We start from the raw sequence: 57,671 nt of genomic DNA, 5'->3' as shown, positions 1-57,671 counted from the left end.
AAGCGGCGGTGATGCGCCGGGCATGAACGCAGCAATCCGTGGTGTTGTACGTGCAGCGTTGACGGAAGGGCTGGAAGTCATGGGGATCCATGATGGCTACCTGGGTTTGTATGAAGACCGTATGGTCCAGCTTGACCGCTACAGCGTGTCCGACATGATCAACCGTGGCGGTACTTTCCTCGGTTCAGCTCGCTTCCCGGAATTCCGCGACGAAAACGTGCGTGCGGTGGCTATCGAAAACCTGAAAAAGCGTGGCATTGATGCGCTGGTTGTTATCGGCGGTGACGGTTCTTACATGGGTGCAAAACGCCTGACTGAAATGGGCTTCCCATGCATCGGTCTGCCGGGCACTATCGACAACGATATCAAGGGCACCGACTACACCATCGGTTACTTCACCGCTCTGGGTACTGTAGTAGAAGCGATTGACCGTCTGCGTGATACCTCTTCTTCTCACCAGCGTATTTCCATCGTTGAAGTGATGGGCCGCTACTGTGGCGATCTGACCCTGGCGGCTGCAATTGCCGGTGGTTGTGAGTTCGTAGTGGTTCCGGAAGTGGAATTCAGTCGCGACGATTTGGTTGCTGAAATCAAAGCGGGCATCGCGAAAGGTAAAAAACACGCAATCGTAGCGATCACTGAACACATGTGTGACGTTGACGAACTGGCGCATTACATCGAGAAGGAAACGGGCCGCGAAACGCGTTCGACCGTGTTGGGTCACATTCAGCGTGGTGGTTCCCCGGTTCCTTACGATCGTATCCTGGCATCCCGTATGGGCGCATATGCTATTGAACTGCTGCTGGCAGGTCATGGCGGTCGCTGTGTCGGTATTCAGAACGAGCAACTGGTTCACCACGATATCATCGATGCTATCGAGAACATGAAGCGTCCATTCAAAGGTGACTGGCTGGACTGCGCGAAAAAACTGTACTGATTGTTTTTTGTTGCCCGGTGGCGCTTCGCTTACCGGGCCTACAGAGTGTACTCTTGTAGGCCGGATAAGGCGTAAGTCGTCATCCGGCACAACCTTCCTCATTTATTCCCCGAAGTTATAGCAAATCTTTTTTTATTCTTTAATGTTTGGATGCCTTTCTGGCACGCTTTGCTCATCACAACATCACATAAGAGAGCTGGGCGATGAACAAATGGGGCGTAGGGTTAACATTATTGCTGGCATCGACCAGCGTTCTGGCAAAGGATATTCAGTTACTTAACGTATCGTACGATCCAACACGTGAACTGTACGAGCAGTACAATAAAGCCTTCAGCGCGCACTGGAAGCAGGAAACGGGCGATAACGTCGTGATCCGCCAGTCACACGGCGGCTCTGGTAAACAGGCGACCTCTGTCATCAACGGTATTGAAGCCGATGTCGTGACGTTGGCACTGGCATATGACGTGGATGCCATTGCTGAACGTGGTCGAATTGATAAAAACTGGATTAAGCGCTTGCCGGATAACTCTGCGCCTTACACCTCCACCATCGTGTTCCTGGTCCGCAAAGGCAACCCCAAACAAATTCATGACTGGAACGATTTGATCAAACCCGGCGTGTCAGTGATTACACCAAACCCGAAAAGCTCAGGCGGCGCACGCTGGAACTATCTGGCGGCATGGGGCTATGCCCTGCACCACAACAACAACGATCAGGCCAAGGCACAAGACTTTGTGAAGGCCCTGTATAAAAACGTTGAGGTGCTCGATTCTGGTGCACGTGGCTCAACCAATACTTTCGTTGAACGTGGTATCGGTGATGTGCTGATCGCCTGGGAAAACGAAGCGCTGCTGGCAACGAACGAGCTGGGTAAAGACAAATTTGAGATAGTGACGCCGAGTGAATCTATTCTCGCGGAGCCGACCGTTTCCGTGGTCGATAAAGTGGTGGAAAAGAAAGACACCAAAGCGGTGGCGGAAGCTTATCTGAAGTATCTCTACTCTCCGGAAGGCCAGGAAATTGCAGCGAAAAACTACTATCGTCCACGTGATACAGACGTTGCGAAGAAATACGAAAATGCATTTCCGAAGCTGAAGCTGTTCACCATCGATGAAGAGTTTGGCGGCTGGACAAAAGCGCAGAAAGAGCACTTCTCTAATGGCGGTACGTTCGACCAGATCAGCAAACGCTAAATAAGTCTGTGATTTACCGACCCGGTGGCCTAACGCGACCGGGTTTTTTATTTGTCATGGTTTTGCGTTACTCTTGCCCTTCAATGGGATACAGGAAACGCGTAATGAAAAAAGCAGGCTATCTTTTACTGGCGGTGATTGTGGTCGCCGCCGCTGCAGGCATCGGGTACTGGAAATTCACCGGCAACCCGGACGCATTACGCCAGATCGTCCTTCAACAATGCTTGCCGCACCAGTTGCAGCAGCAGGATCCTGCACCATGCGCAGAAGTGAAGCCGGATGCCGGATATGTGGTGTTCAAAGACCGTAACGGCCCTTTGCAATATTTGTTGATGCCCACTTATCGCATTAACGGTACGGAAAGCCCACTGCTGTTGAAATCAGGCACGCCGAACTTTTTCTGGCTGGCCTGGCAGGCGCGTAGCTTTATGAGCCAAAAATACGGCCAGGAAATCCCTGACAAAGCAGTCTCTCTGACCATTAACTCATGTAGCGGGCGTACTCAAAATCACCTGCATATTCATATCTCCTGCCTGCGAACCGATGTCAGAAAACAGCTGGATGACAACCTGGCGAAAACCAGCACCCGCTGGCTACCTCTACCAGGTGGGCTGCGCGGTCATGAATATCTGGCGCGTCGCGTCACGGAAAATGAACTGGCACAACGCAGCCCATTTATGATGCTGGCAGAAGAGGTGCCGGATGCACGTGAGCATATGGGCAGCTATGCGTTGGCGATGGTGCGTCAGAGCGATGAATCCTTTGTTCTGCTGGCTACTCAGCGCAATCTGCTGGCGCTGAATCTCGCCTCCACTGAGGAAATTCAGGATCATCAATGTGATATTCTGCGTTAACCCCACCTAATCTGGCGTTTACTCCGCATGCCTGTCCCCGTATTCTTGTTGAAAAAAACAACAGGAGACAGGCATGTCGCTCTGGCTTACACACCCTCTGTTTATCCCCTCTCTGGTGGTTGGCATCACCATTCTGCTCTGGGCTACGTCGCTGCTGCCGGAGTTTATAACGGCGCTGCTGTTCTTTGCCGTGGCGATGGTCGCCAAAATCGCGCCACCGGATGTGATCTTTGGCGGCTTTGCGTCCTCCGCATTCTGGTTGGTGTTTAGCGGCTTTGTGCTGGGTATCGCGATTCGTAAAACGGGGCTGGCGGACAGGGCGGCGAGGGCGCTGTCATCACGGTTGACCGACTCCTGGCCGTTAATGGTGGCGAGTGTGGTGCTGTTGAGTTACGCGCTGGCGTTTGTAATGCCATCCAACATGGGCCGCATTGCGCTGCTGATGCCGATTGTCGCAGCGATGGCGAAACGAGCTGGAATTAACGATGGTACGCGCGCCTGGTATGGTCTGGCACTGGCCGTTGGGTTTGGGACATTCCAGCTTTCTGCGACGATTTTACCCGCAAACGTACCGAATCTGGTGATGAGCGGCGCGGCGGAAGGCTCTTACGGCATCCACCTCAATTATCTTCCCTATTTGCTGCTGCATACGCCGGTTCTGGGTTGGCTTAAAGGCGCGGTTCTCATCGTGCTTATCTGCTGGCTGTTCCCTGGCAAGCCCCATGCGCCGCGCGATCTCACGCCGTCGGAACCGATGAGTGGAGATGAAAAACGTCTGGCCTGGATGTTAGCGGTGGTGTTGCTTCTTTGGGTAAGCGAAAGCTGGCACGGCATTGGCCCCGCGTGGACCGGGCTGGCGGCGGCAGTTATCACATTGCTCCCACGGGTTGGCTTTATCAATGGCGACGAGTTTTCCACTGGGGTCAACATTCGTACCTGTATTTATGTGGCGGGTATTCTGGGGCTGGCGATCACCGTCACGCAGACAGGTATTGGTAGCGCCGTTGGCGAAGCGCTGTTACAGGTGATGCCGCTGGATGCGGAAAAGCCGTTTACCAGTTTCCTCGCGCTGACCGGTATTACCACGGCGCTTAATTTTATTATGACGGCGAACGGTGTTCCGGCACTGTATACCACGTTGGCGCAAAGCTTTGCCGATGCGACGGGATTCCCGCTGCTGTCGGTGATTATGATCCAGGTACTGGGTTATTCCACACCACTGTTGCCGTATCAGGCTTCACCGATCGTGGTGGCGATGGCGCTCGGGAAAGTACCTGCAAGGGCAGGGATGCTGCTGTGTATCGCACTGGCGGCGGCAACGTATTTGATTCTTCTGCCGCTGGATTACGCCTGGTTTACGGTGTTGGGAAAACTGTAGCTGTATCAAAATGTTAATTTTATGTTTTGTGAGTGAGTGAATTGTATTATGCGCGGCAATATCGGTTAATGCCTGAGCGCAGATTTGCGCACTGGAAACTCAAGGATTGATTCATGGACAGTTTGACCCCCATCCGCCGCTGGCCTGCCATCATCTCGCTTGTGATTACGCTGACCATCTGGTTTGTTATCCCGTGTCCTCCTGACGTAACCCCACAAGCGTGGCATCTGCTGGCACTGTTTATTGGTACGATCGCCGCGATTATCGGTAAAGCTATGCCCATTGGCGCAATTGCGATTGTGGCGATTATGCTGGTGGCGATGACAGGCGTTACTAACCCAGGCAAACCTTCGGCGGCATTGAACGATGCATTGAGTGGTTTTTCTAACCAGCTAATCTGGCTGATTGGTTTATCCATTATGCTGTCGCAAAGTCTGTTAAAGACCGGCCTGGGCGCGCGTATTGGCTACGGGTTTATTGCGCTATTTGGTAAAAGAACGCTGGGTATTGCGTGGGCATTAACCCTTGCGGAAACGCTAATTGCACCCGTAACGCCAAGCAATACCGCGCGTGGTGGTGGCATTATCCACCCGGTAATGCGGGCGATTGCGGAGAGCCTCGGCTCGCAGCCAGGCCATGCCGAGAATGGCTCAACGGGCCGTTATCTCGCGCTGGTGAACTACAACATTAACCCGATCAGCTCGGCAATGTTCATCACCGCGACCGCACCTAATCCGTTAATCGTCAGTTTTTTGACAAAGGGGACGGATGGCGTGCTGAACATGACCTGGGGAATGTGGGCTATTGCGGCGCTTCTTCCCGCACTGGTATCACTGGTTGTTATGCCGATTGTAATCTGGTGGCTCTATCCGCCAGCTATCACGCGCACGCCAAATGCGCCGCAGTTTGCGCGGCAAAAACTGGATGCGCTGGGTCCACTTTCTTTGGCAGAGAAAATCACCCTGGGGGTGTTCATTTTGCTGCTCTGTCTATGGGCGGGTGTTCCAGCAATGCTGATGGGCAGTGCCTGGAGCGTAAACCCCACTAGCGCCGCGTTAATTGGATTGTCGATTCTATTGATGGCGGGTGTATTGAGCTGGGATGACATTCTTAAATGCCGCGGGGCATGGGATACGATAGTCTGGTTTGCCGCGCTGGTGATGATGGCGGATTTTCTCAGCAAACTGGGATTGGTGGGATGGCTGGCAACCAGCGTGGGTAGCGCAATCGACCATCTTGGCGTGCACTGGAGTGTTGCGACGCTGCTGTTGATCCTGCTTTACGTCTACTCGCACTACTTTTTCGCCAGCACAACTGCGCATATTACGGCTATGTTCGCTGCGTTCTTCGCCGCAGGCTTAGGCCTCGGCGCGCCGCCAGCGCTGCTTGGTTTAATGCTCGGTTTCTCCTCCTCCTTGATGATGTCGCTCACGCACTATGGCACGGGTACTGCGCCTATTATCTTTGGTTCGGGCTATGTCACGTTGGCGGAGTGGTGGAAAACGGGGCTGGTGATGAGTGTGGTCAACCTGACCATTTGGGGTGTGACCGGCGCCTTCTGGTGGCACTGGTTGGGATACTGGTAGTTAATACAGCGGGAGGAGGGCTCCTCCCGCCTTAACAACTTAAGCCTGTTTAGCGGCTTCTGCTGCTTTAACGATGACTGCGAAGGTGTCTGCTTTCAGAGAAGCACCACCAACCAGCGCACCGTCGATGTCCGGCTGAGCGAACAGTTCTGCCGCGTTAGCTGCGTTTACAGAACCGCCGTACTGGATGATAACTTGCTCAGCGATTTTCGCGTCAGCTTTAGCAATGTGGTCACGAATAAATTTGTGAACAGCCTGAGCCTGAGCAGGAGTTGCAGATTTGCCGGTACCGATAGCCCATACTGGTTCGTAAGCGATAACGACGCCTTCGAATGCTGCCGCGCCCTGAGTTTTCAGAACCGCGTCGATCTGACGTGCACAAACTTCTTCAGTTTTGCCCGCTTCGTTTTCTGCTTCGGTTTCACCGATGCACAGAACTGGAGTCAGACCCTGCTCTTTCAGCACGGCGAATTTTTTAGCGATCAGCTCGTCAGATTCTTTGTGGTAAGTACGACGCTCAGAGTGACCGATAATGATGTACTGCGCGCCGATGTCTTTCAGCATTTCAGCACTTGTTTCACCAGTGAATGCGCCAGACAGGTTCAGGTCAACGTTCTGCGCGCCCAGAATGATGTGGCTACCGGCAGCGGCGTGTTTCGCCAGGTCGATATACATTTCCGGCGGAGCAATCGCTACTGCACAGCCAGCAACGCCAGCCAGTTCTTTACGCAGGTTAGCAACCAGTTCGTTTACCATGTGGCGGCTGCCGTTCAGTTTCCAGTTACCCATCACTAAAGGATGTCGCATTTCATTTCTCCACGCTTGTCAGCGAATTAAGGAATATGGCCGCCCGTGAGGGCAGCATGGTCTGTGAAACAGTATAGAGATTCATCCCCTGAAAGGCTTTGCTTTTTGTCATCAATTCGCCTTCTCAAGACTTTCTGATAGTACCAGCTTAATCGGTTCAACAGCGAAGGTCAGTCCTTTTTCACCGTTGTCAGCAACAACATAGCGAATTGCGCCTTCTGTTTCAGCGTAATAGCGCTTACCTTTGCCTGCGGCGAGCAGTTTTTGCAGCTTTTTCTGGCTCTGTTCCTTCGTCAGTAGCGGTGCGACGGTGCGGATGACGGCGGTCATGTATTCCAGCGCTTTCACTTTGGCTGCCTTTTGTTCTGGCCCCTGAATGGGTAACCAGGTTATCTGCATGCTTTTGATTTTAAGGGTGCCGCGTTCAAGAGCGGAAGACGCATACAGGTTTTCATTGATTTTACTGGCTGCGCGGGTGAGATTTGCTCGATCGCGACTGCTGTCGATGGCGCGGAACTCATTCAGAATAAGCTTCGGATTCTGCGTATTAAAGTTTTCACGAAACTGGCTAATCGACAGGTCAAAGGTCGGCGCGCCCGCCAGTAAATAGGGGGCCGTGGTTGCCGTCGATGGCTCTTCCGCCAGTACCGCAGTGCTCGCGGTTAAGGCTGAAAACAATAATAAAAACAGTGTAAATCCTTGCTTCATCAATCGTACCTTTCATTCTCATTGCTCACGATTAAAACGGTAACCGTCGAGCTTGTCAAAAGGGTAAACTGTTCTGGAAGGTAATAATAAAGGAACTTACATGACCATACAGCAGTGGTTATTCTCATTTAAAGGGCGCATCGGGCGCCGTGATTTCTGGATTTGGATTGGCCTATGGATCGTCAGCATGCTGGTTCTGTTTTCGCTGGCGAGCAAACAATTACTCGATATTCAGACCGCGGCTTTTTGCCTGGTGTGTCTGCTATGGCCAACGGCGGCAGTGACGGTAAAACGTCTGCATGACCGGGGGCGCTTCGGAGCGTGGGCGCTGTTGATGATCCTGGCGTGGATGCTGCTGGCCGGAAATTGGGCGATATTACCCGGTGTCTGGCAATGGGCGGTAGGCCGCTTTGTTCCAACGTTGATTCTGGTTGGTATGCTTATCGATCTGGGGGCGTTCATTGGCACCCAGGACGCAAATAAATATGGTAAGGATACGCAGGACGTAAAGTACAGAGCTGACTCGTAGGCCGGATAAGCGCCATCCGGCAAAATGCCCGGGTGTTTACCGGGCATTAAAACGTTCTTACCAGTAGTGCTCTGCGGTCATATGGCCCGGTCGACGGCGCAGGTGTTTGGTCATTTGCCGGGTCTCTTTCAGCAACTGCTGCGTGTCGCGTACCATTTGCGGGTTTCCGCACAGCATCACATGGCTGGTTTCTTTATCCATTGGCAACCCGACTGCTTTTTCTAGCTCACCGCTTTCAATCAACGCCGGTACACGTCCGGTCAGCGAATCTGCGGCTGTTTCACGGCTGACAACCGTCTGGATGCGTAATTTACCTTCGTAGCGTTTTTCCAACGCCTGCATCAACGGTAGATAGCTCAAATCGGCGGCATAGCGCGCGGCGTGGACCAGCACCAGATTTTTAAAGCGATCCAGGTCCTTGCCTAACTGCAGAATCGACAAATATGGGCCGATAGCCGTGCCGGTCGCCAGCATCCATAGCGTTTCGCAATCGGGGACTTCATCCAGCACGAAGAAACCAGCAGCTTCACTCACCACCTGCACTTCATCGCCTGGCTTCAGTGCTGCCAGACGAGGGCTGAGTTTGCCGTCGGGAACCGTCACCAGATAAAACTCTAAATCGGGGTTATCAGGGGCATTTACGTAAGAATAGGCGCGCTGGACGCGTTCGCCGTCGATCTCAAGGCCAAGTTTAGTGAACTGACCTGCAGTGAAAGGAAGAACTGGAGCTCGCACGGTCAAACTAAACAGGGCATCGGTCCAGTTTTGCACCTTTGTGACTTTGCCTGTTACCCAATCTGCCATGGTTTTCTCCTGTCTGTTTTGATTGCCTTATCTTCGTTCGTTGGACGAAAGATTTCCAGCCCATATGGGCTGGAAGGCTCTATTGATCAAATCAATTACAGGATGTGCGCCTGCACATCGGGATCTTTACGATCGAGGTAGTGAATCGACTGAATGCGACGGATCGTACGTGATTTGCCGCGGATCAGCAGCGTTTCGGTGGTGGCGATATTACCTTTGCGGCTAATCCCTTCCAGCAAATCGCCTTTGGTGATGCCGGTGGCGGAGAAAATGACGTTGTCGCTACGCGCCATTTCATCGAGGCGCAGCGCTTTGCCCGCTTCAATGCCCATGGCGGCGCAACGAGCCAGTTCTTGTTCGCCAATGCGACGGTTTTCTTCGCTGTCGCCTTTGACGTCATGACGCGCCAGCAAACGGCCCTGCATGTCGCCGTCCAGCGCGCGGATCACAGCTGCGGAAACCACACCTTCAGGTGCGCCGCCAATGCCGTACAGCACGTCAACTTCACTGTCTGGCATGCAGGTCAGAATGGAGGCCGCAACGTCGCCGTCTGGAATAGCGAAGACGCGCACGCCCAGTTTTTGCATTTCGGCGATCGTTTCATCATGGCGTGGTTTGGCCAGAATGGTTACGGTCAGTTCACTCAGCGGTTTATTGAGTGCAGCGGCAACGTTATGCAGGTTGGCTTCCAGCGACAGGTTCAGGTCGATAGACCCTTTTGCGCCTGGGCCGACAATCAGCTTTTCCATGTACATATCTGGCGCATTCAGGAAGCAGCCTTTATCGCCCACAGCCAGTACGGCCAGCGCGTTTGCCTGACCCATTGCCGTCATGCGTGTGCCTTCAATAGGATCGACGGCGATGTCGACCGCATCACCAAGACCGGTCCCGACTTTTTCACCGATAAACAGCATCGGCGCTTCATCAATCTCACCCTCGCCAATCACGATGGTGCCGTCGATGTTGACCTGGTTGAGCATAATACGCATGGCGTTCACCGCCGCGCCGTCAGCGGTATTTTTATCGCCGCGGCCCAGCCATTTATAGCCAGCCAGCGCGGCCGCTTCGGTCACGCGTGAAAATTCAATGGCAAGTTCTCGTCTCATTGCAAACTCGTAGCTGAAAGGAATGGCGCGAAGTGTAGCACAGGGGAGGGGGCTAGATTATTGATGTGTGTGCGGGGTTGCCCCCGCACGAAGATTTTGCCGGATAAGCCAAAGTAGCCATCCGGCAATGACGTATTACTCGTCGTGATCTTCCCATGCCATGGCGCGTTTGACCGCTTTTTTCCAGCCACTGTAACGGAAGTTACGCTCGGTGGTTTCGATGCCTGGACGGAATTCACGCTCGATGACCGCTTTCTCCTGCAACTCATCCAGATTCTGCCAGAAGCCTACTGCCAGGCCAGCCAGGTACGCTGCACCTAATGCGGTGACTTCGCGAACTTCCGGACGCTCTACGCGGGTGCCCAGAATGTCAGACTGGAACTGCATCAGGAAGTTGTTGGCGACCGCACCGCCGTCAACGCGCAGGGCGTGCAGACGAATACCGGAGTCAGCCTGCATCGCTTCCAGAACATCACGCGTCTGATAAGCGATAGACTCAAGCGTTGCGCGGATGATGTGGTTGGAGTTTACGCCACGGGTCAGGCCGAAGATGGCGCCACGTGCATACGGGTCCCAGTACGGTGCACCCAGGCCAGTAAATGCCGGAACGACGTACACGCCGTTGGTGTCTTTCACTTTGGTGGCGAAATACTCAGAGTCGAATGCATCGCTGATGAGTTTCATTTCATCGCGCAGCCACTGAATGGATGCGCCAGCCATAAATACCGCACCTTCCAGCGCGTAGTTCACTTCCCCGGTCGGTCCGCAGGCGATGGTGGTCAGTAGTCCGTTTTCGGACTTAACGGCTTTCTCTCCGGTATTCATCAGCATGAAGCAGCCGGTACCGTAAGTGTTTTTCGCCATCCCTTCCTTTACGCACAGCTGGCCAAACAGAGCTGCCTGCTGGTCACCGGCGATACCGGAGATAGGAATACGAATGCCGCCTTTACCACCAATGTTGGTCTGACCGTATACTTCAGAAGAGCGACGCACTTCTGGCAGCATGGCGCGCGGAATATCCAGCGCATCCAGCATCGTGTCATCCCAGTCCAGGGAGTGGATGTTGAACAGCATGGTACGTGAAGCGTTGGTGTAATCCGTGACGTGTACGCGTCCCTGCGTCATTTTCCAGATAAGCCAGGTGTCCACGGTACCAAACAGCAGTTCGCCGCGACGAGCGCGTTCACGCGAGCCTTCAACGTGGTCGAGGATCCATTTCACCTTGGTGCCAGAGAAGTACGGGTCAATCACCAGGCCGGTGTTGTTACGGATGTATTCTTCCATGCCATCGCGCTTGAGCTTTTCGCAGATATCTGCGGTACGACGACACTGCCACACAATGGCGTTGTAGATTGGTTTACCGGTCTCACGCTCCCAGACGATGGTGGTTTCACGCTGGTTGGTAATACCGATCGCTGCAATTTCATCGGAACTGATATCGGCTTTCGCCAGAACTTCAACCAGCGTAGAGCTTTGGGTTGCCCAAATTTCCATTGGGTCGTGTTCTACCCAACCTGCTTTCGGGTAGATTTGCTCGAATTCGCGCTGTGAAACGGCAACGATATTCGCATCGTGGTCCATTACGACCGCGCGGGAGCTGGTGGTGCCCTGGTCGAGCGCAACGATATATTTTTTTTCAGTCATAATTTTTGTCCCGTAGTCACATTACAGCGAAGCTTTTTGTTGAGTGTTGGCCGCCGCGTCTTTTTCTTCAATCACGCAGACATCGCACGGTAAATGGCGACCAATCAGTTTGCGATATGCCCATGCGCCCAAAATCGCGCCGGTAATCGGGCCAAATACCGGAACCAGGAAGTAAGGGATATCGCGACCACCTGTGAAGGCAATCTCACCCCATCCGGCCATCCAGGCGAAGAGTTTCGGTCCGAAGTCACGTGCCGGGTTCATCGCAAAACCTGTCAGCGGACCCATGGAAGCACCAATAACGGCAATTAATAAGCCAATCAGCAGTGGTGCCAGCGGACCACGAGGTACACCGTTACCATCGTCGGTCAGAGCCAGAATCAGCCCCATTAGAATAGCGGTAATGACCATTTCAACCGCGAAGGCCTGCACAAAATTGATATGCGGATTCGGATAGGTGGAGAAAGTACCCGCCAGACCCAGGCTTTCGGTAGTGCCACGCACGATATGGTTGGTTTGTTCAAAATCGATGAAAAGATTGTAATAAAGCCCGTAAACCAATGCCGCTGCGCAAAAGGCGCCGGCAATTTGCGAAATAATAAAAGGGACAACTTTGCGTTTATCAAAACAGGCGAACAGCCAGAGTGCGATGGTTACCGCGGGATTCAGGTGTGCACCAGAAACGCCTGCGGTCAGATAGATAGCCATTGCTACCCCCAGACCCCAGATGATACTGATTTCCCACTGACCAAAAGTAGCACCAGCTACTTTGAGTGCAGCGACACAGCCCACACCGAAGAAAATCAACAACCCGGTACCGAGGAATTCAGCAATGCACTGGCCTTTTAAGGTTGAGGTTTGACTCATAATCGGATCCTGAAGAGAGTTTAATGTTTATTGTGTGCGAGAAGGTCACTGACATCCCCGGAGCCGGTAGGCACACTGTTAATTTATCGTTAACGCTCAAAAACGAGAAATATCGAAATTAAAATGTGTGTACTGCATCAACAAAATGAGCGTTTTCGCGCCATTGTGCGGCATTTGTTATACAAAAATAGTGTGAGCTGAATCATTTCACTGATCAATCTGTTAACACTTAAGAGTTATGACAGTCATGTCACCAGGAGAAAGACTAAAAGTGTTGCAAACCGCAATCTGCGCGGGATGCCGCTGGACAGCGATGACGCGGCTTCATACAATCGGTGTTAAGTAGAGTGCGCTCGTTTTTATTAAGGCGTCGCCGGTTATCGGGACGAGGATTTTTATCCATCAACGCCTTGCAATTCAGGAGAGGTATGACGATGTCATTAGAAGTGTTTGAGAAACTGGAAGCAAAAGTACAGCAGGCGATTGATACCATCACGTTGTTACAGATGGAAATCGAAGAGCTGAAAGAAAAGAACAACTCACTGTCGCAGGAAGTTCAGACTGCACAGCAGCAGCGTGAAGAGCTGGAGCGTGAGAACAACAACCTGAAAGAACAGCAGAATGGCTGGCAGGATCGTCTGCATGCCCTGCTGGGTCGTATGGAAGAAGTCTAATTACGCTTCATCTTTCGTGCCGTAGCTGCGTTGGCTGCGCTCAGTTACCCCAGTCACGTAGTTTACTACGCTCCTGGGGATACCTTCGTTTGCCGCCTTGCTACAACACGAAACCTCTTGCGTAATCGTTCCTGTGTAGGCCGGATAAGGCGTAAGCCGTCATCCGGCAATACAATCGTTTTACCGCAACACAACGTTAATTTCAGGCATTCAAACCCCCATCTACGTCCAGACCGGTGCCGGAAATCTGCCCAGCCGCTGGGCTTACCAGAAACGTCACCGCCGCTGCAACATCCTCCGGTGTTCCGTAATGCCCTGTCGCAATAAGCTGCCGTTGGGATTCTGCCTGCTCGCCATCTGCCGGGTTCATATCACTGTCAGTTGGGCCGGGATGGACAAGATTAACGGTAATACCCCGTGGGCCGAGATCGCGAGCCAGGCCACGGGTTAGCGAGTTGAGCGCTGATTTAGTCATCGCGTAGACGGCAATCCCCGGCTGGGCGACGCGGTTGGCAAGACAACTGCCAATATTGATGATTCGCCCACCTTCAGGGAGATGCGGTAGCGCGGCCTGTATGGCAACTACCACGCCACGGATGTTCACGTTAATCAATGCGTCGATGTCCTCCAGTGACAGCGACTCCAGCGGGCCGCCGCGTGCGATCCCTGCGTTGTTGACCAGGATATCCAGTCCTCCGAGTGACTGTACCGTGCGGTTTACGGCATTCTGAATCGCCTGAGCGTCTGCACTGTTTGCCTGAATCGCCTCACCATGGCGGCCAAGTGCTGTAATTTCATCGGCAACGGCCTGGGCTTTCTCCGCAGATTTTTCATAGGTTATAACAACATCAGCACCGGCTTTCGCCAGCGACAGTGCAATGGCGCGCCCTAATCCACGACTGGCTCCGGTGACCAGCGCTTTTTTACCTGTCAGATCGATATGCATGATGACCTCGTGATGAGAGTGATGAGATTCATCATTAGGTATAGAGAGAGTTTTTTCTTCGTCAATGCGCAGGATGGGGGAATCGGAAGGGGAAAATGGCAAAAGAGGCACTGGAGATTTTCAGAAGCGAAAAAAAGCCAGTCAGTTGTTTAACCGACTGGCATCACACCGAATTGCGGTGTTTTCTTTACTCGATATCGAGCGGGTCTTCGGAGAGGATTATCCCGGTGTTGTCGGCGTACAGGTGGTCTCCAGAGAAGAACGTTACACCGCCAAAGTTGACGCGCACATCGCTTTCCCCAATACCTTCCCCTGCGGCACCGACCGGAATTGCGGCAATCGCCTGAATGCCGATATCCAGTTCTTCCAGGTCGTCTACCTGACGGACTGAGCCGTAGATGACCAGACCTTCCCATTCATTCTGTACGGCCAGTCGAGCCAGTTCGGCATCGACCAGCGCACGACGGACAGAACCACCGCCATCGACCAGCAGAATGCGACCACGGCCGTTTTGTTCGAGCAGATCGTACAGCAACCCGTTGTCCTCGAAACATTTTACCGTGATGATTTGTCCGCCAAACGACGACCGTCCTCCAAAGTTAGAGAACAGTGGTTCCACGACGTTGACATCTTCCTGATAGATGTCACAAAGCTCGGATGTATCGTATTTCATAGGCTCAACGTTCAGTTGCTGCGAGAATTTTTAGTATATCGCGCTATGTGTACTGTTGGCAAAATCATCAATTGTTAATTGATATTTGTCAGTTAAAGAGACCACTGACTTAAGAAAATTCCAACGACAAACAGCAGGTTAGTTAACAATGCCGCTTTTACGGTGCGTTCCAGCATTGGGCGCATTGCCGCAGGATCCATCTCACGCATCACGTATCGCGCCTGTTTAATCAGCAGCGGAGCGGCGAGGATAAACAGCCATCCCCACAGGCTTTGCAGTGAGAACAGGTTAAACAGGGCCAGGCAGACCAGCGTGCCCATCAGCAGACAGGCGTGGTAGCGGCGGGCATTGACAGCGCCTAAACGCACGACCAGCGTGTTCTTGCCGTTCTCTCTGTCGCTGTTGATATCGCGCAGATTGTTGACGTTGAGCACGGCAGTAGCCAGCAGGCCGCAGGCGGTAGCAGGCAGAATGAGCGCTGGAATCAACGTATGCGCCTGCAGATACCAGCTTCCCATAACGCTCAGCCAGCCGAAGAACACCAGCACGGAAATATCGCCCAGACCGATATATCCGTAAGGGCGATTGCCTACGGTATAGGTGATTGCGGCGATGATCGACAGGCCGCCGAGCACCAGGAAGCCGACAAAATCTGCCAGCGTGTGACAGGCCACAGCAACCAGGGCCAGACCGGACAGGCAGATCAAGACCACGGTGACGATCAGCGCCCGCTTCATCTGCTGTTGGGTGATGACCCCTTTTTGCATACCGCGCAGCGGTCCTATGCGGTCGGGCTTGTCGCTGCCTTTGACGGCATCGCCATAGTCGTTAGCGAGATTGGACAGAATTTGCAGTAATCCCGCCGTAATCAATGCCAGCAGAGCAACCAGCGGATTGAAGTATCCTTGCCACCATGCTAATGCCGTACCGACGATGATCGCCGCGAAGGCGAGCGGTAAGGTCTTGGGTCGTAAACTTTCCAGCCAGGCTTGTGAGCGGCTAATTTGTTGTTGTTCAGTCATATTTAGCGCCAATAAAAATGGGGCTTTATCAGCCCCATCAACAGTGATGAAAATGCATTGAACGCGATTATAGGATAAAACGGCTCAGATCTTCATCTGCGACCAGCGCATCCAGATGTTTGCTCACATATTCGGCATCAATTGTGATGCTTTGGCCGTTCAAATCGCTCGCATCATAGGAAATATCTTCCATCAGACGTTCCAGAACGGTGTGCAGACGACGCGCACCGATGTTTTCGGTGGTTTCGTTAACCTGCCAGGCTGCTTCGGCAATGCGTTTAATGCCCGATTCGGTGAAGTTAATGTCCACACCCTCGGTCGCCATCAGCGCTTTGTACTGGACGGTGATGGAGGCATTCGGTTCGGTAAGGATACGCTCAAAATCGCTGGTGGTCAGCGCCTGAAGTTCCACACGAATCGGCAGACGACCCTGCAGTTCCGGGATCAGGTCGGACGGTTTCGCCACCTGGAATGCGCCAGAGGCGATAAACAGGATGTGATCGGTTTTCACCATGCCGTGCTTGGTGGACACCGTGCAGCCTTCAACCAGCGGCAGCAGGTCGCGCTGTACGCCTTCGCGGGACACGTCCGGGCCGGAGGATTCACCGCGTTTACAGATTTTGTCGATTTCGTCGATAAACACGATCCCGTGCTGCTCAACGGCGTCGATAGCTTCTTGTTTCAGCTCTTCCGGGTTCACCAGTTTGGCCGCTTCTTCTTCAATCAGCAGTTTCATCGCGTCTTTGATTTTCAGCTTACGCGGTTTTTGCTTCTGACCGCCCAGGTTCTGGAACATGGACTGCAGCTGGCTGGTCATCTCTTCCATTCCCGGAGGCGCCATAATTTCAACGCCCATCGGTGCGGCCGCGAGATCGATTTCGATCTCTTTATCATCCAGCTGGCCTTCACGCAGTTTTTTACGGAACGCCTGACGCGCTGCAGAAGGTTCCTGCGGCTGTTCAGACTGTCCCCAGTTATTTTTAGCCGGTGGGATCAGCACGTCGAGAATGCGCTCTTCCGCCATCTCTTCAGCACGGAAGCGGTTTTTCTCGATTGCCTGAACGCGAACCATCTTAATGGCAGCATCGGTCAGATCGCGGATGATCGAGTCAACTTCTTTACCAACATAGCCAACTTCGGTGAATTTGGTTGCTTCAACTTTGATGAACGGCGCGTTGGCCAGTTTTGCCAGGCGACGGGCGATTTCGGTTTTACCGACGCCGGTCGGGCCAATCATCAGAATGTTTTTCGGCGTGACTTCATGGCGCAACTCTTCGTTGAGCTGCATACGACGCCAGCGGTTACGCAGGGCAATCGCCACGGAACGCTTAGCGTTATCCTGGCCGATGATGTGTTTGTTCAGTTCGCTGACAATTTCGCGTGGGGTCATTTCAGACATGGGGGATCCTTACGCTTTGGAGTTCAATTCTTCGATGGTATGGAAGTGGTTGGTATAAATGCAGATATCCCCTGCAATATCCAACGCTTTCTCAGCAATCTCGCGTGCGCCAAGCTCGGTGTTTTCCAGCAGAGCGCGTGCAGCAGCCTGGGCGTAGGGACCGCCGGAGCCGATGGCAATCAGATCGTTTTCTGGCTGGATGACGTCGCCGTTACCGGTGATGATGAGCGATGCCGTTTCATCTGCGACGGCCAGCAGCGCTTCGAGTTTGCGCAGCATACGGTCTGTACGCCAGTCTTTTGCCAGTTCAACGGCAGCCTTCACCAGGTGACCCTGGTGCATTTCCAGCTTGCGTTCAAACAGTTCAAACAGCGTGAATGCATCCGCAGTACCGCCCGCAAAGCCCGCGATGACTTTGTCGTTGTAAAGACGGCGGACTTTCTTCACGTTGCCTTTCATTACGGTGTTACCCAGTGTGGCCTGACCATCACCGGCGATTACCACATGGCCGTTACGGCGTACGCTTACTATTGTTGTCACGAGCAGACCCCTTGGTTACAAATGCAATGTACAGGCCCCGCACAGTGTGCGGGGCGTAATGCAAGTATAGATGGGGGGGATTTTGGGGGTTTCAACCCCCGGTGGCGAGTCGAATGCAGTTTGTGTGACCAGCCACCTTCAGGCGGCTGATGGTGTTGTCGGCATTCTCTTTGCCTTTGACCGGACCAATGACCACGCGATTCCAGCCGTTATTGGTGGTAATACGCGAGTTGAACCCTTCAAAGGCCAGCTGCGCGCGCACGGTTTCTGCCTGCTCAGCGCCTTTAAATGACCCGCACTGAACCATCCAGCGGCGTTCATCTTTTTTCTCCGCCGTCTGTTTTGGCGGCTGCGTTTCATTCGTTATTGGCGCGGCCGGTTGCGTTTTCGGCTGAGCGGCGGTGGTATGCGCAGGCGTTTGCAGCAAATCCTGATACGGCTGTTGCGCCGCCGGTTTTGGCTGTGCTTTCGGCTGCTGTACCGGCGCGGTTTGCGCCGTACGCGTTTGCGGCTGCTGGTACGGCTGTTCCGTTGCCCGTTGGCGTGGCTGTTGAGCCTGCTGCTGCGTAGTGTTCCACTGCTGCTGTTGCACCTGACGTTGACGCTGCAGCGTTTGCTGGCGTTGCTCAGGCGTTTGTTCGTTCCACGGTACTTCGTTGAGCTGCGTTGGCTGTTGACGCATATCAGCCTGCATCTGCGCCAACAACTGGCGCTGCTCATTGGTTAATTGGTCGGCGTTCAGCACCTCGCCGCCGGCAGACGGTTCGGTAGGCGCACGTACGCCAGGCTGACGGCTTTCCAGCTCTTTAATGTATCGCCAGCGCTCTTCCGGTTTTGGCGGGATGCCATTACCGGTGACTTTCTGGTTTTGCAGCGTTTCGGACTCTTCTTTCTTGTGATGCGTAATGAAGTACAGACCACCGATAAAGGTCACGAGTACGGCTGCAGCAATAGCAACCATTGCGGGCGATACCGCAGGCGTATTGCGTTGTTTTTTCCGTGATGTGCTCTTCTTGCGCCGCGAAGGTGCCGGTTGGCCGCGACGTACATAATCTCGTTGTGCCACTATCGTTTCGCTGTATTTATTCGTTCGTCAGCCCGCCATGTTACTTAAGCGGCGGGCCTTTGACCAGACAGGGGAGTCCGAAAGCACTTTACTTTACGTCAGTGCCCGGGTAGTACCCCGAATAATAAGCTCGCAGTCCAGTAAACGTGAGCCACTGCTGACGTTCTGTCCTTGTAATTGATCGAGCAGTAACAGCATAGCTTCACGTCCGATATCGAAACGCGGCTGTGCGACGGTTGTCAGGGGTGGATCACAAAATTCCGCGAGCGAAATGTTATCGAAGCCGATAATCGATAAATCGTCGGGCACCTTCAGACCATGACGTTTGGCGTAAGAGAGGGCGCCAAGCGCCATGACATCGCTGTGACAAAAGACCGCGGTAGGCGGCTGTGGTAGCGCCAGGAGCTGTTTAAGCGCATTGGCCCCCGCTTCATAGGTAAAGTCACCGCGCGCGATGAAATGCGGATCGACCGTAATTCCGCTGCGACGTAGTGCCTGAACGTAACCTTGCAGACGATAATGGCACAGCGGCATATCTTCGGGCCCGGCGATACAGCCAATGCGTTTATGCCCCAGTTCCAGCAGATAGTTCATCGCGTTGAAGGCGGCGGTGAGGTTATCAATGTGCACGGTGGGCAGTTCCAGCTCTGGCGCGAACTCGTTGGACATAACCATCGGTGGCAAGTTGCGTTGCTCTTCCACGCTGGCATCAAACGGCAGGCGCGAGCTGAGCAGCACCATGCCATCGATCTGCTTGGTAATTATGAGGTTGAGGAAGGTCTTTTCCTGCTGGTTCTGGTGCGCGCAATCGCCGATAAGCACCAGATATCCCTGTTCTGCGGCGGTGACTTCGATGCCACGAATCACTTCGCTAAAAAATGGATCGCAGATATCCGGCACAATCACCAGAATGGTACGCGACTCATTACGCTTAACGTTACGTCCCATTGATTGGGGTAAATATCCCACTTCAAGCGCTGCCTGCTCAACCTTGTTACGGGTTGACTGCGAGACTTTGTCTGGGTTCATTAATGCGCGGGATACGGTTGCCGTTGAGACTTTCGCCTTCAGAGCAACATCTTTCATCGTAGCGGCGGCAACCTGCTTATTCGGTTTCACTCTTTCTCCTCGCCAGAGAGCTGCTGGCACAGACTCGTCCTTGAATAGCCTTCATCTGAAACATTTTTATCAGATAGTGAATGGAAGCGGTTACAGAATTTTCATAAAAAGTGTGATGGATATTTAATTTTACGATCCGCCTCGCATCGTGAGGGATTATCCCTCGATGGGATCGACATCCAGCACCCATTTAACCTTACGTGCATCGGGTAACGTATTAATCAGCGCCAGCGTTCCGCTGACGATATGCTGCAGGCGAATTCGCGACGGGTGCTGCAACAAAATTTGCCAGCGATAGCGACCGCCACGTTTGGGCGCCAGGGCGGGAACTGGACCTAACACCCACAGTTTTTCATCGGCCAGCGGACTGGCCTGAATCAGATTTCGTAACTGCTGTAAGAACATCGGCGCATGCTGGTTGTTGTGATCTTCTGCCCGCACGATCACATGGCTGGTCCATGGGGGAAGCTGGAGCGTTTGTCGCTCTGCCAGCGCCTGCTCGGCAAAGGCGTCATACCCTTTATACAGCAAGGTTTGCAGCAGCGGATGTTCAGGGTGGTGCGTTTGCAGTACCACTTCGCCCTGCTTCCCGGCGCGGCCGGCACGCCCGGAAACCTGCGTGTAGAGCTGGGCGAAGCGTTCTGCCGACCGGAAATCTGCGGAGAACAGCGCGCCGTCAACGTCCAGCAGCGCCACCAGGGTGACGTCCGGGAAATGGTGGCCTTTCGCCAGCATTTGCGTGCCGATCAGGATTCGCGCGCCGCCGCGATGCACTTCTGCCAGATGCTGCTCCAGCGAGCCTTTGCGGCTGGTAGTGTCGCGATCGATGCGTGAGATTGGCACGCCGGGGAAAAAAGGCGCCAGAGCCTGCTCAAGCTGTTCGGTGCCGAGTCCTACCGGAACCATGTGCGTTGAGCCGCAGGAAGGGCATTGACGCGGTATCGGACGCTGACTGTCGCAGTGATGGCAGCGCAGATGGTGCTGCGCCTGATGCAGCGTGTAGTAGTGATCGCAGCGCGGGCATTCAGCAATCCAGCCACAGTCGTGGCACAGCAGGGCAGGCGCAAAACCCCGGCGGTTTAAAAACAGGATCACCTGGTTATCCGCTTGCAGATGCTGACGCATACGGGCGATAAGCGCAGGGGCGAGCCCGGCCTGTACCTGCTGACCCTTGAGATCCAGCACGTGCTGAATGGCTGGGCGTGCATTCCCGGCACGGCGCGTCAGGCGCAACATGCGGTATTTTTTCTGCCGCACGTTGCACAGCGTTTCCAGCGCAGGGGTGGCTGAGCCGAGAATGATGGGAATTTGTTCGCTATGGGCGCGATAAACCGCGAGGTCGCGCGCATGATAACGCCAGCCTTCCTGCTGTTTATAAGAGCTGTCGTGCTCTTCGTCGATGACAATCACGCCCAGATTTTTAAACGGCGTAAACAGCGACGAGCGCGTGCCGATAACAATTGCCGCTTCACCATTTTTCGCCTTCAGCCATGCCGAAAGACGTTCACTGTCATTTAAACCCGAGTGCAGAACTTCGACCGGCGCATTGAAGCGTTCGCGAAAACGGGCAATAGTTTGCGGCGTCAGGCCAATCTCCGGCACCATTACCAGTGCCTGTTTGCCCTGAGCGAGCACATTTTCCAGTACGCTTAAATAGACCTCTGTTTTACCCGATCCCGTCACGCCCGCTAATAGCCAGGCGCTAAAACTGTCAGATGCGCTGTGGATCGCCCCGACGGCGGTGGCCTGTTCGGTATTCAGCCGCAGACGCTCACCGGAAACCGCGTAGTGCGTACGCCAGTCGCTAAAGCCTGGCGTTTCGCTCGCAAGCTCGCACAGCCCTTTTTTCCGCAGTGCCTGTAATGCGGCGTCATTAAATTCCAGTTCAGCCACCTGGTCGCGCCAGATTTTTCCCTGGCGTAGCGCAGCCAGCGCCTGTTGCTGCTTGGGAGAACGCTTCAGGCTGTTGAGGTCAATAACCTGGCCTTCTTCAGTGGCAAACCAGTACCACATGGGCGCGTTTGTCGCCGGACGTCCCTGGCGCAGTAAAATTGGCAGAGCGTGAAACAGTACGTCACCGATAGGATGATGATAATAATCCGCCGCCCACAACAGCAGACGCCAGACAGAGGTTGAGTAGACCGGTTCGCTGTCCAGCACTTCGAGAACGGCTTTCAATTCGCTCCGCGGTAGTTCACTGTGCTCGCTGACGGACAGGACGATACCCACGCGCTCCTGCTGCTTGCCAAAAGGCACGCGTACACGACACCCGGCTTTGGCGCTCAAGCCTTCCGGCAGGAGGTAGTCAAAGGTGCGAGGTAGCGGAACAGGTAAGGCAACGTGCGCAACGGGCATTGAATCATCCTGACTTGAAATCTGGCGGGTTAGTATACACATTAGTGGAGGGTAGAATGCGGATCAGTTTGCATGAGCAGGTTAATTTCTGTATGATTCGCCGCCTTTGATACAAATTTGTATCACTGACCTATACTATTAACATCGCGTGGTGTCTGGCGTTAGGGCTGGAAGAGCGACGCGGCCTTAAACCGAGGTTTTCCCATGAAAAAAGATATTCACCCGAAATACGAAGAAATTACTGCAAACTGCTCTTGCGGTAACGTCATTAAAATCCGCTCTACTGTCGGTCACGATCTGAACCTCGACGTGTGCAGCAAGTGCCACCCGTTCTATACTGGCAAGCAGCGTGATGTTGCTACCGGTGGCCGTGTTGATCGCTTCAACAAGCGTTTCAGCATCCCAGGCAGCAAGTAAGTTTCAGCTGTCAGAAAAAAGCGCCTTATGGCGCTTTTTTTGTATCTGCGCTTGAAGACTAAAATTTATATTGATGTGTTGAATAGTGTTTTTTTGTTTAATAAATGAAACATCGTTTTTGTTTTTTAGGTAAAATGTTTCCACTGGTGATCTGCGTCATTTTTATCTTCTGATTTCTGCCACTCATGCCAATTGTTGGCAAAATACCAAAGGTTTCTGCTTTCTTTCTAAAATACACTTTCCTGGAAATATAAAATTATTCTTAATCCTTCATCGTTTCCCATTAATGGACGGGACGAGATGGGTAATTTACGTTGTTGAGTGTGAAGAGGGATTGTCATGAAATTTAAATCTGCGTTATTACTGATTCCATTATTCTCTGCGGCCGCACAAGCGGGTTATGTTGATTACCGGCATGAATATTATGACGATGGGCGTAATTACGATCGTGTTTATATGTCTCACCGTTTTGCGACTGGTTTTGGTGTCGCAGTCGAAGCCATTTCACGTTCCGAAGATACGCAATCTAATGATGCGTGGAATAATATGGAAAGTAATGGCAACGAGTATACTGCAAGCTACCAGTTTACCTGGCGGGAGCTTATCTGGCAGCCAGGTATTGCGATCGAAACGGGCGATAACATCACGATTTATAAACCTTACATCCGCGTGCAGTACAACATTAACGACAGCTGGTGGACCGCGTTCCGCTATCGTCAGGAGTACATGCGCAGAAACACTGACGGCAAAGATGACCGCATGGTCTATCGTCCGGAAGCCTGGCTTGGTTATAACGTCAATGACTGGATGTTTGAGCTAAATGGTATTTATAAAATTGCCGATAGCGAAGATTTATATAACAACCGGAAAGATGATTATGAATATAACTTCCGCGTGGCGTATAAACTAGGCTCCTGGGTTCCATTTGTTGAGGTTGGTAACGTTTCCTCGGGTTATAACACAACAACGACTGACGATCGTCAGACCCGTTATCGTGTCGGTCTTGGTTATAACTTCTAACCGGTAATAGTTTTCATATCGACTGATTACATCGATAAGCATAGTTTGTGTGAATAATATGTCTAAGGAGTTGACATCATGTCTAATGATGGAACTATTATCGGAAATAATGAAACCACTGCCGTCAGACCTTTCGGAATTCGAGATAAAATTGGTTATTTATGTGGTGACCTCGGAACCTGTTTTATTCTTGGCTTAGTTAATAGTTTTTTAATGATTTATTACACTAACGTCCTCGGTATTTCCGGCGTTATCGTTGGCTCACTCTATTTTGTGACCAAACTCTTTGATGCGTTCGTTGATGTTGGTGTAGGGCGCTTATGCGATACCTCTAAATTGACGGTACATGGACGTTTTAACCCGTGGGTGCGTCGCATGAAGTATCCATTTTGCATCATTGCAGTTGTCCTGTTCCTGCCGTTTGTGAATGATTTTTCTTATACGGCGAAAATTATCTACATCTGTTGCTCCTATTTCATTTACGGTTCGCTGTTATCGACCGTGAGTATTCCGTACGGTGCTATGTCTGCGGCGATTAGCTCGAATCCGGATGATCGTGTCTCGCTGTCAACCTGGCGCAGCGTTGGGTCAGCTATCGGCGGTGGGGCAACTGGCTTTTTCATTCCGATCCTGATGTACACCACCCTAGTGGACGGAAGCCAAGTGATTTCCGGGCAACACTTCTTCTGGATTTCCATTGGTTGCGCAGTGCTGGGCTTTATCTTTTTATCCTTGACCTGTCAGTTAACGACCGAACGCGTGCGTGTGGAGAGAAAAGAGAGCATGCCCGTTTCGGTGTTGCTGAAGGGACTGGCACGCAATAAGGCGCTGATTGTTTTAGTGGTTGTGGATTTGCTGATTGTGATTAATCAGGGATTGTCCGGTACTAATATGACTTACCTGTTTAATGACTATTTCCACAATAAAGAGGCGATGTCAGTCGCGTTGCTGTTTACCTTTGGTTCCCTGGTTTTGCTGGCACCATCGGCATCCTGGCTCACGAAGCGGTTTGGTAAAAAAGAGGCCAGCGTCGGCGCGCTACTCTTTGCAGTAGCGATGTATTTGATTATGTACTTCATCCACATTACCGACGCGAAAGTCTATTTGGTTTTCCTGTTCCTGGCGACGTTGGGGGCCGGACTATTCAACCTGATGATTTGGGCGTTTATGACCGATGTTTGTGATTATCACCAGTATGTCACCGGCGATCGCGAGGATGGTACCGTCTATGGTGTGAACTTCTTTGCCCGCAAGGTTGGTCAGGCGTGTGCAGGGGCCATTGGCGGCTTTATGTTGGCCATCATTGGTTATCAATCATCGTCAACAGGTGGCGCTGTGCAAACCAGCATTGTGCAGGAAAATATTTATACGATGGCGAATCTCTTGCCGGCACTATGCCTGTTTTTGGCGGCGGTCATTCTGATTTATTTCTATCCATTGAACCGTAAAGAGACGCTCAAAATGGAAGAGACATTGAATAAACTCAATGGTATCAGTAAGTAACATAGCGAGAATCGGCGGGAGCAATCCCGCCTTTTCTCATCTGTTCTAACAATCAGTATTCCCACGTTTCCGGGTTGATACCCAGTTCACGCATGATTACCTTTGCTTCTTCCGGGATTTCATCACTGCGCTCTTTACGCAGGTCTTCATCGTTGGGTAATGGTTGCCCGGTAAAAGCATGCAGAAACGCTTCACACAGCAGTTCGCTGTTGGTGGCGTGGCGCAGGTTATTCACCTGACGACGCGTGCGTTCATCGGTAAGGATTTTTAACACCTTCAGAGGAATGGAAACCGTAATTTTTTTGACTTGCTCACTCTTCTTACCGTGCTCAGCGTATGGGCTGATATATTCGCCGCTCCATTCAGCCATGAGATACCTAATCCTCTTTGTCATTAATATTGAGGCCAGAACCTGAGCCCGGACCATAATTGTGCGTAGTTTATCGTAGTGGCGCGGCCCTGACACGAAGTAGCCGACGCAGATGTACGCTAATGCATATAATTTTAACGGCTATTTCCAGTTTGCTCAATCTATACGCAAAGAAGTTTAGATGTCCAGATGTATTGACGGCTATAGTAACAATGATTACTCTGGTGCCTGACTTTTCACCGACTCAGCCAGGATCTTCTCAATATGACGCGTAAACAGGCCACCATCGCAGTGCGTAGCGGGTTAAATGACGACGAACAGTACGGTTGCGTTGTCCCGCCGATTCACCTCTCCAGCACCTATAACTTTACCGGATTTAATGAACCCCGTGCTCATGACTATTCGCGTCGCGGCAACCCAACGCGCGATGTCGTTCAGCGTGCGCTGGCGGAACTGGAAGGTGGTGCAGGTGCTGTACTGACCAATACTGGCATGTCGGCGATTCATTTGGTGACCACTGTCTTCCTTAAGCCTGGCGATCTGCTGGTTGCACCGCACGACTGCTACGGCGGGAGCTACCGACTGTTTGACAGTCTGGCAAAGCGTGGCTGTTACCGCGTCCTGTTTGTTGATCAAGGAGATGAGCAGGCATTGCAGGCCGCATTGGCGGAAAAACCGAAGCTGGTGCTGGTAGAAAGCCCAAGCAACCCGCTGCTGCGCGTGGTGGATATTGCGAAAATCTGCCAGCTGGCGCGCGAGGCTGGCGCGGTCAGCGTGGTGGACAACACTTTTTTAAGCCCGGCACTGCAAAATCCACTGGCATTAGGCGCCGATCTGGTGTTGCATTCATGCACGAAATATTTAAACGGTCACTCAGACGTGGTGGCTGGTGTTGTGATAGCGAAAGATCCGGAAACGGTCACTGAACTGGCATGGTGGGCGAATAATATTGGTGTGACCGGCGGCGCGTTTGATAGTTATCTGCTGTTGCGCGGCCTGCGTACTTTGTCTCCTCGTATGGAGGTGGCGCAACGTAATGCTCAGGCGATAGTCGATTATCTGCAAACTCAGCCGCTGGTGAAAAAATTGTATCACCCGTCATTGCCGGATAATCAGGGCCATAAGATTGCTGCGCGTCAGCAAAATGGCTTTGGCGCGATGTTAAGTTTTGAACTGGATGGCGATGAGCAAACGCTGCGCCGTTTCCTCGGCGGGTTGTCATTGTTTACGCTGGCGGAATCGTTAGGGGGCGTTGAAAGTCTGATCTCCCACGCCGCAACCATGACACACGCGGGCATGGCACCAGAAGCGCGTGCTGCTGCCGGAATTTCCGAAACGCTGCTGCGTATCTCCACCGGTATTGAAGATGGCGAAGATTTAATTGCCGACCTGGAAAATGGCTTCCGGGCTGCAAACAAGGGGTAAACATGAGTGTGATTGCGCAGGCAGGGGCGAAGGGTCGTCAACTGCACAAATTTGGTGGTAGTAGTCTGGCAGATGTGAAATGTTATCTGCGTGTCGCAGGCATTATGGCGGATTACTCGCAGCCTGATGACATGATGGTTGTTTCAGCCGCAGGCAGTACCACTAACCAGTTGATTAGCTGGCTGAAATTAAGCCAGACCGATCGCCTTTCTGCGCATCAGGTTCAACAGGCGTTACGTCGCTATCAAAGTGAGCTTATCAGCGGTTTGTTACCTCCCGAGGTGGCGGATGGACTGATTGGCGCGTTTATTCACGATCTGGAACGCCTGGCTGGGTTACTCGACAGCGGCGTGAACGATGCCGTCTATGCTGAGGTTGTTGGGCATGGCGAGGTATGGTCCGCGCGTTTGATGTCTGCCGTCCTTAATCAACAGGGGCTGGAGTCGGCCTGGCTGGATGCGCGCGATTTTTTACGTGCTGAACGCGGTGCCCAGCCGCAGGTAGATGAAGGTCTTTCTTACCCATTACTGCAGCAACTGTTGGCGCAGCATCCGGGTAAACGCCTGGTGGTTACCGGCTTTATTAGCCGCAGCAATGCCGGTGAAACAGTGCTACTGGGGCGTAACGGTTCTGACTACTCGGCGACGCAGGTTGGTGCGTTGGCGGGCGTTTCCCGAGTAACCATCTGGAGTGATGTCGCCGGGGTTTACAGCGCGGATCCGCGTAAAGTAAAAGACGCCTGTTTGCTGCCGCTGTTGCGTCTGGATGAAGCCAGCGAGCTGGCGCGTCTGGCGGCACCGGTTCTCCATGCCCGTACCTTACAGCCGGTTTCCGGTAGCGATATCGATCTCCAGTTGCGTTGTAGCTATACCCCAGAGCAGGGTTCAACGCGTATTGAGCGAGTACTGGCCTCCGGTACCGGGGCGCGTATTGTGACCAGTCATGATGACGTCTGCCTGATTGAGTTTCTGGTTCCGACTGGCCAGGATTTTAAGCTGGCTTATAAAGAGATTGACCAGGTTTTAAAACGTAGCCAGGTGCGTCCGCTGGCAGTGGGCGTGCATCCTGACCGCCAGCTATTGCAATTTTGCTACACCTCCGAAGTCGCTGACAGCGCGCTGAAAATTCTGGATGAAGCTGGCCTGCCAGGCGAGCTGCGTCTGCGCCAGGGGCTGGCGCTGGTGGCGATGGTCGGGGCGGGCGTCACCCGTAATCCGCTGCACTGCCACCGTTTCTGGCAACAGTTGAAAGGTCAGCCGGTTGAATTCACCTGGCAGTCGGAAGAGGGCATCAGCCTGGTCGCGGTACTGCGTACTGGGCCAACGGAGAGCCTGATTCAGGGTCTGCATCAGTCAATCTTCCGTGCTGAAAAACGCATTGGTCTGGTGTTGTTTGGCAAAGGCAACATTGGGTCGCGCTGGCTGGAGCTGTTCGCTCGCGAGCAGAGCACGCTCTCGGCGCGTACCGGATTAGAGTTTGTGCTGGCGGGTGTGGTTGATAGCCGTCGTAGCCTGCTGAATTACGAAGGGCTGGATGCCAGCCGCGCGTTAGCTTTCTTTGATGACGAGGCGGTAGAGCAGGATGAAGAGTCTCTATTCCTGTGGATGCGTGCTCACCCGTATGATGATTTAGTGGTGCTGGATGTGACCGCGAGCGAGCAACTGGCGGATCAGTATCTGGATTTTGCCAGCCATGGTTTCCACGTCATCAGCGCCAACAAACTGGCCGGGGCGAGCAGCAGTAATAATTACCGCCAGATTCATGACGCTTTCGAAAAAACGGGTCGCCACTGGTTATATAACGCCACCGTGGGTGCAGGTTTGCCGATCAACCATACCGTGCGCGATCTGATTGATAGTGGCGATACCATTTTGTCGATCAGCGGGATCTTCTCCGGCACGTTGTCGTGGTTGTTCCTGCAATTTGATGGCACGGTCCCATTCACCGATCTGGTGGATCAGGCATGGCAACAGGGTCTGACTGAACCCGATCCGCGCGTAGATCTTTCCGGCAAAGATGTGATGCGTAAGCTGGTGATTCTGGCGCGTGAAGCGGGTTACGACATCGAACCGGACCAGGTTCGCGTGGAATCGCTGGTGCCTGCGCATTGTGAAGAAGGCTCTATTGACCATTTCTTTGAGAATGGCGATGAGCTGAACGAGCAGATGGTGCAGCGTCTGGAAGCGGCGCGTGAAATGGGGCTGGTGCTGCGCCATGTGGCGCGTTTTGATGCTAACGGCAAAGCTCGCGTTGGTGTTGAAGCGGTTCGCCCTGAACACCCGCTGGCGGCGCTGTTGCCGTGCGATAACGTATTCGCCATAGAGAGCCGCTGGTATCGCGATAACCCGCTGGTGATCCGTGGACCGGGCGCGGGCCGTGACGTTACCGCTGGGGCGATTCAGTCTGACATCAACCGTTTGGCGCAGTTGCTGTAGTTTGTGTTGCCGGATGGCGCTTACGCTTATCCGGCCTACATATGGCATGAACCGTAGGCCGGGTAAGCGGCAGCGCCACCGGGCAAATTCAAGGCGTTGTATTTATCCGCCAGCGTCCTTATCGTCTGAAACACCGAATGAGCCGAGTAACGGGCGCTATCCCGAAACTCCGCCTGCTGCTGTAACCAGGCGAGAAAATGGTGGCCTGCCGCCAGTGTGATTGACGCCCCTTTTTCAACCTGACCCTCCGTTAACAGACACACCATTTTGCGTGTGTCTCCTTGTTGCCAAATTTGCCACTGGTTTTGCCACCACCCCTGCCAGGTTTTACCCAGCAATCGCCAGGGCAGTGTGCACTTATCGCTAGTGATCTCTTCATCAATAAACCAAAGCGAAGCGTGATGATCGCGATATTGCTGCGCCCATGCGGTAATCGCCGCGCCGCGCAGAAAACATTCGTGGGCAATAATGTGCGTTTTTACCTCAGGACAGAGATGGCTCAGTATGCGGAAATGTCCGTGCGCGGTAATGACCGGGCGTAAAACTGCACCATTGGCATTTCGTTTGAGCATGGCACTGCCGTACTGGATTTCATCAAACTGGCTGCGGCGTAAAAACAGGGTTTCCCTCTGTCTTACTCGTTCAACGATATCGTCATGAATGACCGCGGGTTCAACGTTGTTACGCCAGCGGTATCGTAATGTATCCCCTACGAGATGGGGCGTGAAATTACTGGAAATATGCAAAATATTGCCGCGAATAGCGTCAAAACTGAGTAATACATAAAGTTTCTGGTCGGTGCAGGCTCCCTGAAAAGGGACGATTAAGGGAACCGTCGCTATTTGTTCTGGTGGAACAATGGTGGTGAGCGGCTGCTGCTTTGGTGTCCAGACTTGTTTGCAGCTCCGGCACTGAACGCGTTGGCTGCCCTGAGGATTATGCCCATAGAGGATGGTTTCCCGCTGATAACATCGCGGGCAAAAATGACCGCTTTGGGCGGCAAAATCCGTTAAATATGCTGACAACCATCCACCAAACTGTTCCTCATTAAACAGCGGGGGATAGCTGCCGCATGCCCGGCAATGCAGCGCAGCATAACCCAACCGATACTCGGGCCAGCTGTAATCTGGTGAGCTCGCCAGCCCCAGATTTTTACAGCCGAAGGACTTACAGCAATTGATGGTGAACAGTGACGTCATCGTATTACCAACGATTTTTAATGGTCGTTGATTTTGACCCGTGACTATCACCAGTGGATGTGAGTGTTCTCACATAAAAAAACCTTTCAGAACGTAACGTAGCGATTCTTTATATGACTGAAAGGGATTGATTATGAAGTTAAAAATGCTTGCTGTTGGTGTTCTGGTATCGTTGCCGCTTTGGGCGAGTGCCAAAGATGTCACGATTATCTATACCAATGATCTTCACGCCCACGTTGAACCTTATAAAGTCCCATGGATTGCTAATGGCACGCGTGATATTGGTGGTTGGGCTAATATCACGACGATGGTGAAGCAGGAAAAAACGAAAAATAGCGCCACCTGGTTTTTTGATGCCGGTGATTATTTTACCGGGCCGTATATCAGCAGCCTGACCAAGGGTAAGGCGATTATCGATATCATGAATACCATGAATTTTGATGCTGTAACCATGGGTAATCATGAATTCGATCACGGTTGGGATAACACGCTACTACAACTGAGTCAGGCGAAATTCCCCATCGTGCAGGGTAATATTTTTTATCAGAACAGCAGCAAAATGTTCTGGGATAAGCCTTACACCATTATTGAAAAAGATGGCGTGAAGATTGGTGTGATTGGCCTGCACGGCGTGTTTGCTTTTGATGATACGGTTTCTGCTGCGACACGTGTCGGTATTGAAGCGCGGGATGAAGTGAAGTGGTTGCAACGCTATATCGATGAGCTTAAAGGTAAAGTCGATCTCACTGTGGCGCTGATCCATGAAGGTACGCCAGCGCGTCAGTCTAGCCAGGGAAGTACAGATGTGCGCCGTGCATTGGATAAAGACATCCAGACCGCAGGTCAGGTAAAGGGGCTGGATGTCCTGATTACCGGCCATGCGCATGTGGGCACGCCGGAGCCGATTAAAGTCGGTAACACTCTGATTCTTTCTACCGACAGCGGCGGTATTGATGTGGGTAAACTGGTGCTGGATTATCAGCAGAAACCGCATCAATTTACCGTGAAGAACTTCGAGCTGAAGACCATTTATGCTGATGAGTGGCAGCCAGACCCGCAGACGAAACAGGTCATTGATGGCTGGAATAAAAAGCTTGATAAGGTGGTACAACAGACGGTTGCAAACTCTCCGGTTGAGCTGACGCGTGCTTACGGTGAATCTTCTTCGTTGGGCAATCTGGCGGCGGATGCGTTGCTGGTGGCGGCAGGTAAAGATACTCAATTAGCGCTCACTAATTCGGGCGGTATCCGTAATGAAATCCCAGCAGGTGCTATCACGATGGGGGCAGTCATTAGCACCTTCCCGTTCCCCAACGAGCTGGCAACAATGGATCTCACCGGTAAACAGTTGCGTAGCCTGATGGAGCACGGCGCGGGTTTAAGCAACGGTGTATTGCAGGTGTCCAAAGGACTGGAGATGAAGTATGACAGCAGTAAACCAGTCGGTCAGCGCGTCACCGTACTAACGTTAAACGGTAAACCGATTGAGGATGCCACGGTTTATCACATAGCCACCAATAGCTTCCTGGCAGACGGCGGTGATGGTTTTACGGCATTTACCGAAGGAAAAACGCGAAATACCTCCGGAGGTTACTATGTCTCTAATGCTGTCGTTGACTATTTCAAGGCGGGAAATACGCTGACGGATGAACAGCTTAAAGGCATGCGTGTGGCAGATGTGAAACCATAGTGAGCTCAGGCCAGCAGACAATCCGCTGGCCTGTTGTTTTAGCCTCTGTGAGAGGCAAACACCTCTTTCGCGGCGAACAAACCATTGAGTGCGGCAGGGAAGCCGGCATATACGGCCATCTGCATAATCACTTCAACGATCTCATCCTGCGTTAAACCAACGTGTAATGCCGCGCCAATATGCACTTTCAACTGCGGGGCAGCATTGCCCATTGCCGTTAAAGCGGCGACAGTGGCAATTTCTCGGCTGCGCAGGTCCAGACCTGGACGTGCATAGATGTCGCCAAACGGAAATTCCAGCAGGTAGCGGGCAAAATCCGGCGCGATATCCTTCAGGCTCTCAACGACGGCCTCTCCCCCTTTACCATCTACCTGTTGCAGCATTTTCTGGCCGGTAATAAAACGTTCTGATTCCATGATTTTTCCCTCGTAGGTGTGGCGTATGGCGAGAGAATAGGGGGCGTAGAATGATTTGGATAATACCGTTTCCGTGATACCTTTTAGGTATGACAACATCGCCATTACACTCTCTGGATATTCGTCTACTGCGCTACTTTTCCGTAGTAGCGGAAGAGAACAATATAAGCCGGGCTGCGCAGCGCTTGTTCATGTCGCAACCGCCGTTGAGCCGCCACATTCGCCAGCTTGAAGATCGCCTGGGGGTCACGCTGTTTGTCCGTCATACCCGCGGATTAACGCTGACGGAGGACGGCCAGCGCGTACTTGAAATGGTGCGCCCGCTGCTTGATCTTCAGGACAAAACCTACGCTGCGTTGAGTCAATTAACGCAAGTCGGGGAGCCATCTCTGCGCTTAGGGTTAAGCACGGCGTTTGAACAGGGCGTTTTTGCTGCGCTTGAGTCACAGCTGACTACGCATGCGCAGAAGCGACATATTGTCCGTCATGGTTCGCCTGAACTCGCGCGTCTGGTGCATCGTGGAAAGCTGGATGCCGCGCTGGTGGCGTTACCGCTTGAGACTTCGGGGCTTAGCGTCACGCCGCTCGGCTGGCAAGAATCGATGATCGTCGCCTTACCCGCGCTCTGGCCAGAGGCGGCGCTGCCTTCGCTCTCGTTAATGTCGCTGAGCCACCGACCACTGTTCTGGTTCAAACGTGAACGTAACCCCGCCTTTTTTGATTACACCCGACATATTTTTAGTCATGCCGGTTACTCTCCTGCCTGTATTGAAGAACCGCTGGAACATGACGTGTTGTTGGCGCGGATCGCGCAGGGTGACGGTCTGAGCCTGCTTCCGGCCTCCTTTTCCGCTATCCAACGTCGGGGGGTGATATTCCTGCCGCTTACCGATACCGAATTGTGTATTAGCACGGGGTTGCTGATGCTGCCTGAAAACGTAAAAAAATTAGCATGGCTGCAGACGGTCATGGCGCAATCCCTCATCAATTCAGACTGATGTGAATTTTTTTCACGTTGGCTGAGTATTCCTCACCTTTAGCGATGATTTTTGTGTTGACGCCAGCATGCTTTTCCGTCATTTTTACATCTAGACGTCTAAACGTATAGCAGTTCACAACACAACATATAACGACAAAAGATTGATGAGGTAAGGTATGAGCTTTTTTCACGCCAACCAGCGGGAAGCCCTGAATCAGAGCCTGGCAGAAGTTGCCGGTCAGATTAACGTTTCATTTGAGTTTTTCCCGCCGCGCACCAGTGAAATGGAGCAAACCCTGTGGAACTCCATCGATCGCCTGAGCAGCCTGAAGCCGAAGTTTGTTTCAGTCACTTACGGTGCAAACTCTGGTGAGCGCGACCGTACGCACAGCATTATTAAAGGCATTAAGGATCGCACTGGCCTTGAAGCGGCTCCGCACCTGACCTGTATTGATGCAACCCGCGATGAGCTGCGGACTATTGCTCAGGACTACTGGAACAACGGTATTCGTCATATTGTTGCCCTGCGCGGTGACCTGCCGCCGGGAAGCGGTAAACCGGATATGTATGCTTCTGACCTGGTGACGCTACTGAAAGACGTTGCAGACTTTGATATCTCCGTTGCGGCTTACCCGGAAGTGCACCCGGAAGCGAAGAGCGCTCAGGCCGATCTGCTGAACCTGAAGCGTAAGGTTGATGCCGGTGCGAACCGTGCGATTACCCAGTTCTTCTTCGATGTAGAAAGCTATCTGCGCTTTCGTGATCGCTGTGTGTCTGCGGGAATCGACGTGGAAATTATTCCGGGTATCCTGCCAGTCTCCAACTTTAAGCAGGCGAAAAAATTTGCCGACATGACCAACGTCCGCATTCCGGCGTGGATGTCGACCATGTTTGATGGTCTGGATGATGACGCGGAAACCCGCAAGCTGGTGGGCGCTAATATCGCCATGGACATGGTGAAGATTCTCAGCCGCGAAGGGGTGAAGGATTTTCACTTCTATACCCTTAATCGTGCCGAGATGAGCTACGCTATTTGTCACACACTGGGTGTAAGACCGAACTAAACAGATCCCAGCCCTCTACGGAGGGCTTTTTGTTGATCATTTTGATCTACATCTCTGTAACGTAAAATATAAAAGGAATTAGCTATCGAATCTGTGGGTTTTTTCGACTATATCTTATCTCTGGTGGTGTATATCGTAGTCAGAACACTGTAAAGGGAGCATATAGATGAGCATGTCCGACGATAGCCAGAACACATCAACTGCCGGTAAGTGTCCTTTTCATCAGGGCGGTCACGACCAGAGCGCGGGAGCAGGAACGAACAACCGCGACTGGTGGCCAAATCAACTGCGCGTTGATCTTTTAAACCAACATTCCAACCGTTCTAACCCGCTGGGTGAGGACTTCGACTACCGCAAAGAGTTTAGCAAACTCGACTACTCTGCCCTGAAAGGGGATCTCAGAGCCCTTCTGTCCGAATCTCAACCGTGGTGGCCCGCTGACTGGGGAACCTATGCTGGATTGTTTATCCGCATGGCATGGCACGGTGCAGGGACCTATCGCTCCATCGATGGACGCGGTGGCGCGGGTCGCGGACAGCAGCGTTTTGCACCACTGAACTCCTGGCCGGACAACGTAAGCCTTGATAAAGCGCGTCGTCTGCTGTGGCCAATCAAGCAGAAATATGGCCAGAAAATTTCCTGGGCCGACCTGTTTATCCTCGCGGGTAACGTGGCGCTGGAAAACTCCGGCTTCCGCACCTTCGGCTTTGGTGCTGGTCGTGAAGATGTCTGGGAACCGGATCTCGACGTAAACTGGGGTGATGAAAAAGCCTGGCTGACTCACCGTCACCCGGAAGAACTGGCCAAAGCGCCGTTGGGCGCAACCGAAATGGGCCTTATCTATGTGAACCCGGAAGGACCGGACCATAGCGGCGAACCGCTTTCAGCGGCAGCGGCTATTCGCGCGACCTTCGGTAATATGGGTATGAACGACGAAGAAACCGTGGCGCTGATTGGCGGTGGTCATACGTTGGGCAAAACCCACGGCGCTGCACCGGCTTCGCACGTAGGCGCCGATCCTGAATCCGCACCGATTGAAGCACAGGGCCTGGGCTGGGCGAGCAGCTACGGCAGCGGCGCGGGCGCGGATGCCATTACATCCGGTCTGGAAGTGGTCTGGACGCAGACGCCAACCCAATGGAGCAACTATTTCTTCGAGAACCTGTTCAAATACGAGTGGGTACAAACTCGCAGTCCGGCAGGCGCTATTCAGTTTGAAGCGGTTGACGCGCCAGAAATTATTCCTGATCCGTTTGATCCATCGAAAAAACGTAAGCCGACGATGCTGGTTACCGACCTGACACTGCGTTTCGATCCTGAGTTCGAGAAAATCTCCCGCCGTTTCCTGAACGATCCGCAGGCGTTCAACGAAGCATTTGCTCGTGCGTGGTTCAAACTGACGCACCGTGATATGGGGCCAAAAGCGCGTTACATCGGACCGGAAGTGCCAAAAGAAGATTTGATTTGGCAAGACCCGCTGCCACATGCGTTCTTCAACCCAAGCGAAGAAGATATCCTGAAACTGAAAGCGACCATTGCCGCTTCCGGGCTGTCCGTGGGCGAACTGGTATCAGTAGCATGGGCGTCGGCATCGACTTTCCGCGGTGGGGATAAACGTGGCGGCGCTAACGGTGCGCGTCTGGCGCTGGATCCACAGCGCGGCTGGGATGTGAATGCCACCGCAGCACGCGTTCTGCCTGTGCTGGAAGGGATTTATAAGTCTGCCCATACCGCCTCGTTGGCCGATATTATCGTGCTGGCAGGTGTTGTCGGCATCGAGCAGGCGGCAAGTGCTGCGGGTGTCAGCATTAAGGTACCTTTTGCGCCGGGCCGCGTGGATGCGCGCCAGGATCAAACGGATATTGAGATGTTTGAACTGCTTGAGCCGATCGCCGATGGCTTCCGTAACTACCGCGCCCGTCCTGACGTATCGACCACCGAGTCGCTGCTGATCGATAAAGCACAGCAGCTGACGCTAACCGCACCGGAAATGACCGTGCTGGTGGGCGGTATGCGCGTACTGGGCACCAACTTTGATGGTAGCCAGCACGGTGTCTTTACCGATCGTCCAGGCGTACTCAGCACTGACTTCTTCGTCAATCTGCTGGATATGCGCCATGAGTGGAAGGCGGTTGATGAGTCACAAGAGCTGTTTGAAGGTCGTGACCGTCTGAGTGGCGAAGTAAAATACACCGCAACCCGCGCCGATCTGGTGTTTGGTTCTAACTCTGTGCTGCGCGCAGTGGCTGAAGTCTATGCCTGTAGCGATGCCCACGAGAAGTTCGTGAGAGATTTCGTTGCCGCATGGGTGAAAGTGATGAACCTGGATCGTTTCGATCTGCTGTAACAGACGATGCCGGATGCCGCTTGCGCGGGTCCGGCATGGTAGGAATAAAAAATCCCCGCATTTGCGGGGATTTTCTATTTGCAGGTTATTCCCACTCTTGCAGGTAACGTTGACCGTACTGGTCAGCCACAAGCAGGGCGGCATACACCTGGTCCGGCGTTGCGCCGCCAGGCATGTTGTGGATGGTTTCGCCTTCGGCACAGGCTGCCTCAGCCACAATGCGCATTTTCGCCTGAATATCCTGTTTGATATCCAGTTGCGCCAGGGTAATCGGCAAGCCAACGGAATGGCACAGCGCGGCAACGGTTTCAATTTCATCGACCGGCGCGTTTTCCAGCACCAACTGCGTCAGCGTACCGAAAGCCACTTTCTCGCCGTGGTAATAATGATGTGCATCCGGGATTGCGGTCAGACCGTTATGAATGGCGTGAGCCGCTGCCAGACCACCGCTTTCAAAACCGACGCCACTCAGATAGGTGTTGGCTTCAATAATGCGCTCCAGTGCTGGTGTAACCACGTGCTGCTCTGCAGCCAGCATCGCTTTTTCACCTTCTTCGATCAGCGTATTAAAGCACAGCTCTGCCAGCGCCAGCGCCGCCTGAGTACACTGACCGCCCGCCATTGTGGTTGCGCCGCTGCGTGAACAGGCACGCGCTTCGAACCAGGTCGCCAGCGCATCGCCAATACCCGCAGCTAACAGACGCGCCGGTGCGCCCGCGACAATTTTGGTATCAACAATGACCCTGTCCGGGTTATTGGGCAGCAGCAGATAGCGATCGAATTCACCGGCATCGGTGTAAATGACGGACAGCGCGCTGCACGGCGCATCGGTAGAAGCGATGGTTGGCGCAATGGCGACAGGCACGCCCATAAAGTGCGCCAGCGCTTTGGCGGTATCCAGCGTTTTACCGCCACCAATACCAAGTACTGCCGCACACTGCGCTTTTTCCGCTACGACGCGCAGACGGTCGATTTCGTTTTGTGAACATTCGCCGCCAAACGGTGCAATTTCCAGCGCCAGTCCGGCATCCTGGAAGCTTTTTTCCAGTGCACCCTGGGCAAAGCCTAAGACAAACTTGTCCCCAACGATCAGCCAGCGTTCTGCCAATGGTTTGAGGTAGCTGCCAAGACGGGTAATAACATCGGCACCCTGGATGTACTTACCAGGTGATTGAATAATGCGATCCATACTTTATTTCCCTCACAGGTTGATGTGACCAAATGCGTTGTTCCAGTCCTGCTCAAACTTCTCTATTGCTGACTCTACCGCAGGGGTATTGAGCATTTGTTGCGCTACGTCTAATGGCAGGGTGATTGCTTCACATCCTGCCAGCAAGCAATCCAGCGCCTGACGTGGAGTTTTAAAGCTGGCCGCCAGTACCATGCTGTTCGGTGCATGCAGTTCCAGCAATGTTTGCAGTTCCCGTACTGCGCGAATCCCGTCGCCGCCCTGCGCGTCGATACGGTTAACGTAAGGCGCGATATACTTCGCTCCTGCCAGCGCAGCCAGTAGCCCCTGAGAAGCACTGTAAACGGCGGTTCCCAGCGTGGTGATACCCTCTTTTTTCAGCATCTTGATCGCGGCCAGACCTTCGGATGTCACCGGGATTTTCACTACCAGACCGGGCACCGCATTGCTCAGGCGTTTAGCTTCTTCCACCATGCCCTGCGCATCCCGGCTCATGGTCTGGGCAAACAGAATACCCTCTTTGCCAATGGCGTTCTGCAGGCGTGGCAGCACATCCCAGATGGATTCTTTGCTTGCTGCCACAATGCTTGGGTTGGTGGTGACGCCCGCGATAGGGAAGATGCGGGCCAGACGTTCGACTTCCGCGACGTTGGCGGTATCAAGATAAAGTTCCATACAAAAACACCCTCTACGTTTTCCGTTAGCTGCCCGTTGCCGGGTTGCTTTGCTATGCACAGGATAAGAGTGTTTCGTCACGCGGTGCTATCTGACAAATCTGTCAAAAGCTGGATAAATGTAATATGTCTATAAAAGTGAGAGATACTTCACATGTAAGTGATATGTGCTGGTATATGTTTTTTGATAATACAAAAATCCAGTAAATGTTACCTTTGTCTCCGTTTTCTGTCCCAGTATGCGATTATTACTGGTCAGTTTTTTTCTCCGTCAACTGGCTGTGATACTGCCGACGATACTCTGACGGCGAACGTTCAGTATTCTTGCGAAACAGGCGGCAGAAGTAGTTGCTGTCAATAAACCCACAGGTGTGCGCCACGTCTTTGATCTTCAGTTCGTAACCCTTTAACAGCGTTTTTGCGTGTTCCAGTCGCGTGTGGTTCAGGTATTCGTTAAAACCGATAGCGCCCGTTTTTTGAAACAGGTGGGAGAGGTAATTGGGTGAAATGTAAAACGCCTGTGCGACGGATTCACGGGTGAGCGGTGAAGCGTAGCGTTCGTCAATATAGCCGCGAATGGCGTTGAAAAGCGCCTGACTACGTGATGCGGTTTGGATCTGGCTGCCGAGCAGATCGCGACAGTGGCTCAGCAAGCTCGCAACGATTAGCCTGGCCGTTTGCTGCTCCTGCGGCTGCATTTGCATCTCATGGAGCGTTTGCAGCAGAAAAGAGCCAATACGCGGCCCACGCCGAGCGACGTGCTGGTGGGTAAGGTTTTGATATTGCTTGCCGTCCCATTGGACGACGCTGAAACCCAGTTGCTGTTTGCCGAACAGAATGCTGAGTGTCGTGACCGGTGTGGCCCACTGCGGAATATTCCAGCCGCCAGCCGGAACAAACAAGACATCGCCGGGGGTAAGCACCTTATCGATGCCAGAATCCGCAAATTCACCTTCCAGCACAATTTCCAGCCGGGGAAAATCGACCTGATACGCCAGTTCCGGCGTTGTGCTATTGGTGCTGGCGAAATAAATCTGCCGCAGCGGCGTGGGGCCGTTAATCAGGCGGGAGAGAAGATGGCTGACGTCGTGATACATGTTAATCCCTTGCAGGCAGCAGACAGGGAAACAGTAACGTTGAAAACAATCGCCCTCAAGTGATTATTGCCGGATGGCGGCTAATGCCATATCCGGCCTACAAGTCTTTGCGAGCTGTAGGCCGGATAAGCGTAGCGCATCCGGCAGACGGTTATTGATTACCGATTTGATCGCCGTAAGGCAGGGAATCGTAATCTATCAGGGCATTTTTCTTGTACGGATTGCCAATCCAGCGGGTTGTCTCTTTGAACTGCGGACTGGTAATGGCGCGAGTTGGATCGAAGCCATCGTAGGTGAAGCCCGCTAAGTCAGACCATGTGTGGATAAGCTCTGAGCTGCTGTATTTACGATTCACATCCTGTGAGAAGTCACGCGGGTGCGCGGCCTGCCATTTTTCCGAAGTCCACAACAGGAACGGCACCGTGTACATATGGCGCGTTGGGTTGTCTTCATTACGACCCTGCGTTTTGTGCGGTGGCGTATCGTAAACCTCTTCGCCATGATCGGAGAAGTACAGCAGGAAGCCGTTCGGATCGGTCGCTTTATAGTCTTTGATCAGGCTGGCAATAATATGATCGTTGTAAACATTCGCGCTGTCGTAATCGTTGTAGGCTTCCAACTCATCGTTACTCAGACCTGCGGGAACATGGTCGATATTATTGTCAAACTTACCCTGGCCATCCGGATAGCGGAATTTGTACTTAATATGCGTACCCAGCAGATGCACGATGATGAACTTTTTCGGTGCCGGGTCGGCCAGTACTTCTTTAAATGGCGCCAGCACGTTGCTGTCATATTCGCGCGCACTTTGCGTACGCTGCTGGTTCATATAGAACTGTTTATCCGTCTGCTTAGAGAACACCGTTAGCATGGTGTTGCGGGCGGTCATCGTCTGCTGATTAGTGATCCAGAAGGTTTTATAACCCGCCTGTTTCATCATGTTCATCAGGGACGGCTGAGTCAGATACAGATCCGGGTTCTTCTCGTTAGCGAAGGTCAGTGCCTGCTGCAGGATTTCAATGGTGTACGGACGGGAAGTCACGACATTATTGAATACGGTGAAGTTAGGATCGGATTTATGCAGCGCATCCAGTTCTGGCGTCGTTTCACGCGGGTAGCCATACAGGCTCATGCGGCCACGTTGCGTTGATTCGCCAATCACCAGCACCAATGTACGCGGTGCGTCACCTGAGCTGTCTTTAAAGTTAGCCAGCGGCGGCAGGGCATTGTTCTCATTCAGCAGGCTATTGAGCGAGGTCAACTGCTGACGATATTGATAATACCCGGAGATGAATTGCCACGGCGCGGCGGGCTCCATACGTGAAGCGAGCCCATCCAACGTTTTTTCAAACGGCTTATGTTTGATAAATGTGTTCACTGTCATCGGATGCAGAATCAATCCGTATAACAGTGCAAACGACACCAGATAGCGCCAGGGTGATGGAATATGTACCGGACGCAGACGTGTCCATAGCAGAATTGCCATTGCTGTATATGCCAGCGCAATTAAGACGATCTTCAGGCTGAAGTATTGACTCAGGTACTCGCTGGCTTCGTTCGCATTGGTTTCAAACATTACGTACAGAACGCTTTGCGAGAACTCTTGCCCGTAAATGACGTAATAGCTCAGAGCTGCCAGCGAGGCCGCCCATAGAATTACGCCAATGACGGCAGCAATAATGCGGATACGGTTTGGAAATAAGAATACCGGGATCAACCACAGCGAGCTGAACAGCAGGGAGTCGCGTAGGCCGGTAGATCCGCTATAGCCGCTAAAATAGATAACGGCCTGCAGTAATGAGGAAAAAAACCAAAAATAGAGGAGCGCCCAACCCAGGGCTTTCCAGCTAAAGGCGGGTTTAGACTGGAGTTGTAAGGATTGCATAATGTGAGCCTGTCTTTAATCGTAGCGCCAAGAGTAGCGACTAAACATTAAGAGGAACTGAAGCATCACGATCTCAGGATCGTGTTTTGCTGTTGTAATATTCACGTAGTGAATATGTTCAGGCGGGAATATATTGAAAATGAAGTGGTTGTAACAGCTGTTTTTACTGTCGCCTTCGTACAATAGCACGAAGGCGACAGCGGGAGGGGGCGTTAGCCTGTATTGCGCATACCGGCTGCAACACCAGCGATAGTCACCATCAGCGCTTGTTCAACGCGTGGATCCGGTTCATGGCCTTGCTCTTCGGCCTGGCGTGAGCGGTGTAACAATTCTGCCTGTAAGACGTTCAGCGGGTCAGTATAAACATTCCTTAACTGAATGGACTCGGCAATCCACGGCAGGTCGGCCATCAAATGTGAGTCGTTGGCAATCGCCAGTACGACATCGATATCTGCTGCCAGGCGTTGGCGTAGCTCTTCACCCAGCGGCCACAGCTCTTTTTTGACCAGGCGCTGATCGTAATACTCTGCCAGCCACAGGTCTGCTTTCGCGAAAACCATTTCCAGCATGCCAAGGCGTGTGGAGAAGAATGGCCAGTCGCGGCACATCGCTTCGAGTTCGCTTTGCTTACCATCTTCAACCACTTTTTGCAGCGCGGTACCAGCACCAAGCCAGGCCGGGAGCATCAGACGGTTCTGCGTCCAGGCAAAGATCCACGGTATAGCACGCAGAGACTCAACTCCGCCGGTCGGACGGCGTTTTGCCGGACGTGAACCGAGCGGCAATTTACCCAGTTCCTGCTCCGGTGTAGCTGAGCGGAAATAAGGGACAAAGTCTTTGTTTTCACGCACATATCCACGGTATAGCTCGCAGGAAATATCGGAAAGCTCATCCATGATATGACGCCAGTTATCCTTCGGTTCTGGCGGTGGTAACAGGTTGGCCTCCAGAATTGCTCCGGTATACAGCGACAGGCTGCTGATGGTCACTTCCGGCAGGCCGTACTTAAAGCGGATCATCTCCCCTTGTTCTGTCACGCGCAGACCGCCTTTCAGGCTGCCTGGTGGTTGAGAGAGCAGCGCCGCATGCGCAGGCGCGCCGCCGCGACCAATGGATCCGCCGCGACCGTGGAACAGCGTCAGTTCGATACCGGCTTTTTCGCAGGTTTTGATCAGCGCGTCCTGAGCCTGGTATTGCGCCCAGGACGCTGCCATCACGCCCGCGTCTTTTGCGGAATCAGAGTAGCCAATCATGACCATCTGTTTGCCCTGGATAAAGCCGCGGTACCAGTCGATATTCAGAAGCTGGGACATGACGTCATCGGCATTGTTGAGGTCGTCCAGCGTTTCAAATAGCGGAGCGACCGGCATAGCAAAACCAATTCCGGCTTCTTTCAGCAGCAGATGTACGGCCAGCACATCCGACGGCGTTTTCGCCATCGAGATAACATAGGCGGCAATGGAGCCATACGGGGCTTCGGCAATGACCCGACAGGTGTCGAGCACTTCACGGGTGTCATTGCTCGGCTCCCAGTTACGCGGCAGGAGCGGACGCTTGGAATTCAGTTCACGGATCAGGAAAGCCTGTTTATCTGCTTCCGACCAGTTTTCGTAGTCGCCAATGCCCAGATAACGAGTCAGTTCGCCCAAGGCTTCAGTATGACGGGTGCTTTCCTGACGAATATCAATACGCACCAGCGGTACGCCGAAACACTTCACGCGGCGCAGGGTGTCGAGCAATTCGCCATTGGCGATGATGCCCATACCACAGGCCTGTAGAGACTGGTAGCACGCGTAAAGCGGGTCCCAGAGCTGTTCGTTTTGGGTGAGAAGTCCCGCAGGTTTCGGCAATTTCTCGCCTTTCAGACGGGCTTCAAGCCAGGCCTGGGTCGCCATCAGACGAGAACGCAGGGTTTTCATCAGATAGCGGTATGGTTCCGCTGCGCCTTCTTCACCTACCAGTGCCATCAGCTCCGGTGTAGCATCCACCATCGACAGCTCAGAAATCAGAAACTGGATGTCTTTCAGGAACAGGTCTGTCGCTTTCCAGCGGCTGAGCAATAGCACGTGACGGGTGATATCCGCCGTTACGTTCGGGTTGCCGTCACGGTCGCCGCCCATCCAGGAGGTAAATCGAACCGGGACAAAATCAACTGGCAGCTTATATCCAAGATGCTCTTCCAGTTGTTCATTCAGCTCGCGCAGGTAGTTCGGCACACCTTCCCACAGGCTGTTTTCAACAACCGCGAATCCCCATTTGGCTTCATCAACCGGGCTTGGGCGCAGTTTGCGGATTTCATCCGTATGCCAGGACTGAGCAATGAGCTGACGCAGACGGCGCATCAGTTGGTTGCGTTCATAATCGACGAGGTCTTTGTTATCAAGCTGCTTGAGGCAGGCGTTCACTTCACCCATTTTATGGATCAGCGTACGACGAGTGATCTCGGTCGGGTGGGCGGTGAGTACCAGCTCCAGAGAGAGTGATTCTACGGCTTTCTTGATGGTGGCGTCATTGAGGTTGGGCTGCTCTTTCAGTTTACGCAGAGTGCGAGCAATCACTTCCGGGTTGCTGGCGGCTTCGCCTTTTGGCGAAATGCTGTGGTGCTGCTCGGCGGTGTTGGCCAGGTTCAGGAACTGGCTAAATGCGCGGGCAACCGGCAGCAGCTCGTCGTTAGACAGATTTTGCAGTGTGGTGAGCAATTCCTGGCGATTAATTTCATTGCCAGCGCGAGATGATTTGGACAGCTTTCGAATTGTTTCTACGCGATCAAGAATGTTCTCTCCCAACGCATCCTTGATGGTCTCTCCCAGCACTTTGCCGAGCATACTGACATTACTACGCAACGCGGAATATTGTTCGTTCATATTAACCCAGACACCCCATCTATTTTGAATATGTCCTGTATCTTTCGCGCCTGACTATCACGCAAAATCTTGCGGACTTAACTTTTTAGCCGTCTTTTATAAAGCCACGTAAAACACGTGACGTCAATTGCTGCGAAATCGGTTCAGCAAACGAATAAATGCCGTGAATTTACGTTATTTAATTCACATCCAATCAAATAAGCGTTGCTTATGGAAATGTTAAAAAATCGCCCCGCTTACCACTAAGGGATTAGCGGGGTGACAAGCAGTTAATGCCAGCAGAAATGGTGCACAACCTGGGTGATTAATTCGCGGGTTGGCTTAATAAAGCGCGTTTCCAGATACTCATCCGGCTGATGCGCCTGATTAATGGAGCCTGGACCCAACACCAGCGTTGGGCAAAGCGTCTGGATAAACGGCGCTTCGGTGCAATAGTTCACCACTTCAGTCTGTGCGCCCAGCAGTTTCTCAACCACCTCTACCAGTTGATGGTCAGGTGGGCACTCATAGCCGGGAATCGGCGGATGCAGTTCCGATACGGTCAGGCGACCCGGCCAACGTTCGCTGACAGGGGCCAGCGCTTCGTTAAGTAACCCATTGAGATCGTTTAGCGTCATACCCGGTAGCGGGCGAATATCCATATGCAATTCGCAGCAGGCGCAGATTCGGTTGGCGGCGTCACCGCCGTGGATGTGGCCCAAATTTAACGTTGGATACGGGACGGTAAAGGCATCATGGTGATAGCGCGCTTTCAGGTCATCGCGCAGATGCATGATATGGCCGATGGCATCATGCATCAGTTCAATCGCATTAACGCCACGCGCCGGATCGCTTGAATGACCCGACTGTCCCAGAATGCGTATCGCATTAGAGATATGGCCTTTGTGCGCGCGCACCGGTTGCAGGGATGTGGGTTCGCCAATGATCGCGCAGTCCGGGCGCAGAGCGGTAGTTTCAGAGAAGTAGCGAGCTCCCGCCATGCTGGTCTCTTCGTCAGCAGTGGCCAGAATGTACAGGGGTTTTTTCAGTTTCGTGACGTCGACATCACGCAACGCGTCGAGGATAAAGGCGAAGAAGCCTTTCATATCCGCCGTACCCAAACCATACAGCTTATTGTCATGCTCGGTTAGAGTGAACGGATCGCGTGTCCAGCGTCCGTCGTCAAAGGGTACGGTATCGGTATGGCCCGCCAACAACAGGCCGCCAGCGCCCTGTCCAATGCTCGCCAGCATATTGAATTTATTTCGCGTATCGGGAACCGGTTGGACCTCCACATTGAAGCCTAAATCTTTAAACCAGCCCGCCAGCAGAGTGATTAAACCTGCATTGCTTTGATCGAGCGCTTCTTCGGTGGCACTGATCGATGGCGTGGCAATCAGAGCGCGGTAAATCTCGATAAATGGCGGTAAATTGTTTTTCATTGTTGACACACCTCGGGTCATGATAGTATCAATATTCATGCAGTATTTGTGAATAAAAATACATTAACGTTGAGCGTAATAAAACCCACCAAGTGTAAGGTGAGGTGATAAAGGCTTATACCTGGCAACAGAATCTAAGAAGGTGAGCTGCCCCGATGTTGAATACGCTGATTGTGGGCGCCAGTGGCTATGCCGGCGCAGAGCTTGTGACCTATGTAAATCGCCATCCTGATATGACCATAACCGCTTTGACCGTCTCAGCGCAAAGCAATGATGCAGGAAAATTAATCTCCGATTTGCATCCGCAGTTGAAAGGCATTGTCGATTTACCGTTGCAGCCAATGTCAGATATCAGCGAGTTTAGCGCAGGGGTGGATGTTGTGTTCCTCGCAACGGCTCATGAGGTGAGTCATGACCTGGCTCCGCAGTTTTTGCAGGCCGGTTGCGTGGTGTTTGACCTTTCGGGCGCGTTTCGCGTAAACGACGGCGCGTTCTATGAAAAATATTATGGCTTTACGCATCAGCATTCTGAGCTGCTGGAGCAGGCCGTTTATGGGCTGGCGGAGTGGAACGCGGACAAACTGAAAGATGCGAATCTGATTGCTGTGCCAGGTTGTTACCCGACGGCGGCGCAGCTTTCGCTGAAACCGTTGATTGATGCCGGGCTGCTGGATCTCAGCCAGTGGCCGGTAATTAATGCGACCAGCGGCGTGAGCGGTGCGGGGCGTAAAGCGGCTATCTCCAATAGCTTTTGTGAGGTGAGCCTGCAGCCGTATGGCGTGTTTACCCATCGTCATCAGCCGGAAATCGCCACTCATCTGGGGACAGAAGTGATTTTCACCCCGCATCTGGGTAACTTCCCGCGCGGAATTCTGGAAACTATCACTTGCCGCCTTAAGGCGGGCGTAACCCATGCACAGGTGGCTCAGACGCTGCAACAGGCGTATGGCGATAAACCGCTGGTGCGTCTGTATGACAAAGGGGTTCCGGCGCTGAAGAATGTGGTTGGATTACCGTTCTGCGATATCGGGTTTGCCGTACAGGGTGAACACCTGATCGTCGTGGCGACGGAAGACAACTTATTGAAAGGCGCGGCGGCACAGGCGATGCAGTGCGCAAATATTCGTTTTGGCTTTGCCCAAACGCAGTCTCTTATTTAAGGGTGCAACAATGAATCCATTAATTATCAAGCTGGGCGGCGTTTTACTGGATAGCGAAGAGGCGCTGGAGCGCTTGTTTGCTGCACTGGTGAATTATCGTGAGTCGCACCAGCGTCCGCTGGTCATTGTGCACGGTGGCGGCTGTGTGGTTGACGAGCTGATGAAGCAGCTGAATCTGCCGGTGAAAAAGAAAAATGGTCTGCGCGTCACGCCTGCCGATCAAATTGACATTATTACCGGTGCTCTGGCAGGAACGGCGAATAAAACCTTGCTGGCCTGGGCGAAAAAGCATCACATCGCGTCTGTGGGTCTGTATCTTGGCGATGGCGACAGCGTAAAAGTGACGCCGCTCGATAAAGAACTGGGTCATGTTGGACTGGCGCAGCCGGGTTCGCCTAAGCTGATTAACACGCTGCTGGAAAGCGGCTTTCTGCCGGTAGTGAGCTCTATTGGCGTCACTGATGATGGGCTGCTGATGAACGTGAATGCCGATCAGGCGGCAACGGCGCTGGCGGCAACGCTGGGTGCGGATCTGATCCTGCTCTCTGATGTGAGCGGTATTCTGGATGGCAAAGGCCAGCGTATTGCCGAAATGACTGCAGCGAAAGCGGAACAGCTGATTGAACAGGGCATTATTACCGATGGCATGATCGTGAAGGTGAATGCGGCGCTGGATGCCGCGCGTACGCTGGGTCGTCCGGTGGATATCGCCTCCTGGCGTCATGCAGAGCAACTCCCGGCGCTGTTTAACGGCACGCCAATTGGTACGCGTATTCTGGCTTAACTACTAATGTGCCGGATGGCGGCTTCGCCTTATCCGGCCTACGTGGGTTTTGTAGGCCCGGTAAGCGCAGCGCCACCGGGCAAAAATATCATATTAAGGAAATTCGTTATGGCACTTTGGGGTGGGCGTTTTACACAGGCAGCAGATCAGCGGTTCAAACAGTTCAACGACTCGTTGCGTTTTGACTACCGCCTGGCCGAACAGGATATTGTTGGCTCTGTGGCCTGGTCCAAAGCGTTGGTAACGGTCGGTGTACTGACTGCTGATGAACAGCTGCGGTTGGAAGAAGCGCTGAATAATCTGCTGGAAGAGGTTCGCGCGAATCCTCAGCAGATTCTGCAAAGCGATGCCGAAGATATTCACAGTTGGGTGGAAGGTAAGCTGATTGATAAAGTCGGCCAGCTTGGTAAAAAACTGCATACCGGACGTAGCCGTAACGACCAGGTCGCGACCGATCTCAAGCTGTGGTGCAAAGACACGGTTATCGAATTACTATCGGCCAATCGTCAGTTGCAAACTGCGCTGGTGGTGACGGCGGAGAATAACCAGGACGCCGTCATGCCGGGTTACACCCACCTGCAACGTGCGCAGCCGGTGACGTTTGCTCACTGGTGTCTGGCCTATGTTGAAATGTTGGCGCGTGACGAGAGCCGCCTGCAGGATGCGCTCAAACGCCTGGACGTCAGTCCGTTAGGCTGCGGCGCGCTGGCGGGTACGGCGTATGAAATCGATCGCGAGCAGCTGGCGGGTTGGTTGGGCTTTGCCTCGGCTACGCGCAACAGTCTGGACAGCGTTTCTGACCGTGACCACGTGCTGGAGTTACTCTCAGACGCCTCTATCGGTATGGTACACCTGTCGCGTTTTGCTGAAGACCTGATTTTCTTTAACACCGGCGAAGCGGGCTTTGTCGAGCTGTCTGATCGTGTGACTTCGGGTTCATCTCTGATGCCGCAGAAGAAAAATCCGGATGCGCTGGAGCTGATCCGTGGCAAATGCGGTCGCGTGCAGGGTGCGTTGACCGGCATGATGATGACGTTAAAAGGCCTCCCGCTGGCATACAACAAAGATATGCAGGAAGACAAAGAAGGGCTGTTCGACGCGCTCGACACCTGGCTGGACTGTCTGCATATGGCCGCGCTGGTGCTGGATGGTATCCAGGTGAAACGTCCGCGTTGTCAGGAAGCGGCGCAGCAGGGCTATGCTAACGCCACTGAACTGGCGGATTATCTGGTGGCGAAAGGTGTCCCGTTCCGCGAAGCGCACCATATCGTAGGTGAAACGGTGGTCGAGGCGATTCGACAGGGCAAACCGCTGGAGGCGCTGTCGCTTGCTGACTTACAAAAGTTTAGCCAGGTGATTGGCGATGATGTTTACCCGATCCTCTCGTTGCAATCGTGCCTGGACAAGCGTGCGGCGAAAGGTGGCGTGTCACCCCAGCAGGTTGCGCAGGCGATCGACTACGCGAAGGCGCGTCTGGCATAAATTGATGGGTAATCATTCGAGCCTGGCGTCACGCCGGGCTTTTTTATGCAAAAAAAATGCGGACACAAGGTCCGCAAAAGTTCACGTTGGCTTTAGTTATTTCGAGTATGAGAGAAACTCTCAAAACGGACAGTAGCTTCAAGGGTTAAAGGGGTACCGTTCCGTTTCTGTGGTGCATTATTAAACAGAAAGCTTGATAGGGATAATCGTTCGTTGCTATGCTACCTATCGCTACGAACTATCGTGGCGATGGAGGATGAATAATGAATATTCGTGATCTTGAATACCTGGTAGCGCTAGCCGAACATCGTCACTTCCGACGAGCGGCAGACTCCTGTCACGTTAGCCAACCAACGCTGAGCGGGCAGATCCGCAAGCTGGAAGATGAGCTTGGCGTCATGTTGTTGGAGCGTACGAGTCGCAAGGTGCTGTTCACCCAGGCTGGTTTGCTGCTGGTGGATCAGGCGCGCACCGTGCTGCGCGAGGTCAAAGTGCTCAAGGAGATGGCAAGCCAACAAGGCGAGACAATGTCTGGCCCGCTGCATATTGGTTTGATCCCAACGGTGGGGCCATACCTGCTGCCGCATATTATTCCGATGTTGCACCAGACCTTCCCAAAACTGGAAATGTATCTTCATGAGGCGCAGACACATCAGCTGTTAGCGCAACTGGATAGCGGCAAGCTTGACTGCGTCATTCTGGCGCTGGTGAAAGAGAGTGAGGCGTTCATCGAAGTACCGCTATTTGATGAGCCTATGCTGCTGGCGATCTATGAAGATCATCCGTGGGCAAACCGTGACTGTGTACCGATGTCCGATCTGGCGGGTGAAAAACTGCTGATGCTGGAAGATGGCCACTGCCTGCGCGATCAGGCAATGGGCTTCTGCTTTGAAGCGGGTGCTGATGAAGATACCCATTTTCGGGCAACCAGTCTGGAAACGCTGCGTAACATGGTGGCGGCAGGAAGCGGTATTACCTTACTGCCTGCGCTGGCTGTTCCGCCGGAGCGTAAGCGTGATGGTGTCGTTTATCTGCCATGCATTAAACCCGAACCGCGTCGTACGATTGGTCTGGTGTACCGTCCTGGTTCGCCGCTGCGCAGCCGTTATGAACAGTTGGCAGAGGCCATCCGTGGATCAATGGATGGCCATTTCGACAGTGCGTTAAAACAGGCGGTTTAAGCCATTTAGCGCTGCTACCCGATAGGCTTCTGCCATGGTTGGGTAGTTAAAGGTGGTGTTAACGAAGTACTCGATAGTGTTACCACCACCTTTTTGCTCCATTATCGCTTGCCCGATGTGAATAATTTCGGCCGCGCGCTCCCCAAAGCAGTGGATCCCCAGAATCTCTTTGGTTTCGCGATGGAACAGGATCTTCAGCGTTCCGACACTCATACCCACGATTTGCGCACGTGCCAGATGCTTAAACTGGGCGCGGCCAACCTCGTATGGAACTTTCATTGCCGTGAGTTGCTGTTCGGTTTTACCAACGGAGCTGATTTCTGGAATGGTATAAATCCCGGTCGGGATATCTTCAATCAGATGCGCGGTGGCTTCGCCTTTTACCAACGCCTGGGCGGCAATGCGTCCCTGGTCGTAGGCCGCGGATGCCAGGCTCGGATAACCGATCACATCCCCTACGGCATACACATGCGGCAGCGCCGTCTGGTACATGCTATTCACTTTGAGCTGCCCACGGCTGTCGGTTTTCAGACCAATGTTTTCCAGCGCCAGCGAATCGGTATTACCGGTACGGCCATTGGCGTACAACAGGCAGTCTGCCTTCAGTTTCTTACCGGATTTCAGGTGCATGATGACGCCGTCATCGCAGCCTTCAATCTTCTCATACTCTTCGTTGTGGCGAATGACCACACCGCTGTTCCAGAAGTGGTAAGAGAGCGAGTCGGACATCTCTTGATCGAGGAATGCCAGCAGACGATCGCGGGTGTTGATTAAATCAACTTTGACGTCCATTCCACGGAAGATCGACGCATATTCACAGCCAATGACCCCCGCGCCATAAATCAGTACATGGCGGGGTTCGTGGTGTAGGCTCAGGATAGAGTCGCTGTCGTAAACCCGGGGATGCGAAAAGTCGACATCAACAGGGCGATAAGGACGCGAACCGCAGGCAATAACAAACTTATCCGCAGTCAGCGTTTCCACCGTACCGTCGTGACATTCGAGGGCGATCGTGTGTTCATCAACAAAACGGGCATTTCCCTGCAAAATTTCGCAGTGATTGCGCTCGTAAAATCCTTGCCGCATACGCGTTTGCTGATTAATAACGTTATCAGCGTGGTTGAGAATATCGGCAAAAGAAGAACGAAGGAGTCGGGAGTGGTCGCTGTACAGTGGGTTCTGATTGAATTCAATAATGCGGCTGACGGCGTGGCGGAGGGCTTTCGACGGGATGGTGCCCCAGTGGGTACAGCCTCCGCCGACGTTATGATAGCGCTCAATCACCGCGACGCGCGCTCCTTGCTTAACCAGACCCATTGCAGCGCCTTCGCCGCCGGGACCGGAACCTATTACTATTGCATCGTAATCGTAGGAATGTGACATGGTCAGGCTTACCTGTTCTTATACATAAAAGCAACAGAATAGTAACATCGTTGTCAGGATAACCCAATTATCGTTGTGCTTTTTTGCGAAGTCGAAGCACAAACTGCGCGTAAACAATCATTCACAAAGCCATGCCAACCGCCTAATCTCTGGTATAGTGCCAGCAAGGTATGTGGAAGGATTCAGACATCGTGATGGGCGTTAGAGCGCAACAAAAAGAAAAAACCCGGCGTTCGCTGGTAGAAGCCGCATTTAGTCAACTGAGCGCTGAGCGTAGTTTTGCCAGCCTCAGTTTACGCGAAGTTGCTCGTGAAGCGGGCATTGCGCCAACCTCGTTTTATCGCCATTTCCGCGATGTGGATGAACTCGGCCTGACGATGGTGGACGAAAGCGGTCTGATGCTGCGTCAATTGATGCGCCAGGCGCGCCAGCGTATCGCGAAGGGCGGGAGTGTGATCCGCACCTCGGTCTCAACATTTATGGAGTTCATCGGCAACAATCCCAACGCCTTCCGTTTATTATTGCGCGAGCGTTCGGGGACATCCGCAGCGTTTCGTGCAGCGGTCGCACGTGAAATTCAGCACTTCATTGCGGAACTTGCGGACTATCTGGAACTCGAAAACCATATGCCTCGTGCGTTTACTGAAGCTCAAGCCGAAGCCATGGTAACCATTGTTTTCAGCGCCGGGGCAGAAGCACTGGATGTTGGCGCTGAACAGCGTCGACAGCTAGAAGAGCGGCTGGTATTGCAACTGCGCATGATCGCGAAAGGCGCATTTTATTGGTACCGCCGTGAACAAGAGAAGATGACGCACCACTCCGAGTAACGAGAAGGACAAGCAATGAAACAGTCAGGTCAAGATAAAGGTACGCTGCTGCTGGCGCTGGTTGCTGGCTTATCGATCAATGGTACATTTGCGGCGCTGTTTAGCTCCATTGTGCCATTCTCCGTATTCCCGATTATTTCGCTGGTGCTGACGGTTTATTGTCTGCATCAACGCTATCAGAACCGCACCATGCCTGTGGGATTGCCGGGCCTGGCCGCCGCCTGTTTTATTCTCGGTGTTCTGCTGTACAGCACCGTTGTACGCGCTGAATATCCGGATATTGGCTCTAACTTCTTCCCGGCGGTGCTGTCGGTGATTCTGGTGTTCTGGATCGGCTTTAAAGTGCGTAACCGTAAACAGGAAATTGTGGAGTAATAGTTGTCGCTGTAGGCCGGATAAGGCAAAGCCGCTATCCGGCAATCTGAACCGGTAGTGCTTATCCGGCCTCCGTTCAGTCTTACTTCTTCGTTAACAGTACTCCGCACTCCATATGGTGCGTATACGGGAACTGATCGAATAGCGCCAGACGTGAAACATTGTGCGTCTGGCTTAACGTTTCCAGGTTCTTACACAGCGTCTCCGGATTGCAGGAGATGTACAGAATGCGCGGATACGCCTGCACCATTTTCTCCGTTTCGCTGTCCAGACCGCTGCGCGGTGGGTCAACGAAGATAGTTTCACACTGGTAACTCTTCAGATCGATTCCCTGCAAACGGTTGAACTCGCGAACACCGTTCATCGCCTGTGTAAACTCTTCGGCCGCCATGCGGATAATTTGTACGTTATCAATATGGTTAGCCGCGATGTTGTACTGTGCAGCAGCCACGGACGGTTTGGCGATTTCAGTGGCCAGTACGCGGTTGAAGTTTTGCGCCAGGGCTAACGAGAAATTGCCATTGCCGCAATACAGCTCCAGCAGGTCGCCTTTTGAGCCCCTGGTGACATCAATCGCCCACTCTAACATCTGAATATTCATGGCGGCGTTTGGCTGGGTGAAGCTGTTCTCAACCTGGCGGTAGATAATCTCTTTACCTGCAACCGGCAAGCGTTCGTCAATGTAGTCCTGGTCCAGCTCAATTTTGGTTTTGGTAGCCCGACCAATCAAATGCACGTTCAGGTTTTGCGCCCGCAGCGCATCTCGCAGCGCTTCGGCTTCCTTACGCCATTCATCATCCAGCTTTTTATGGTACAGCATCGAAACCACCGCCTGATCGCTCAGGGTTGTGAGGTAATCAATCTGAAACAGTTTATGGCGCAGGACGTGGTTGTTGCGAACGCCGTCGATCATTGCCGTCATTAGCGTGTTGATGAGCTCGCTGGCAGCCGGGAAGCTGTCGACGCGAATACGGTTTTTGGTCTGGCTGTCGAACATGATGTGGTACAGGTCATCACCGTCATGCCACAGGCGGAATTCGGCGCGCATACGGTAATGGCTGACCGGTGAGCGAAACACTTCCGGAGCCTGTGCATAAAATGGCGTCATTAAGCTCTGCAGACGCACTACTTTCTCAGCTAACTGGGCGTCGTACTGTTCTGTCGGAAGGTGTTCGGGGGTCATGATGCGTCCTGAAAAATAAAAGTACGCGGGGATTGTAGGGATTGCTCAACAGATGTCCAGTCATTGATGATTTCCGATAATGTGATACGCGGTCTGGACACCAGGTTGTAACAAACTGTAGCATCCGTTTTCCGGTCCTGTGAGTTAAAAGGGAATCCAGTGTAAATCTGGAGCTGACGCGCAGCGGTAAGGAAGGTAAGAGATGAGCGCACCTGGTGCAGACACTGCGGATTGCCGCGGGAAGTCATCGTCTCTTTAAGTCGCCTCCAAGCCCGAAGACCTGCCGGCTAACGTCGCATCTGGTTTTCATCATCGCGTACTATCGGTGGGACCTGCGGCATCCTTCTTAAATTGTGGATGCTTTACAATGATCAAAAAATCATTGCTGTGCACGGCGCTGTCCGTCACGGCATTTTCTGGTTGGGCACAGGACACTCGCCCGGATACTCTCGTCGTCACTGCCAACCGTTTTCAGCAGCCTCGTAGCGCAGTACTCGCTCCTATTACTGTTGTTACGCGTCAGGATATCGATCGCTGGCAATCTACCTCCGTGAATGATGTGCTTCGTCGCCTGCCAGGCGTCGATATCGCTCAATACGGTGGTATGGGACAAAACTCGTCTATCTCTATTCGCGGCACCAACGCCAGCCATGTTCTGGTGCTGATTGACGGCGTGCGCCTGAACCTGGCAGGGGTTAGCGGCGCAGCCGATCTCAGCCAGTTCCCGGTCTCGTTAGTGCAGCGTATCGAATACATTCGAGGGCCGCGTTCGGCGGTTTATGGTTCTGATGCGATTGGCGGCGTGGTGAATATCATTACCACGCGCGAAAAGCCGGGGACGGAACTGACAGCCGGTGTGGGAAGCAATGGCTACCAGAATTACGATGTCTCAACCCAACAACAGCTCGGCGAAAATACGCGCGTCACGCTGATGGGCGATTATGCCTATACCAAAGGCTTTGATGTCGTAGCATATGGCAGCACCGGCTCTCAGGCTCAGCCCGACAAAGACGGTTTTTTAAGTAAAACGCTGTATGGCGCGCTGGAACACAACTTTTCCGATACATGGAGCGGGTTTGTTCGCGGTTATGGTTATGATAACCGCACGAATTACGACTCATATTACTCTCCTGGCTCGCCGCTAGTGGATACCCGAAAACTCTACAGCCAGAGCTGGGATGCCGGGCTGCGCTTCAATGGTGAGTTGATTCAGTCGCAGCTGGTTTCGAGCTATAGCCATAGCAAAGACTACAACTATGATCCGGATTATGGCCGCTATGATTCCTCGGCCACGCTGGATGAGATGAAGCAATATAATGTGCAGTGGTCAAACAGCATAGTGGTTGGTCATGGTAATGTGGGCGCTGGTGTCGACTGGCAAAAGCAAACTACGGAGCCTGGCACCGGGTATGTCACGGACGGTTACGACCAGCGAAATACCGGCCTCTACTTGACGGGATTACAGCAACTGGGTGATTTCACTTTCGAAGGTGCTGCGCGCAGTGATGACAATTCCCAATTTGGGCGGCATGGCACATGGCAAACCAGCGCCGGATGGGAGTTTGTCGAAGGCTATCGTTTTATTGCATCCTACGGCACCTCTTACAAGGCACCTAATCTGGGACAACTGTATGGCATGTACGGAAATTCACACCTGGATCCTGAAGAGAGCAAACAGTGGGAAGGGGCATTTGAAGGGCTAACGGCGGATGTGAACTGGCGTTTGTCAGGATATCGTAACGATATCGATAACATGATCGATTACAACCCCCACACCAAAAAATACTATAACGCAGGCAAAGTACGTATTAAAGGTGTTGAGGCTACAGCGAACTTCGACACTGGGTCGTTGGCGCACACGCTGAGCTACGATTACGTTGACGCACGCAATGCCATTACCGATAAACCGCTGGCGCGTCGTTCAAAGCAGCAAGTGAAGTATCAGCTTGACTGGCAGGTTTACGATTTTGACTGGGGTTTAACGTATCAGTATTTAGGAACGCGATACGACACGGACTTCGTCAGCAATCAGCCGGTAAAAATGGGTGGAGTAAGCGTGTGGGATCTGACAGTGGCATATCCAATCACCTCACAGCTGACTGTTCGTGGTAAAATCGCCAACCTGTTCGATAAAGATTACGAGACAGTTTATGGCTACGCAACTGCAGGGCGGGAATACACCTTGTCTGGCAGCTACACCTTCTGATCCACGTCCCACCGTGCTGGTGTTTGATTCCGGCGTCGGTGGGTTGTCGGTCTACAATGAGATCCGCAGTCTCCTGCCGGATCTCCACTATATATACGCTTTTGATAACGTCGCCTTTCCTTATGGTGAGAAGAGCGAGGAATTTATTGTCGAGCGTGTTGTTGAGATTGTGACTGCTGTCCAGCAGCGCTATCCCCTCTCTCTTGCGGTCATCGCGTGTAATACTGCAAGCACCGTGTCGCTTCCTGCGTTACGTGAGAAGTTTGCCTTCCCGGTTGTGGGCGTGGTGCCTGCAATTAAACCGGCGGCGCGACTCACGGCGAATGGCGTAGTGGGGCTGCTGGCTACGCGTGCAACGGTGAAGCGCTCATATACCCATGAGCTGATTGCGCGGTTTGCTAACGAATGTCAGATTGCGATGTTGGGTTCCGCCGAGCTGGTGGAACTGGCGGAAGCGAAGCTGCACGGCGAAACGGTTTCTCTGGAAGAGCTGCGGCGTATTCTGCGTCCGTGGCTGCGGATGTCGGAACCACCCGATACGGTAGTGCTCGGTTGCACTCATTTCCCTCTATTACAGGAAGAGCTTTTACAGGTCCTGCCCGAGGGGACACGGCTGGTGGATTCTGGTGCCGCGATTGCGCGCCGTACGGCCTGGTTATTAGAACATGAAGCGCCAGATGCGAAATCAACCGATGAGAACGTTGCATTTTGTATGGCAATGACGACAGAAGCCGAACAACTATTGCCCGTGCTACAGCGCTATGGCTTTAAAACGCTCGAAAAACTGTCAGTTTAAGTGGTTTTGATGAAAAAATACGCACTCGGAAGATTATTTTAAATTTCCCCTTGTCAGCCTGAAATAACTCCCTATAATGCGCCTCCACTGAC

General features: G+C 52.9%; 49 protein-coding genes and 1 riboswitch (1 of these 50 cut by a window edge). Of the genes, 24 read left to right on the top strand and 25 right to left on the bottom strand.

Translation table 11 applies throughout. The annotated features are described in order from the left end of the window. The 5 genes from pfkA to OGV98_RS19025 all read left to right on the top strand — a co-directional run. Window positions 1–937, top strand: the 3' portion of a protein-coding gene (gene pfkA / locus OGV98_RS19045; RefSeq protein ID WP_003028778.1) for a 6-phosphofructokinase. 26 nt of this gene lie to the left of the window's left edge; 937 of the gene's 963 nt are visible here — the last part of the coding sequence; its start codon lies off the left edge, out of view; the stop codon is at window positions 935–937. Between the two features lie 203 nt (window positions 938–1,140). Beyond that, window positions 1,141–2,130, top strand: coding sequence for a sulfate/thiosulfate ABC transporter substrate-binding protein Sbp (gene sbp, locus OGV98_RS19040; RefSeq protein ID WP_003840489.1), 990 nt, complete (start codon window positions 1,141–1,143; stop codon window positions 2,128–2,130). Window positions 2,131–2,234: 104 nt separating this feature from the next. Further along, the gene (locus OGV98_RS19035) at window positions 2,235–2,984 is read left to right on the top strand and encodes a CDP-diacylglycerol diphosphatase (protein WP_286551934.1); all 750 of its coding nucleotides are present in this window, start codon (window positions 2,235–2,237) and stop codon (window positions 2,982–2,984) included. A gap of 73 nt (window positions 2,985–3,057) precedes the next feature. After that, complete coding sequence (locus OGV98_RS19030) at window positions 3,058–4,362, top strand: SLC13 family permease (RefSeq protein ID WP_003840496.1); 1,305 nt, start codon at window positions 3,058–3,060, stop codon at window positions 4,360–4,362. 113 nt (window positions 4,363–4,475) lie between these two features. Beyond that, window positions 4,476–5,948, top strand: coding sequence for a DASS family sodium-coupled anion symporter (locus OGV98_RS19025; protein WP_016151273.1), 1,473 nt, complete (start codon window positions 4,476–4,478; stop codon window positions 5,946–5,948). 39 nt (window positions 5,949–5,987) lie between these two features. Here the strand turns inward: OGV98_RS19025 and tpiA are convergent, their stop codons facing one another. After that, window positions 5,988–6,755 (bottom strand): triose-phosphate isomerase, encoded by a 768-nt coding sequence (tpiA, locus tag OGV98_RS19020; RefSeq protein WP_202580880.1) that lies wholly within the window; start codon window positions 6,753–6,755, stop codon window positions 5,988–5,990. A 111-nt stretch (window positions 6,756–6,866) separates the two neighbouring features. After that, on the bottom strand, window positions 6,867–7,463 hold the full coding sequence (locus tag OGV98_RS19015) for a DUF1454 family protein (RefSeq protein WP_071697856.1): 597 nt from the start codon (window positions 7,461–7,463) through the stop codon (window positions 6,867–6,869). A gap of 100 nt (window positions 7,464–7,563) precedes the next feature. On the opposite strand from OGV98_RS19015, the gene OGV98_RS19010 reads away from it, so the two are divergent. Continuing rightward, the gene (locus OGV98_RS19010) at window positions 7,564–7,992 is read left to right on the top strand and encodes a DUF805 domain-containing protein (RefSeq protein ID WP_286551930.1); all 429 of its coding nucleotides are present in this window, start codon (window positions 7,564–7,566) and stop codon (window positions 7,990–7,992) included. 57 nt (window positions 7,993–8,049) lie between these two features. On the opposite strand, the gene fpr is transcribed toward OGV98_RS19010, so the two are convergent. The 4 genes from fpr to OGV98_RS18990 form a co-directional block, all read right to left on the bottom strand. Beyond that, window positions 8,050–8,796, bottom strand: a complete 747-nt coding sequence (gene fpr, locus OGV98_RS19005; protein WP_003840504.1) for a ferredoxin--NADP(+) reductase — start codon at window positions 8,794–8,796, stop codon at window positions 8,050–8,052. Between the two features lie 95 nt (window positions 8,797–8,891). Beyond that, window positions 8,892–9,902 (bottom strand): class II fructose-bisphosphatase, encoded by a 1,011-nt coding sequence (gene glpX, locus OGV98_RS19000; protein WP_003840506.1) that lies wholly within the window; start codon window positions 9,900–9,902, stop codon window positions 8,892–8,894. A gap of 135 nt (window positions 9,903–10,037) precedes the next feature. Then, window positions 10,038–11,546 (bottom strand): glycerol kinase GlpK, encoded by a 1,509-nt coding sequence (gene glpK, locus OGV98_RS18995; RefSeq protein ID WP_003028792.1) that lies wholly within the window; start codon window positions 11,544–11,546, stop codon window positions 10,038–10,040. A 21-nt stretch (window positions 11,547–11,567) separates the two neighbouring features. Further along, on the bottom strand, window positions 11,568–12,413 hold the full coding sequence (locus OGV98_RS18990) for an MIP/aquaporin family protein (RefSeq protein WP_003028793.1): 846 nt from the start codon (window positions 12,411–12,413) through the stop codon (window positions 11,568–11,570). A gap of 428 nt (window positions 12,414–12,841) precedes the next feature. Here OGV98_RS18990 and zapB point away from each other — a divergent pair, with 428 nt between their 5' ends. After that, entirely contained in the window at window positions 12,842–13,087 is a 246-nt protein-coding gene (gene zapB / locus OGV98_RS18985; RefSeq protein ID WP_088732415.1) for a septal ring assembly protein ZapB, read from the top strand. A 202-nt stretch (window positions 13,088–13,289) separates the two neighbouring features. On the opposite strand, the gene OGV98_RS18980 is transcribed toward zapB, so the two are convergent. The 8 genes from OGV98_RS18980 to priA all read right to left on the bottom strand — a co-directional run bounded on the left by OGV98_RS18980 (window position 13,290) and on the right by priA (window position 22,207). Continuing rightward, window positions 13,290–14,033 (bottom strand): SDR family NAD(P)-dependent oxidoreductase, encoded by a 744-nt coding sequence (locus OGV98_RS18980; protein WP_044701846.1) that lies wholly within the window; start codon window positions 14,031–14,033, stop codon window positions 13,290–13,292. A gap of 187 nt (window positions 14,034–14,220) precedes the next feature. Next, on the bottom strand, window positions 14,221–14,706 hold the full coding sequence (rraA, locus tag OGV98_RS18975) for a ribonuclease E activity regulator RraA (protein WP_003028798.1): 486 nt from the start codon (window positions 14,704–14,706) through the stop codon (window positions 14,221–14,223). Between the two features lie 92 nt (window positions 14,707–14,798). Continuing rightward, a complete protein-coding gene (gene menA, locus OGV98_RS18970) occupies window positions 14,799–15,728 on the bottom strand; it encodes a 1,4-dihydroxy-2-naphthoate polyprenyltransferase (RefSeq protein ID WP_003028801.1) in 930 nt (309 codons plus the stop codon). 67 nt (window positions 15,729–15,795) lie between these two features. Then, the gene (gene hslU, locus OGV98_RS18965; RefSeq protein WP_003028803.1) at window positions 15,796–17,127 is read right to left on the bottom strand and encodes an ATP-dependent protease ATPase subunit HslU; all 1,332 of its coding nucleotides are present in this window, start codon (window positions 17,125–17,127) and stop codon (window positions 15,796–15,798) included. Window positions 17,128–17,136: 9 nt separating this feature from the next. Continuing rightward, window positions 17,137–17,667, bottom strand: a complete 531-nt coding sequence (gene hslV, locus OGV98_RS18960) for an ATP-dependent protease subunit HslV (protein WP_003028805.1) — start codon at window positions 17,665–17,667, stop codon at window positions 17,137–17,139. A gap of 91 nt (window positions 17,668–17,758) precedes the next feature. Further along, entirely contained in the window at window positions 17,759–18,733 is a 975-nt protein-coding gene (gene ftsN / locus OGV98_RS18955; protein WP_072058122.1) for a cell division protein FtsN, read from the bottom strand. 93 nt (window positions 18,734–18,826) lie between these two features. After that, window positions 18,827–19,852: a DNA-binding transcriptional regulator CytR gene (gene cytR / locus OGV98_RS18950; RefSeq protein WP_121572152.1), complete on the bottom strand. Its 1,026-nt coding sequence runs from the start codon at window positions 19,850–19,852 to the stop codon at window positions 18,827–18,829. Window positions 19,853–20,008: 156 nt separating this feature from the next. Then, on the bottom strand, window positions 20,009–22,207 hold the full coding sequence (gene priA / locus OGV98_RS18945; protein ID WP_061549320.1) for a primosomal protein N': 2,199 nt from the start codon (window positions 22,205–22,207) through the stop codon (window positions 20,009–20,011). 204 nt (window positions 22,208–22,411) lie between these two features. Between priA and rpmE the strand changes: the two genes are divergently transcribed. The 3 genes from rpmE to OGV98_RS18930 all read left to right on the top strand — a co-directional run bounded on the left by rpmE (window position 22,412) and on the right by OGV98_RS18930 (window position 25,147). Continuing rightward, window positions 22,412–22,624, top strand: coding sequence for a 50S ribosomal protein L31 (rpmE, locus tag OGV98_RS18940; protein WP_003028810.1), 213 nt, complete (start codon window positions 22,412–22,414; stop codon window positions 22,622–22,624). A 339-nt stretch (window positions 22,625–22,963) separates the two neighbouring features. Next, the gene (locus OGV98_RS18935; protein WP_192468303.1) at window positions 22,964–23,644 is read left to right on the top strand and encodes an oligogalacturonate-specific porin KdgM family protein; all 681 of its coding nucleotides are present in this window, start codon (window positions 22,964–22,966) and stop codon (window positions 23,642–23,644) included. Window positions 23,645–23,722: 78 nt separating this feature from the next. Next, window positions 23,723–25,147 (top strand): MFS transporter, encoded by a 1,425-nt coding sequence (locus OGV98_RS18930; protein ID WP_032950714.1) that lies wholly within the window; start codon window positions 23,723–23,725, stop codon window positions 25,145–25,147. Window positions 25,148–25,199: 52 nt separating this feature from the next. Here OGV98_RS18930 and metJ read toward each other — a convergent pair whose 3' ends face one another. Further along, a complete protein-coding gene (metJ, locus tag OGV98_RS18925; RefSeq protein WP_003028816.1) occupies window positions 25,200–25,517 on the bottom strand; it encodes a met regulon transcriptional regulator MetJ in 318 nt (105 codons plus the stop codon). Between the two features lie 264 nt (window positions 25,518–25,781). Between metJ and metB the strand changes: the two genes are divergently transcribed. Together metB and metL are read left to right on the top strand one after the other, a co-directional pair. Further along, window positions 25,782–26,942, top strand: coding sequence for a cystathionine gamma-synthase (gene metB / locus OGV98_RS18920; RefSeq protein ID WP_202580879.1), 1,161 nt, complete (start codon window positions 25,782–25,784; stop codon window positions 26,940–26,942). A 2-nt stretch (window positions 26,943–26,944) separates the two neighbouring features. Then, entirely contained in the window at window positions 26,945–29,377 is a 2,433-nt protein-coding gene (metL, locus tag OGV98_RS18915; protein WP_202580878.1) for a bifunctional aspartate kinase/homoserine dehydrogenase II, read from the top strand. A 35-nt stretch (window positions 29,378–29,412) separates the two neighbouring features. Here metL and OGV98_RS18910 read toward each other — a convergent pair whose 3' ends face one another. After that, complete coding sequence (locus OGV98_RS18910) at window positions 29,413–30,576, bottom strand: cytoplasmic protein (protein ID WP_202580877.1); 1,164 nt, start codon at window positions 30,574–30,576, stop codon at window positions 29,413–29,415. 133 nt (window positions 30,577–30,709) lie between these two features. Here OGV98_RS18910 and OGV98_RS18905 point away from each other — a divergent pair, with 133 nt between their 5' ends. Continuing rightward, window positions 30,710–32,266 (top strand): bifunctional metallophosphatase/5'-nucleotidase, encoded by a 1,557-nt coding sequence (locus tag OGV98_RS18905; protein ID WP_202580876.1) that lies wholly within the window; start codon window positions 30,710–30,712, stop codon window positions 32,264–32,266. A 38-nt stretch (window positions 32,267–32,304) separates the two neighbouring features. On the opposite strand, the gene OGV98_RS18900 is transcribed toward OGV98_RS18905, so the two are convergent. Beyond that, window positions 32,305–32,682: a carboxymuconolactone decarboxylase family protein gene (locus OGV98_RS18900; protein WP_003028825.1), complete on the bottom strand. Its 378-nt coding sequence runs from the start codon at window positions 32,680–32,682 to the stop codon at window positions 32,305–32,307. An 89-nt stretch (window positions 32,683–32,771) separates the two neighbouring features. On the opposite strand from OGV98_RS18900, the gene OGV98_RS18895 reads away from it, so the two are divergent. From OGV98_RS18895 to katG, 3 genes are all read left to right on the top strand, one after another. After that, window positions 32,772–33,680 carry a LysR family transcriptional regulator gene (locus tag OGV98_RS18895; protein ID WP_202580875.1) on the top strand — a complete coding sequence of 303 codons (909 nt, stop codon included), beginning with the start codon at window positions 32,772–32,774 and terminating at the stop codon, window positions 33,678–33,680. A gap of 157 nt (window positions 33,681–33,837) precedes the next feature. Then, window positions 33,838–34,725: a methylenetetrahydrofolate reductase gene (gene metF / locus OGV98_RS18890; protein ID WP_003028830.1), complete on the top strand. Its 888-nt coding sequence runs from the start codon at window positions 33,838–33,840 to the stop codon at window positions 34,723–34,725. 166 nt (window positions 34,726–34,891) lie between these two features. Continuing rightward, on the top strand, window positions 34,892–37,072 hold the full coding sequence (katG, locus tag OGV98_RS18885; RefSeq protein ID WP_003028832.1) for a catalase/peroxidase HPI: 2,181 nt from the start codon (window positions 34,892–34,894) through the stop codon (window positions 37,070–37,072). An 85-nt stretch (window positions 37,073–37,157) separates the two neighbouring features. Here the strand turns inward: katG and gldA are convergent, their stop codons facing one another. The 6 genes from gldA to argE all read right to left on the bottom strand — a co-directional run bounded on the left by gldA (window position 37,158) and on the right by argE (window position 46,202). Beyond that, on the bottom strand, window positions 37,158–38,261 hold the full coding sequence (gene gldA / locus OGV98_RS18880) for a bifunctional L-1,2-propanediol dehydrogenase/glycerol dehydrogenase (RefSeq protein WP_032950726.1): 1,104 nt from the start codon (window positions 38,259–38,261) through the stop codon (window positions 37,158–37,160). Between the two features lie 12 nt (window positions 38,262–38,273). Continuing rightward, complete coding sequence (fsa, locus tag OGV98_RS18875; protein ID WP_003847840.1) at window positions 38,274–38,936, bottom strand: fructose-6-phosphate aldolase; 663 nt, start codon at window positions 38,934–38,936, stop codon at window positions 38,274–38,276. Window positions 38,937–39,183: 247 nt separating this feature from the next. Beyond that, window positions 39,184–40,032 (bottom strand): AraC family transcriptional regulator, encoded by an 849-nt coding sequence (locus OGV98_RS18870; protein ID WP_202580874.1) that lies wholly within the window; start codon window positions 40,030–40,032, stop codon window positions 39,184–39,186. Between the two features lie 151 nt (window positions 40,033–40,183). Continuing rightward, on the bottom strand, window positions 40,184–41,917 hold the full coding sequence (locus tag OGV98_RS18865) for a phosphoethanolamine transferase CptA (protein WP_003840540.1): 1,734 nt from the start codon (window positions 41,915–41,917) through the stop codon (window positions 40,184–40,186). A 212-nt stretch (window positions 41,918–42,129) separates the two neighbouring features. After that, complete coding sequence (gene ppc / locus OGV98_RS18860; protein ID WP_032938423.1) at window positions 42,130–44,781, bottom strand: phosphoenolpyruvate carboxylase; 2,652 nt, start codon at window positions 44,779–44,781, stop codon at window positions 42,130–42,132. A gap of 269 nt (window positions 44,782–45,050) precedes the next feature. Further along, window positions 45,051–46,202, bottom strand: a complete 1,152-nt coding sequence (gene argE / locus OGV98_RS18855) for an acetylornithine deacetylase (protein WP_003028848.1) — start codon at window positions 46,200–46,202, stop codon at window positions 45,051–45,053. A gap of 155 nt (window positions 46,203–46,357) precedes the next feature. Between argE and argC the strand changes: the two genes are divergently transcribed. The 4 genes from argC (at window position 46,358) to oxyR (ending at window position 50,809) form a co-directional block, all read left to right on the top strand. Beyond that, entirely contained in the window at window positions 46,358–47,362 is a 1,005-nt protein-coding gene (gene argC, locus OGV98_RS18850; RefSeq protein WP_174329667.1) for an N-acetyl-gamma-glutamyl-phosphate reductase, read from the top strand. 10 nt (window positions 47,363–47,372) lie between these two features. After that, on the top strand, window positions 47,373–48,146 hold the full coding sequence (gene argB, locus OGV98_RS18845) for an acetylglutamate kinase (protein WP_032950733.1): 774 nt from the start codon (window positions 47,373–47,375) through the stop codon (window positions 48,144–48,146). A gap of 108 nt (window positions 48,147–48,254) precedes the next feature. Next, window positions 48,255–49,628 carry an argininosuccinate lyase gene (gene argH / locus OGV98_RS18840; RefSeq protein ID WP_003028856.1) on the top strand — a complete coding sequence of 458 codons (1,374 nt, stop codon included), beginning with the start codon at window positions 48,255–48,257 and terminating at the stop codon, window positions 49,626–49,628. Window positions 49,629–49,891: 263 nt separating this feature from the next. Further along, on the top strand, window positions 49,892–50,809 hold the full coding sequence (gene oxyR / locus OGV98_RS18835; RefSeq protein ID WP_003028858.1) for a DNA-binding transcriptional regulator OxyR: 918 nt from the start codon (window positions 49,892–49,894) through the stop codon (window positions 50,807–50,809). Here oxyR and sthA read toward each other — a convergent pair. Beyond that, entirely contained in the window at window positions 50,792–52,192 is a 1,401-nt protein-coding gene (gene sthA, locus OGV98_RS18830; RefSeq protein ID WP_003028860.1) for a Si-specific NAD(P)(+) transhydrogenase, read from the bottom strand. The two genes, oxyR and sthA, sit on opposite strands and share 18 nt — an antisense overlap. A 191-nt stretch (window positions 52,193–52,383) precedes the next feature. Here sthA and fabR point away from each other — a divergent pair, with 191 nt between their 5' ends. Both fabR and OGV98_RS18820 read left to right on the top strand, forming a co-directional pair. Then, window positions 52,384–53,019, top strand: coding sequence for an HTH-type transcriptional repressor FabR (fabR, locus tag OGV98_RS18825; RefSeq protein ID WP_003028862.1), 636 nt, complete (start codon window positions 52,384–52,386; stop codon window positions 53,017–53,019). Window positions 53,020–53,034: 15 nt separating this feature from the next. Continuing rightward, the gene (locus OGV98_RS18820) at window positions 53,035–53,394 is read left to right on the top strand and encodes a YijD family membrane protein (RefSeq protein WP_003028863.1); all 360 of its coding nucleotides are present in this window, start codon (window positions 53,035–53,037) and stop codon (window positions 53,392–53,394) included. 82 nt (window positions 53,395–53,476) lie between these two features. Here OGV98_RS18820 and trmA read toward each other — a convergent pair whose 3' ends face one another. Beyond that, complete coding sequence (trmA, locus tag OGV98_RS18815; RefSeq protein WP_003028866.1) at window positions 53,477–54,577, bottom strand: tRNA (uridine(54)-C5)-methyltransferase TrmA; 1,101 nt, start codon at window positions 54,575–54,577, stop codon at window positions 53,477–53,479. Between the two features lie 115 nt (window positions 54,578–54,692). Beyond that, window positions 54,693–54,879: riboswitch (cobalamin riboswitch) on the top strand. Between the two features lie 65 nt (window positions 54,880–54,944). Here trmA and btuB point away from each other — a divergent pair. Together btuB and murI are read left to right on the top strand one after the other, a co-directional pair. Further along, the gene (btuB, locus tag OGV98_RS18810) at window positions 54,945–56,783 is read left to right on the top strand and encodes a TonB-dependent vitamin B12 receptor BtuB (RefSeq protein WP_174329665.1); all 1,839 of its coding nucleotides are present in this window, start codon (window positions 54,945–54,947) and stop codon (window positions 56,781–56,783) included. Then, on the top strand, window positions 56,728–57,579 hold the full coding sequence (gene murI, locus OGV98_RS18805) for a glutamate racemase (RefSeq protein ID WP_060854629.1): 852 nt from the start codon (window positions 56,728–56,730) through the stop codon (window positions 57,577–57,579). Before btuB ends, murI begins: the two co-directional genes overlap by 56 nt. Window positions 57,580–57,671 lie beyond the last annotated feature (92 nt).

The organism is Citrobacter sp. Cf136 (assembly GCF_030333815.1).
GTDB lineage: Bacteria > Pseudomonadota > Gammaproteobacteria > Enterobacterales > Enterobacteriaceae > Citrobacter > Citrobacter freundii.
The sequence above is the reverse complement of the archived record's forward strand: the minus strand, read 5'-3'. Positions and strand labels throughout refer to the sequence as shown.

Excerpts from the sequence above, each read along its gene's own strand:
- glpK (WP_003028792.1), bottom strand. The coding sequence starts at position 11,546 with ATGACTGAAAAAAAATATATCGTTGCGCTCGACCAGGGCACCACCAGC.
- ppc (WP_032938423.1), bottom strand. The coding sequence starts at position 44,781 with ATGAACGAACAATATTCCGCGTTGCGTAGTAATGTCAGTATGCTCGGC.
- OGV98_RS19015 (WP_071697856.1), bottom strand. The coding sequence starts at position 7,463 with ATGAAGCAAGGATTTACACTGTTTTTATTATTGTTTTCAGCCTTAACC.
- argC (WP_174329667.1), top strand. The coding sequence starts at position 46,358 with ATGTTGAATACGCTGATTGTGGGCGCCAGTGGCTATGCCGGCGCAGAG.
- metJ (WP_003028816.1), bottom strand. The coding sequence starts at position 25,517 with ATGGCTGAATGGAGCGGCGAATATATCAGCCCATACGCTGAGCACGGT.
- OGV98_RS19025 (WP_016151273.1), top strand. The coding sequence starts at position 4,476 with ATGGACAGTTTGACCCCCATCCGCCGCTGGCCTGCCATCATCTCGCTT.
- OGV98_RS18900 (WP_003028825.1), bottom strand. The coding sequence starts at position 32,682 with ATGGAATCAGAACGTTTTATTACCGGCCAGAAAATGCTGCAACAGGTA.
- metF (WP_003028830.1), top strand. The coding sequence starts at position 33,838 with ATGAGCTTTTTTCACGCCAACCAGCGGGAAGCCCTGAATCAGAGCCTG.
- argH (WP_003028856.1), top strand. The coding sequence starts at position 48,255 with ATGGCACTTTGGGGTGGGCGTTTTACACAGGCAGCAGATCAGCGGTTC.
- sthA (WP_003028860.1), bottom strand. The coding sequence starts at position 52,192 with ATGTCACATTCCTACGATTACGATGCAATAGTAATAGGTTCCGGTCCC.
- menA (WP_003028801.1), bottom strand. The coding sequence starts at position 15,728 with ATGACTGAACAACAACAAATTAGCCGCTCACAAGCCTGGCTGGAAAGT.
- murI (WP_060854629.1), top strand. The coding sequence starts at position 56,728 with ATGGCTACGCAACTGCAGGGCGGGAATACACCTTGTCTGGCAGCTACA.
- argB (WP_032950733.1), top strand. The coding sequence starts at position 47,373 with ATGAATCCATTAATTATCAAGCTGGGCGGCGTTTTACTGGATAGCGAA.
- OGV98_RS18905 (WP_202580876.1), top strand. The coding sequence starts at position 30,710 with ATGAAGTTAAAAATGCTTGCTGTTGGTGTTCTGGTATCGTTGCCGCTT.
- OGV98_RS19035 (WP_286551934.1), top strand. The coding sequence starts at position 2,235 with ATGAAAAAAGCAGGCTATCTTTTACTGGCGGTGATTGTGGTCGCCGCC.
- metL (WP_202580878.1), top strand. The coding sequence starts at position 26,945 with ATGAGTGTGATTGCGCAGGCAGGGGCGAAGGGTCGTCAACTGCACAAA.
- priA (WP_061549320.1), bottom strand. The coding sequence starts at position 22,207 with ATGCCCGTTGCGCACGTTGCCTTACCTGTTCCGCTACCTCGCACCTTT.
- OGV98_RS18990 (WP_003028793.1), bottom strand. The coding sequence starts at position 12,413 with ATGAGTCAAACCTCAACCTTAAAAGGCCAGTGCATTGCTGAATTCCTC.
- OGV98_RS18935 (WP_192468303.1), top strand. The coding sequence starts at position 22,964 with ATGAAATTTAAATCTGCGTTATTACTGATTCCATTATTCTCTGCGGCC.
- glpX (WP_003840506.1), bottom strand. The coding sequence starts at position 9,902 with ATGAGACGAGAACTTGCCATTGAATTTTCACGCGTGACCGAAGCGGCC.
- sbp (WP_003840489.1), top strand. The coding sequence starts at position 1,141 with ATGAACAAATGGGGCGTAGGGTTAACATTATTGCTGGCATCGACCAGC.
- OGV98_RS18820 (WP_003028863.1), top strand. The coding sequence starts at position 53,035 with ATGAAACAGTCAGGTCAAGATAAAGGTACGCTGCTGCTGGCGCTGGTT.
- btuB (WP_174329665.1), top strand. The coding sequence starts at position 54,945 with ATGATCAAAAAATCATTGCTGTGCACGGCGCTGTCCGTCACGGCATTT.
- trmA (WP_003028866.1), bottom strand. The coding sequence starts at position 54,577 with ATGACCCCCGAACACCTTCCGACAGAACAGTACGACGCCCAGTTAGCT.
- OGV98_RS18930 (WP_032950714.1), top strand. The coding sequence starts at position 23,723 with ATGTCTAATGATGGAACTATTATCGGAAATAATGAAACCACTGCCGTC.
- OGV98_RS19030 (WP_003840496.1), top strand. The coding sequence starts at position 3,058 with ATGTCGCTCTGGCTTACACACCCTCTGTTTATCCCCTCTCTGGTGGTT.
- tpiA (WP_202580880.1), bottom strand. The coding sequence starts at position 6,755 with ATGCGACATCCTTTAGTGATGGGTAACTGGAAACTGAACGGCAGCCGC.
- argE (WP_003028848.1), bottom strand. The coding sequence starts at position 46,202 with ATGAAAAACAATTTACCGCCATTTATCGAGATTTACCGCGCTCTGATT.
- OGV98_RS18980 (WP_044701846.1), bottom strand. The coding sequence starts at position 14,033 with ATGCATATCGATCTGACAGGTAAAAAAGCGCTGGTCACCGGAGCCAGT.
- oxyR (WP_003028858.1), top strand. The coding sequence starts at position 49,892 with ATGAATATTCGTGATCTTGAATACCTGGTAGCGCTAGCCGAACATCGT.
- metB (WP_202580879.1), top strand. The coding sequence starts at position 25,782 with ATGACGCGTAAACAGGCCACCATCGCAGTGCGTAGCGGGTTAAATGAC.
- zapB (WP_088732415.1), top strand. The coding sequence starts at position 12,842 with ATGACGATGTCATTAGAAGTGTTTGAGAAACTGGAAGCAAAAGTACAG.
- OGV98_RS18870 (WP_202580874.1), bottom strand. The coding sequence starts at position 40,032 with ATGTATCACGACGTCAGCCATCTTCTCTCCCGCCTGATTAACGGCCCC.
- rraA (WP_003028798.1), bottom strand. The coding sequence starts at position 14,706 with ATGAAATACGATACATCCGAGCTTTGTGACATCTATCAGGAAGATGTC.
- gldA (WP_032950726.1), bottom strand. The coding sequence starts at position 38,261 with ATGGATCGCATTATTCAATCACCTGGTAAGTACATCCAGGGTGCCGAT.
- OGV98_RS18895 (WP_202580875.1), top strand. The coding sequence starts at position 32,772 with ATGACAACATCGCCATTACACTCTCTGGATATTCGTCTACTGCGCTAC.
- OGV98_RS18865 (WP_003840540.1), bottom strand. The coding sequence starts at position 41,917 with ATGCAATCCTTACAACTCCAGTCTAAACCCGCCTTTAGCTGGAAAGCC.
- rpmE (WP_003028810.1), top strand. The coding sequence starts at position 22,412 with ATGAAAAAAGATATTCACCCGAAATACGAAGAAATTACTGCAAACTGC.
- fsa (WP_003847840.1), bottom strand. The coding sequence starts at position 38,936 with ATGGAACTTTATCTTGATACCGCCAACGTCGCGGAAGTCGAACGTCTG.
- katG (WP_003028832.1), top strand. The coding sequence starts at position 34,892 with ATGAGCATGTCCGACGATAGCCAGAACACATCAACTGCCGGTAAGTGT.
- OGV98_RS18910 (WP_202580877.1), bottom strand. The coding sequence starts at position 30,576 with ATGACGTCACTGTTCACCATCAATTGCTGTAAGTCCTTCGGCTGTAAA.
- OGV98_RS19010 (WP_286551930.1), top strand. The coding sequence starts at position 7,564 with ATGACCATACAGCAGTGGTTATTCTCATTTAAAGGGCGCATCGGGCGC.
- hslU (WP_003028803.1), bottom strand. The coding sequence starts at position 17,127 with ATGTCTGAAATGACCCCACGCGAAATTGTCAGCGAACTGAACAAACAC.
- fpr (WP_003840504.1), bottom strand. The coding sequence starts at position 8,796 with ATGGCAGATTGGGTAACAGGCAAAGTCACAAAGGTGCAAAACTGGACC.